The 57,671-nt window shown below is 59.5% G+C and carries 47 protein-coding genes and 1 pseudogene (2 of these 48 cut by a window edge); 25 read left to right on the top strand and 23 right to left on the bottom strand.

What is annotated here, in order from left to right; genetic code table 11:
• Positions 1-240: the end of a M20/M25/M40 family metallo-hydrolase gene (locus PW789_RS07565; RefSeq protein WP_299373803.1), read on the top strand. Its footprint begins 1,056 nt before the window's first position; only the last 240 of its 1,296 coding nucleotides appear in the window; its start codon lies beyond the left edge, outside the window; its stop codon occupies positions 238-240.
• On the opposite strand, the gene PW789_RS07560 is transcribed toward PW789_RS07565, so the two are convergent.
• From PW789_RS07560 to PW789_RS07530, 7 genes are all read right to left on the bottom strand, one after another.
• On the bottom strand, positions 237-1,658 hold the full coding sequence (locus tag PW789_RS07560) for an FGGY-family carbohydrate kinase (protein WP_299373800.1): 1,422 nt from the start codon (positions 1,656-1,658) through the stop codon (positions 237-239). The two genes, PW789_RS07565 and PW789_RS07560, sit on opposite strands and share 4 nt — an antisense overlap.
• Positions 1,655-3,853 (bottom strand): bifunctional rhamnulose-1-phosphate aldolase/short-chain dehydrogenase, encoded by a 2,199-nt coding sequence (locus PW789_RS07555; RefSeq protein WP_299373797.1) that lies wholly within the window; start codon positions 3,851-3,853, stop codon positions 1,655-1,657. Before PW789_RS07555 ends, PW789_RS07560 begins: the two co-directional genes overlap by 4 nt.
• A 123-nt stretch (positions 3,854-3,976) precedes the next feature.
• Positions 3,977-5,071 (bottom strand): substrate-binding domain-containing protein, encoded by a 1,095-nt coding sequence (locus PW789_RS07550; RefSeq protein WP_299373794.1) that lies wholly within the window; start codon positions 5,069-5,071, stop codon positions 3,977-3,979.
• Positions 5,072-5,098: 27 nt separating this feature from the next.
• On the bottom strand, positions 5,099-6,289 hold the full coding sequence (locus tag PW789_RS07545; protein WP_299373791.1) for a TIM barrel protein: 1,191 nt from the start codon (positions 6,287-6,289) through the stop codon (positions 5,099-5,101).
• Positions 6,290-6,374: 85 nt separating this feature from the next.
• Positions 6,375-7,013, bottom strand: a complete 639-nt coding sequence (locus PW789_RS07540) for an LUD domain-containing protein (protein ID WP_299373788.1) — start codon at positions 7,011-7,013, stop codon at positions 6,375-6,377.
• The gene (locus tag PW789_RS07535) at positions 7,010-8,479 is read right to left on the bottom strand and encodes a LutB/LldF family L-lactate oxidation iron-sulfur protein (RefSeq protein WP_299373785.1); all 1,470 of its coding nucleotides are present in this window, start codon (positions 8,477-8,479) and stop codon (positions 7,010-7,012) included. Before PW789_RS07535 ends, PW789_RS07540 begins: the two co-directional genes overlap by 4 nt.
• Positions 8,476-9,261 (bottom strand): (Fe-S)-binding protein, encoded by a 786-nt coding sequence (locus tag PW789_RS07530; protein ID WP_299373782.1) that lies wholly within the window; start codon positions 9,259-9,261, stop codon positions 8,476-8,478. Before PW789_RS07530 ends, PW789_RS07535 begins: the two co-directional genes overlap by 4 nt.
• A gap of 95 nt (positions 9,262-9,356) precedes the next feature.
• On the opposite strand from PW789_RS07530, the gene PW789_RS07525 reads away from it, so the two are divergent.
• The 3 genes from PW789_RS07525 (at position 9,357) to PW789_RS07515 (ending at position 14,335) form a co-directional block, all read left to right on the top strand.
• Entirely contained in the window at positions 9,357-10,541 is a 1,185-nt protein-coding gene (locus PW789_RS07525; protein ID WP_299373779.1) for an L-rhamnose/proton symporter RhaT, read from the top strand.
• Positions 10,542-10,691: 150 nt separating this feature from the next.
• Positions 10,692-12,797, top strand: coding sequence for a prolyl oligopeptidase family serine peptidase (locus tag PW789_RS07520; protein WP_299373776.1), 2,106 nt, complete (start codon positions 10,692-10,694; stop codon positions 12,795-12,797).
• On the top strand, positions 12,794-14,335 hold the full coding sequence (locus tag PW789_RS07515) for an amidohydrolase family protein (RefSeq protein WP_299373773.1): 1,542 nt from the start codon (positions 12,794-12,796) through the stop codon (positions 14,333-14,335). The genes PW789_RS07520 and PW789_RS07515 overlap by 4 nt, the downstream gene beginning before the upstream one ends.
• On the opposite strand, the gene PW789_RS07510 is transcribed toward PW789_RS07515, so the two are convergent.
• Positions 14,329-15,870, bottom strand: a complete 1,542-nt coding sequence (locus PW789_RS07510) for an amidase (RefSeq protein WP_299373770.1) — start codon at positions 15,868-15,870, stop codon at positions 14,329-14,331. The genes PW789_RS07515 and PW789_RS07510 overlap by 7 nt on opposite strands.
• Positions 15,871-16,571: 701 nt before the next feature.
• On the opposite strand from PW789_RS07510, the gene PW789_RS07505 reads away from it, so the two are divergent.
• The 4 genes from PW789_RS07505 to PW789_RS07490 all read left to right on the top strand — a co-directional run bounded on the left by PW789_RS07505 (position 16,572) and on the right by PW789_RS07490 (position 24,587).
• On the top strand, positions 16,572-19,895 hold the full coding sequence (locus PW789_RS07505) for a TonB-dependent receptor (RefSeq protein ID WP_299373768.1): 3,324 nt from the start codon (positions 16,572-16,574) through the stop codon (positions 19,893-19,895).
• Between the two features lie 75 nt (positions 19,896-19,970).
• Positions 19,971-21,479, top strand: coding sequence for a glycosyl hydrolase family 39 (locus PW789_RS07500; protein WP_299373765.1), 1,509 nt, complete (start codon positions 19,971-19,973; stop codon positions 21,477-21,479).
• A 118-nt stretch (positions 21,480-21,597) separates the two neighbouring features.
• Positions 21,598-23,223: a glycosyl hydrolase family 39 gene (locus PW789_RS07495; protein WP_299373762.1), complete on the top strand. Its 1,626-nt coding sequence runs from the start codon at positions 21,598-21,600 to the stop codon at positions 23,221-23,223.
• Between the two features lie 44 nt (positions 23,224-23,267).
• Positions 23,268-24,587, top strand: coding sequence for a glucoamylase family protein (locus tag PW789_RS07490; protein ID WP_299373759.1), 1,320 nt, complete (start codon positions 23,268-23,270; stop codon positions 24,585-24,587).
• Here the strand turns inward: PW789_RS07490 and PW789_RS07485 are convergent.
• The 8 genes from PW789_RS07485 to PW789_RS20075 form a co-directional block, all read right to left on the bottom strand.
• Entirely contained in the window at positions 24,584-28,108 is a 3,525-nt protein-coding gene (locus tag PW789_RS07485) for a glucoamylase family protein (protein WP_299373756.1), read from the bottom strand. The two genes, PW789_RS07490 and PW789_RS07485, sit on opposite strands and share 4 nt — an antisense overlap.
• Positions 28,048-28,977 (bottom strand): hypothetical protein, encoded by a 930-nt coding sequence (locus PW789_RS07480; protein ID WP_299373753.1) that lies wholly within the window; start codon positions 28,975-28,977, stop codon positions 28,048-28,050. Before PW789_RS07480 ends, PW789_RS07485 begins: the two co-directional genes overlap by 61 nt.
• A gap of 58 nt (positions 28,978-29,035) precedes the next feature.
• On the bottom strand, positions 29,036-30,862 hold the full coding sequence (locus tag PW789_RS07475) for an ABC transporter ATP-binding protein (protein ID WP_299373750.1): 1,827 nt from the start codon (positions 30,860-30,862) through the stop codon (positions 29,036-29,038).
• A gap of 205 nt (positions 30,863-31,067) precedes the next feature.
• Positions 31,068-32,270, bottom strand: coding sequence for an OmpA family protein (locus tag PW789_RS07470; protein WP_299373747.1), 1,203 nt, complete (start codon positions 32,268-32,270; stop codon positions 31,068-31,070).
• A 68-nt stretch (positions 32,271-32,338) separates the two neighbouring features.
• Positions 32,339-34,507: a translation factor GTPase family protein gene (locus PW789_RS07465; RefSeq protein ID WP_299373744.1), complete on the bottom strand. Its 2,169-nt coding sequence runs from the start codon at positions 34,505-34,507 to the stop codon at positions 32,339-32,341.
• A gap of 382 nt (positions 34,508-34,889) precedes the next feature.
• Positions 34,890-36,989 carry an NAD-dependent DNA ligase LigA gene (gene ligA / locus PW789_RS07460; protein ID WP_299373741.1) on the bottom strand — a complete coding sequence of 700 codons (2,100 nt, stop codon included), beginning with the start codon at positions 36,987-36,989 and terminating at the stop codon, positions 34,890-34,892.
• Between the two features lie 52 nt (positions 36,990-37,041).
• Positions 37,042-37,473, bottom strand: a complete 432-nt coding sequence (locus PW789_RS07455) for a hypothetical protein (protein WP_299373738.1) — start codon at positions 37,471-37,473, stop codon at positions 37,042-37,044.
• Between the two features lie 7 nt (positions 37,474-37,480).
• The gene (locus PW789_RS20075) at positions 37,481-37,591 is read right to left on the bottom strand and encodes a hypothetical protein (RefSeq protein WP_367182501.1); all 111 of its coding nucleotides are present in this window, start codon (positions 37,589-37,591) and stop codon (positions 37,481-37,483) included.
• Here PW789_RS20075 and PW789_RS07450 point away from each other — a divergent pair.
• The 3 genes and pseudogenes from PW789_RS07450 to PW789_RS07440 all read left to right on the top strand — a co-directional run.
• Positions 37,588-37,806, top strand: a pseudogene (locus PW789_RS07450) (anthrone oxygenase family protein); the annotation flags it as partial. The gene PW789_RS20075 and the pseudogene PW789_RS07450 sit on opposite strands and share 4 nt — an antisense overlap.
• A gap of 46 nt (positions 37,807-37,852) precedes the next feature.
• A complete protein-coding gene (locus PW789_RS07445; protein WP_299373733.1) occupies positions 37,853-38,893 on the top strand; it encodes a metal-dependent hydrolase in 1,041 nt (346 codons plus the stop codon).
• A gap of 133 nt (positions 38,894-39,026) precedes the next feature.
• On the top strand, positions 39,027-39,575 hold the full coding sequence (locus tag PW789_RS07440) for a DUF6580 family putative transport protein (RefSeq protein WP_299373731.1): 549 nt from the start codon (positions 39,027-39,029) through the stop codon (positions 39,573-39,575).
• Positions 39,576-39,665: 90 nt separating this feature from the next.
• On the opposite strand, the gene PW789_RS07435 is transcribed toward PW789_RS07440, so the two are convergent.
• Together PW789_RS07435 and PW789_RS07430 are read right to left on the bottom strand one after the other, a co-directional pair.
• Positions 39,666-40,322 carry a VTT domain-containing protein gene (locus PW789_RS07435; RefSeq protein WP_299373729.1) on the bottom strand — a complete coding sequence of 219 codons (657 nt, stop codon included), beginning with the start codon at positions 40,320-40,322 and terminating at the stop codon, positions 39,666-39,668.
• Between the two features lie 12 nt (positions 40,323-40,334).
• On the bottom strand, positions 40,335-40,865 hold the full coding sequence (locus PW789_RS07430; protein ID WP_299373726.1) for a MogA/MoaB family molybdenum cofactor biosynthesis protein: 531 nt from the start codon (positions 40,863-40,865) through the stop codon (positions 40,335-40,337).
• Between the two features lie 173 nt (positions 40,866-41,038).
• On the opposite strand from PW789_RS07430, the gene PW789_RS07425 reads away from it, so the two are divergent.
• The 4 genes from PW789_RS07425 to hscB all read left to right on the top strand — a co-directional run bounded on the left by PW789_RS07425 (position 41,039) and on the right by hscB (position 43,925).
• Positions 41,039-42,109, top strand: a complete 1,071-nt coding sequence (locus tag PW789_RS07425; RefSeq protein WP_299373724.1) for an energy transducer TonB — start codon at positions 41,039-41,041, stop codon at positions 42,107-42,109.
• An 8-nt stretch (positions 42,110-42,117) separates the two neighbouring features.
• Entirely contained in the window at positions 42,118-42,288 is a 171-nt protein-coding gene (locus PW789_RS07420) for a hypothetical protein (protein WP_299373722.1), read from the top strand.
• Entirely contained in the window at positions 42,282-43,244 is a 963-nt protein-coding gene (gene miaA / locus PW789_RS07415; RefSeq protein WP_299373720.1) for a tRNA (adenosine(37)-N6)-dimethylallyltransferase MiaA, read from the top strand. The genes PW789_RS07420 and miaA overlap by 7 nt, the downstream gene beginning before the upstream one ends.
• A gap of 72 nt (positions 43,245-43,316) precedes the next feature.
• Complete coding sequence (hscB, locus tag PW789_RS07410) at positions 43,317-43,925, top strand: Fe-S protein assembly co-chaperone HscB (RefSeq protein ID WP_299373718.1); 609 nt, start codon at positions 43,317-43,319, stop codon at positions 43,923-43,925.
• A 46-nt stretch (positions 43,926-43,971) separates the two neighbouring features.
• Here the strand turns inward: hscB and PW789_RS07405 are convergent, their stop codons facing one another.
• Together PW789_RS07405 and PW789_RS07400 are read right to left on the bottom strand one after the other, a co-directional pair.
• Positions 43,972-44,454, bottom strand: coding sequence for a DinB family protein (locus tag PW789_RS07405; RefSeq protein ID WP_299373715.1), 483 nt, complete (start codon positions 44,452-44,454; stop codon positions 43,972-43,974).
• Between the two features lie 58 nt (positions 44,455-44,512).
• Positions 44,513-44,944 carry a VOC family protein gene (locus PW789_RS07400; protein WP_299373712.1) on the bottom strand — a complete coding sequence of 144 codons (432 nt, stop codon included), beginning with the start codon at positions 44,942-44,944 and terminating at the stop codon, positions 44,513-44,515.
• A 66-nt stretch (positions 44,945-45,010) separates the two neighbouring features.
• On the opposite strand from PW789_RS07400, the gene PW789_RS07395 reads away from it, so the two are divergent.
• From PW789_RS07395 to iscX, 4 genes are all read left to right on the top strand, one after another.
• Positions 45,011-45,340: a multidrug efflux SMR transporter gene (locus PW789_RS07395; protein ID WP_299373707.1), complete on the top strand. Its 330-nt coding sequence runs from the start codon at positions 45,011-45,013 to the stop codon at positions 45,338-45,340.
• A 135-nt stretch (positions 45,341-45,475) separates the two neighbouring features.
• Positions 45,476-47,479 carry a Fe-S protein assembly chaperone HscA gene (hscA, locus tag PW789_RS07390; protein ID WP_299373704.1) on the top strand — a complete coding sequence of 668 codons (2,004 nt, stop codon included), beginning with the start codon at positions 45,476-45,478 and terminating at the stop codon, positions 47,477-47,479.
• A gap of 14 nt (positions 47,480-47,493) precedes the next feature.
• Positions 47,494-47,922 carry a 2Fe-2S iron-sulfur cluster-binding protein gene (locus PW789_RS07385; RefSeq protein WP_299373700.1) on the top strand — a complete coding sequence of 143 codons (429 nt, stop codon included), beginning with the start codon at positions 47,494-47,496 and terminating at the stop codon, positions 47,920-47,922.
• Between the two features lie 107 nt (positions 47,923-48,029).
• On the top strand, positions 48,030-48,245 hold the full coding sequence (gene iscX, locus PW789_RS07380) for a Fe-S cluster assembly protein IscX (RefSeq protein WP_299373697.1): 216 nt from the start codon (positions 48,030-48,032) through the stop codon (positions 48,243-48,245).
• 48 nt (positions 48,246-48,293) lie between these two features.
• Here iscX and PW789_RS07375 read toward each other — a convergent pair whose 3' ends face one another.
• Together PW789_RS07375 and PW789_RS07370 are read right to left on the bottom strand one after the other, a co-directional pair.
• A complete protein-coding gene (locus PW789_RS07375) occupies positions 48,294-49,880 on the bottom strand; it encodes a lipid II flippase MurJ (RefSeq protein WP_299373694.1) in 1,587 nt (528 codons plus the stop codon).
• A 397-nt stretch (positions 49,881-50,277) separates the two neighbouring features.
• The gene (locus PW789_RS07370) at positions 50,278-50,811 is read right to left on the bottom strand and encodes a MerR family transcriptional regulator (RefSeq protein ID WP_299373689.1); all 534 of its coding nucleotides are present in this window, start codon (positions 50,809-50,811) and stop codon (positions 50,278-50,280) included.
• Positions 50,812-51,113: 302 nt separating this feature from the next.
• Here PW789_RS07370 and PW789_RS07365 point away from each other — a divergent pair, with 302 nt between their 5' ends.
• From PW789_RS07365 to PW789_RS07345, 5 genes are all read left to right on the top strand, one after another.
• Entirely contained in the window at positions 51,114-51,719 is a 606-nt protein-coding gene (locus PW789_RS07365; RefSeq protein ID WP_299373686.1) for a hypothetical protein, read from the top strand.
• 46 nt (positions 51,720-51,765) lie between these two features.
• The gene (locus PW789_RS07360) at positions 51,766-52,437 is read left to right on the top strand and encodes a hypothetical protein (protein WP_299373683.1); all 672 of its coding nucleotides are present in this window, start codon (positions 51,766-51,768) and stop codon (positions 52,435-52,437) included.
• 72 nt (positions 52,438-52,509) lie between these two features.
• On the top strand, positions 52,510-53,082 hold the full coding sequence (pyrR, locus tag PW789_RS07355; protein ID WP_299373680.1) for a bifunctional pyr operon transcriptional regulator/uracil phosphoribosyltransferase PyrR: 573 nt from the start codon (positions 52,510-52,512) through the stop codon (positions 53,080-53,082).
• 6 nt (positions 53,083-53,088) lie between these two features.
• Positions 53,089-54,060, top strand: coding sequence for an aspartate carbamoyltransferase catalytic subunit (locus tag PW789_RS07350; protein ID WP_299373677.1), 972 nt, complete (start codon positions 53,089-53,091; stop codon positions 54,058-54,060).
• On the top strand, positions 54,057-55,361 hold the full coding sequence (locus PW789_RS07345; protein ID WP_299373675.1) for a dihydroorotase: 1,305 nt from the start codon (positions 54,057-54,059) through the stop codon (positions 55,359-55,361). The genes PW789_RS07350 and PW789_RS07345 overlap by 4 nt, the downstream gene beginning before the upstream one ends.
• Before the next feature lie 19 nt (positions 55,362-55,380).
• On the opposite strand, the gene PW789_RS07340 is transcribed toward PW789_RS07345, so the two are convergent.
• On the bottom strand, positions 55,381-55,791 hold the full coding sequence (locus PW789_RS07340) for a TOBE domain-containing protein (protein WP_299373673.1): 411 nt from the start codon (positions 55,789-55,791) through the stop codon (positions 55,381-55,383).
• Between the two features lie 173 nt (positions 55,792-55,964).
• Here PW789_RS07340 and PW789_RS07335 point away from each other — a divergent pair, with 173 nt between their 5' ends.
• Positions 55,965-57,671, top strand: the 5' portion of a protein-coding gene (locus PW789_RS07335; protein ID WP_299373671.1) for a TonB-dependent receptor. It continues 1,629 nt past the right edge of the window; the window shows 1,707 of its 3,336 coding nt (coding positions 1-1,707); the start codon lies at positions 55,965-55,967; its stop codon lies beyond the right edge, outside the window.

Here is a 57,671-nt window from a genome sequence, read left to right as displayed (position 1 = left end):
CACGCGTGGACCAGGTGCATGGTCAAGAGCGTCGAAACAGTGATGGGCTCGGCAACACTTACCGCCGCTCCTTATCCCTGCGATGCCTTCCTGATGCAGCGTGGCTACAACATTCCCACGCTGGTCTTCGGACCGTGCGGCGGTGGAGCACACAATCCCAACGAGTACGTTGAGATGAAGTCGCTCTTTCAGTCTGCGGAGGCGATGCTGGCTGCCGCACTCGACTGGTGCGGCGCCTAGCTGGATTGCAGGGCCGCCGCCCAGCGAGCAATGTTGTTAGCCGAGGTATCGCCGTCAAGCGTCGCGAACTGTAACGCGAAGTTGCCGATCGTCGAGCTCTCCACTGCGCCGCGGATCACTTTCAGGCCGGTTGCCTTCTCCGTCAACGCATTAAGCAGCGTGTTCTGGCTGCCGCCACCAACGATATAGATCCTGGCAAAACGCTTGCCTGTCATCGCCGAGATCGAGTGCAGCACACTGGCATAGCGAGCGGCGAGCGACTCGAAGATGAGGCGTGCCATCTGAGGAGGATCGGAGATAGGACTGAGTCCTCCTGCCGCGCGCTGTGCGTTGATGCGTGCCGGCATATCACCGGGAATAGCGAGGTCGGGGTCATCCACGTCGATCAGCTCCGACAGGGGAACATCGGGAAGCGCGCGTGCCTGCTCTACCAGAGCCGCCACATCGCTGAGCTTCCAGGCACGCATGGACTGCTGTAGCAGCCACATGCCATTGATGCCCTTATGGAAGAGCACACGACCTCCCGCAGCACCCAGATTCGTGAAGTTCTCCTTCGCCGCCTCCGCACTGTTACATGCCTTATCCAGCACTGTTCCCACCAGCGACCACGTACCGGAGCTGATGTAGGCCCACTCTTCGCCTTCGGCGGGAATGCCCGCGACCGCACTTGCGGTGTCATGGCAGCACGGAGCAATCAGCTTTGCGCCATGCAGCTTAACGATGCTGCCGTTGTAGGTGCCGACGACGGTACCGGCCTCGACCAGCTCAGGCGCGTCTTCGATCCTGACGCCTGTGGCGTCGAAGATCTCTTTGCACCACTTGCCGTCAAGCCCGATCATCGCGCTGTGCGTTGCATTGCTGCGTTCCGCGACCGGGCGTCCGCCCCAGAGATAAAGGAGGTACTCCGGCAGGTTGAGCCATGAAGTATGAGCTGCGTTCAGATGATCCGCATGCTGCTGGTAGACCGTGTTCAACGGCTGCAGCTGGACACCGCTCAACTCGCGCAGGCGCTCAGGGGTAATGCGCTCATGAAGAGAGGCCTCCGCCTTCTGGTTGCGCGCATCGCGGTAGCAGAAGGGCTCGGCGATCGCCTTGCCGTCATCACCAAGACGCACATAATCGACGGCCCAGCCATCGACGGCAATAGAGCGCACTCCTTCTGTTGCGATCTCGGCGCATTGCGCCAATCCCTGCTCCACACCTGCGGCGATCTGGCTGAAGTTCCAGTGCAGGCCGCTCTCGCGCTGCTCTGCATGGTGTCCAAAGCGATGCACCAGCTCGATGTGCGGCTTGCCGTCGCGCCAGCGCAGCAGAGAGACACGACAGCTCTCTGCGCCAAGATCAACGGCGATCAAAGCACCATGGTCCGGCTGATTTGCCGGACCATGGTTATGTGTGGACGATGCTGTGTGGCTCACCGGAGATAGGCCTCGACCAGTCCGCCATCGACCGGAATCAAGTGGCCCGTCGTCACCGGCGTCTTCGGGCCGGCGAGGAACAGGATCGCCTCGGCGCAGTCCTTCGGATCGATGGGAACGTGGGTCAGCGTGCGCTTGGCATAAAAGCCAGCCAGCTTATTGCGCAGTGCATCATCGCTGTCCGCTTCCTCGAAGGCGATGTCGTACTTCTTCAACGATGCCTTCACACGGTCGCGGGGGAACATCGTCGATCCCTTCACCACGGTCGCGGGAGAGATGCCGTTGACGCGTACGGGAGAGAGCGTCACCGCCAGCTCACGCACAAGATGGCTGAGCGCCGCCTTCGAGACGTCGTAGGCCTCGCTTCCCTTCTTGGCGACAACTGCGTTCGCCGAGCTGGTCAGCACCACCGAACCACCGATGCCCTGTGCCTTAAGGACCTTATCCGCCTCGTCCGCCAGCAGGTAGTTGGCCGTGACGTTAATCTCAAGCGTGGTGCCCCACTGCGCATCGCTGATGACTCCGGAGGGAGACGACGGAAAGATTGCAGCCGTATTGATGACGAGATCGAGTCCACCGAACGCGCTCACCGTAGCCTTCAGCGCCTCTGCAATCGTGTCGCGCTTGGTGATGTCGATCGAGGTAAAGATGACGGCTTCCTTGCCGGCGATCTTCTTGCACTCCTCCGCAACCGCCTCCGCGCCCTTGATGTCGCGGTCGGCAACAACGATGTGCGCTCCACGCTCCGCTGCCAGCAGAGCGGTCTCGCGACCGATACCGCTGCCACCGCCGACGATAAGAACAATGCGACGGCTGAGTTCCTTCTCCGGTGGCATACGGCGAATCTTGGCCTCTTCCAGAGCCCAGTATTCGATGCGGAAGGCCTCGCTGGGCGGAAGAGCGACGTAGTTTTCGTAGACGGTGAACTCTTCCGGCCCGGCAGCCGGACCGGCCTGCGGAACGTCAGAAATCTTGCCTTCGCCAGAGAGAGAACCGGCGCCCTGCATCACGTGGATCGCATTGGTGTAGAACTCACCGGTAAGACGTGCCTCCGTCTTGTTCTTACCGAACGAGAACATGCCTACACCTGGGATCAGCACCACGGTCGGGCTGGCATCGCGCTGAGCCGGCGAGTCCTTCAGAGCATGTTTCGTGTAGTACTCGGCGTACTCCTTGCGGTAGGTCTCAATCGATTTATCGATGAGTGCAGGGATCTCCTTCGGATCGCCCTTGGGATCCCACTCGATGTACATCGGGCGAATCTTGGTGCGGATGAAGTGATCCGGGCAACTGGTGCCGAGATGCGCAAGCTGCTTGGCGTGTACGCTGTTCGCGAATTCGAGCACATCGGGTGCCGAAACATAGTTGCCGATCCAACGCTGCTTGCGGCTCACGGCTCCACGCAGATGGGCGAAGATATCCTGCGCCACGGTCGCGGCATCGCTGCGGGTCTCGTGCAGAGCGCCGCCGAAGGTCTTCTTGCCGCGCAGCTGGTCGTGCTTTTCGATGAACTGGCCGATCTGATCGATGATCGTGATGGTGTTCAGATAGCTTTCGCGCTGGGTGTTTCCCCAGGTAAACAGGCCGTGGCCGCCGAGGATGATGCCGTCGCAGCCAGGATTTTCTTCGACACCACGCTTGAGCATCATCGCCAGCTCAAAGCCGGGGCGCTGCCAGGGAAGCCAGACAAGCTTATGGCCGAACTCCGCATTGAACTGCTCCATGCGCTCCTTGCCGTTAGCCGAAGCTGCCAGAGCGATAGCCCAGTCAGGATGTAGATGGTCGACGTGCGGGAAGGGCAGGAAGCCATGCAGAGGGGTATCGATCGAAGCAGCAACAGGATTGTGGCCGAAGGTGCAGAGCACGTACATCGCAACCATCTCGTCTTCGCGCTCGACGCCCGGATAGACCTTCTCCATCGAATGCAGGCGGTCGAGATAAAGCGTGGCAAATCCTTCGCGCTTGATCGACCCAAGATCGCCACCCGATCCCTTGACCCACAGAACCTGCTTGGCCGTCTGATCCAGAGGATCCTTCATCTCGAACTTCGAGCTCGTGTTACCGCCGCCGAAATTGGTGATGCGAAGATCGGAGCCGAGAAGGTTGGAGCGATAACGGAGGAGCTCAGGACCATCCAGGGTTTTCGCGATGCTGTCGTCCCAACGATCCTCAAGAAACTTCAGGGTTGCTGCCATGTGAAAAGTACCTGCTTCCTTCTGTTCAAGGTGAAATCCAGCGCACGCAGAAGACCATACTCCCGCGTGCACCGTCCATCATGCCACAGTGAATATCATTACAGCAACAATTCCTCTATTGCACTACTGGTCGTCCTTCTTCGTCGATTTCCGCGTTACCAAACGATGTTCCACATAGTTGTAGGGTGGAACCGTGGTGCCGTTGAGAAGAGCCAGGCCAATGTGAATAAGGTTCGCCCCATAGCTTGGGGCTTCATGCGAGATTGTGCCGATCATCGGCGAGTCCTTCTTGCGAATCTCCACCAGGGCTTCGGCGATCGAGTCCTGACCGACGATCGCAACGTGCTTTTCGCGCTTTGCCTCGCGTACGGCATCCAGCGCACCAAGGGCGCTGGTATCGTTGGCTGCGGCAATCAGAATGCCATGCTCCTTGGGATGCCGGGCCAGAAATTCACCGATGATCTTGCGGCTCTTGTCGCGGCGGCCATGGCCCTCCATACGCACAAAGCACTCCACCGGGATGGTTGGCTGTTGCTGCTTGATGGCGGCGAAGGCTCCGGTGATGCGGCTCTGCACCAGCAATCCGGCCTCGGAGAGGTCTAGCCCCAGTACCCAGGTCGTCTTTCCCTGCCACTGCTCCATGGCATGCTGCGCCAGCAGCTCCCCGGCCTCATAGCCGACGCGGTAGTTATCGACACCAAAGTAGGTCGCATGGGGATGTGGAATGTCGATCGCGATCAGGGGAATGCCTGCTGTGGCGATCCGATCAGCGATGACCGGCGCCGCCTCCTGCACCACCTGGAACTCGATGACGAGATCGACCTTGGAGCGGACGAACTCCTCCGCGTTCTGAATGGCGGTCGCGGCGTCGTACTTGTTATCGAGCACGACCAGGTCGATGCCCGCGTTTGTCGCGGCAGTGTTGAGGCTCTCCGTCACCGCGACAGAGAACGGCATCTCGGCGCTTTGCGCAGCAAAGCCGAAACGAATCTTCTTCGGGCGGGAGACGATCCGGTAAAGACCGTCGGAGCTGCGCGAGAGGTATCCGCGATGCACAAAGGTCTTAAGAACACGGTAGACCGTGGTCTTCGAGACCCGTGTGCGACGATGGACCGCCTCCAGAGACATGGCTTCACCCTCGTTCTGCAACAGCTCGAGGATGTCCAATGCCTTTGAAAGGACTGGGATCAGGTAAAGGCGCTTGGGCGTCTTGCTCAATCAATCTCCTAGTGGTGCGAGTCTCTCTTAAGCGTAACTCGCAACGCTACCGGCATTTTTGCTGGCCCGGGCCCTGGCCGTCTCTTCGACATATCCATTGGAGCGCAATTCGGCAAGTGGATCGGACGCCAGCTTGCGGGACTCGCGCCACTCCCGCGCGATCGGTCGAACGTCGGTCCAGAAACAACCACGGTAATGCTCCTCTGCCGCAACCAGATCACACTTGGCCTGCAGACCGGCGAGCAACTCGTTGTCCACCAGCGCAGCGCGGGCGTAGATCTCCTGCGCTGTCATCACCGTCTGCACCACAGCTTCCATCTTGCCCTTAAGATTATGGCTCTGGTCGACCATAAAGGCTACATCCGAGGCCCCGGCCGTATCGCCCAGCAGCTCGTGGAAGATACGGAAGACCTGGTATGGATCGATCGATCCGATGGTCAGGTCGTCATCGGAGTACTTGCGATCGTTGAAGTGGAAACCGCCCAGAGCGCCCAGGTGTAGCAGCCAGGCGACGATCTGCTCAATGTTCTGACCGAGATAGTGATGGCCGGTATCGACCAGCACCTTGGCCTGTGGTCCTGCCTTATGGGCCAGCGCCAGGGCCATGCCCCAGTCGGCGATATCGGTGTGATAAAAGGCGGGCTCAAACGGCTTGTACTCCACCAGCATCCGCTGCTCCGGAGAGAGTGCGGCATGCATGGTGGCAAGCGCCTCGCCTGTCCACTCGATGCGGCGGCGAATGCTCTGCGTTCCGGGATAGTTGGATCCGTCCGAGTCCCATATGGAGATATCGCGCGAACCCAGCGCCTTCGCGATCTCGACCGAGTCCAGCAGATGCTCCAGCGCGGACTTGCGAACCTCGGGATCGGGGTTGGCGATTGAGCCGAATTTGTACTCCTGGTTCTGGAAGAGGTTTGGGTTGATGGAGCCTGCCTTCACCCCGTACTTCGTCTCCAGGCGCTTGATCTCCGGCACATCGGCCGTACCATGCGGGAGATCCCACAACACATGCAGCGCAACCGTCGGCGCCACGCCTGTCAAACGGTTGACCTCACCGGCATCGGCAAACTTCTCTTCGATGGAGGTCGCCGCAGAGGGCTGAATGAACTTGCCGAAGCGTGTCCCGGTATTGGAAAAACCCCAGGAAGGAACTTCGATACGGAAGCCATCCAATGCTGCAAAGACTTTCTCCTGCTGCGTCGCCGTGATGCCAGTCATAACTTGAAACTCCGTATCAGAAATATAATCCCTATTGGAATAGACACGGTAGATGTCTCCGCGCCACTCTGTCAACCAGTTCCATCTAATTCATCAAAATTACGTCGACGAAACGGGGGCCATGCACACCTTTTATGCGCGTCATCTCAATATCCGCCGTGGCGGAAGGTCCGCTAAAAAAGGTGGTCGGCAGATTTTTTGTCAGCTCCAGCAGCCGCATTGCCTCCACGACCGTCTCCACAACGGAGATTACAGGCAGCAGGCAGAGGTGATAGTCCGGCACCAGGGTAATGGCGCGTCGGCCTTGCCCCGGTGCCGTCTGAAGGACGATGGTGCCGGTCTCGGCGATTCCTACCGTCGCAGTCGTCATCACGGCCGTAAAGCCGTCCAGCTCTGTCGCTGAAAACTCCCGATCGACGACAAACTCTGCGCCACGCTGCCAATCCTCCGGCAAGCCCTCGGGTATCAGAACCCGCTCTATCTTGCGGCTGCGCAGCACTTCGGTGACCGCCGCACCAACCTCCAGAGCCGAGACGCGAAAGACGTTCGCGTCATATTCACGCAGCCGTTCCTCGAACAGGTCAAGAATCGCCTCGTGCGAGAGCGTGGCCGTCGTTTGATAGCTGCGGTCGATGCCTGCATACGAAGCCGCTGCCGTCTCCAGTGTGGATGCGCCCTTTGCAGCGCGTACCCGCCTCAAAATCTCTTCGCGCGCTGTGCTCATTGCTTGCCTCGCTTCTCCCACCAGTCGCGGAAGGTCTCCTGCGGCATCGCCTGCAGGTCACGGGTACTGGTCCAGCCACCGAGCAGGCCCGGGAGCCAACCGATCCAACCATCGGAGGCCTCCTGCTTCTGTCCAACGATGGCAAAGCTCCGCTTCTCCGACTTCACCAGCGGCAGCTCCGCGAGCCGTCCCAGTCGCTGCGCAGCGCGGAATCGCCGCTCCGATCTGAAGACCTGAGCGACTGCCTTCATCGCCAGACTCTCCGGGGCGTACCAGCCGTTTTGCTCAACCACCTTGTGGCGCAGGTGAATCAGCACCTCGGGGATATTGATCTTGACGGGGCAGACTTCGTAGCAGGCCCCGCACAACGAGGAGGCGTAGGGCAGAGACTGGGAGTGTTCGAGGTGCATCAGCTGCGGCGTCAGGATGGCACCGATCGGCCCGGCATAGACGCTACCGTAGGCATGTCCGCCAGTCTGGCGGTAGACCGGGCAGGCATTCTGGCAGGCTCCGCAGCGGATGCATTGCAGGGTTTGACGCCCTTCCCTGTCTGCAAGCACCTCTGTCCGTCCGTTGTCGAGCAGCACGATGTGCATGCGCTGCGGCCCGTCACCCGGGTGTACGCCGCACCACATCGAGTTGTACGGGTTCATCCGCTCACCGGTCGCCGAGCGCGGAAGCATCTGAAGCAGCGGTTCAAGATCCTGCCAGCGCGGCACCACTTTTTCAACGCCGACAACCGAGATCAGCGTCTCCGGCATCGTCAGGCACATGCGGCCGTTGCCTTCGCTCTCGACGATGCAGACGCCGCCGGTCTCCGCGACGAGGAAGTTTGCGCCGCTGACCGCAGTCGTCACGCGAAGGAATTTTTCCCGCAGAAAGCGTCTTGCCGCATCGGCAAGGTCTGCCGGCTTGTCGCCGAGATCCGGTAGATTCATCGTGCGCCGGAAGATCTCTCGCACCTGAGCGCGGTTTTTATGCAGCGCCGGAACCACAATGTGCGACGGCTGATCTTCTCCCAGCTGGATGATCAGTTCGGCAAGGTCGGTCTCATAGGCGTGAACCCCTGCAGCCTCCAGCGCATTGTTGAGCTGGATCTCTTCGGTGGTCATCGACTTGATCTTGATGACCTCGGTCGTGCCGATCTCCTTGACCAGCCCCACGACGATCTTCTGCGCCTCGGCCGCATCACGAGCCCAATGGATGACTCCGCCCGCTTTAGTGAAGTTTCGTTCGAACTCCTCCAGGTAGACATCGAGATTCTCGAGGACATGGGCCCGGATCTGGCGGCCGCTCTCTCGCAACGCCTGCCAGTCCTGCTTCTCCTCGACCAGCTTGCGGCGCTTGGTCTGGATCACGTCGGTCGCGTGACGAACATTCTTGCGCAACTGCGCATCGCCGAGCAGCGCTCGTGCCGCCTGCTGAAAGGTCGGAGCCGTCCTAGGATCGAGGGGGACGCGGCTCATAGCGTCACCTCGGTCGGCAGAGCATCTTCCGCCTCTTCATCAGCCTCGGTATGGGCCAGAATCTCGGCGAGGTGGCGGGTGGTCACGCCGGTGCGCTGACGGTGCAGCGCTCCCTGAAGGTGCATCAGGCAGGAGTTATCGCAGGCCGTGCACTCCTCTGCTCCGGTATTCAGCACAGCGCGTGTCTTTTCCGCGAGCATGGCGCTCGAGACATCGGCGTTTTTGACGGCAAAGGTTCCGCCAAAGCCGCAGCATTGCTCAAGGTTGGCGATCTCCACCAACTCCAGCCCACGCACCGATTTCAGGAGCGTCTGCGGGCCGTCGCCGAGCCCCAGCGAACGCAGGCCATGGCAGCTGGCATGATAGGTCACGCGATGAGGATAGTAGGCGCCCACGTCGGTCAGGCCAAGCTTCTTGGTGAGAAACTCCGAGAACTCCCAAACGCGCGGCAGGATGGCGGCCGTGCGTTCGGGGAGAGATGTATCCCCGCCCTCTGCGACGATGCGCTCAGCCATGATCGGATAGTGCTCACGCATCATGGCTACGCAGGAGGACGAGGGGACGACGACGGCCTCCGCATGTTCGAACTGTTGGAGGAAACGCGGCAGCAACGGAAGAGCCTCGGCCTGATAGCCGGTGTTCCAATGCATCTGGCCGCAACAGGTCTGCCCAGCGGGAAATTCCACCGTATGGCCCAGTCGTTCCAGAACCTCGACCACCGCCTTTCCCGTTGCCGGAAAGAGCGTGTCGTTATAGCAGGTGATAAAAAGCGCTACCTTCAAGCCGCGACTCCAAGGATTCCAATAGAGATTATATTTCCCAAAAGCAATTCGCATCCGTTAGGATTGCGGCATTAACTTTTTGGAGACGCCCAGGCATGGGAGCAAACCCGCTCATTGGTGTTGTATATCACTGGATCGGCGGCTTTGCCTCCGCGACAAACTTTATTCCATTTCGTGGGATTAAGCGCTGGTCCTTCGAAATCTACTGGATCATCCAGGGCTTTGCGGCATGGATCGTCGCTCCGGCGTTGCTCTGCTCCATCTTCGTGCCCGACACGATCGGCATCCTGCGCGCGACGTCCCCACACGTGATCTACACCTGCATCTTCTGGGGAATTCTGTGGGGCGTAGGTGGTCTGACCTTCGGCCTTTCGGTCCGCTATCTGGGTATCGCCCTCGGGTACGCCATCGCTCTCGGCTTCTGTACCGCATTCGGCACGCTGATTCCGCCGATGATGCATGGACAGCTAGGGAGCATCGCCCATGAACGATCGGGCCAGGTCGTCATCGCCGGTATCTGCCTTTGCCTGGTCGCCATCGCCGTCAACGGCGCCGCTGGCTGGCGAAAAGAACATGAGGTCACCGAAGAGGAGAAGGTCGAGGCCGGAGAGCGTGACTTCTCGTTCGTCCGTGGTCTCACGGTCGCCGTCTTCGCCGGTATCATGAGCAGCTTCTTCGCTGTCGGCCTGGATGCGGGCAAGCCGATCGCCGATATCGCCAAAACGCGGCTGCTGGCGGCGGGTAAGCTCGACCTCTGGCAGAACCTGCCGGTGCTGATCGTCGTGCTATGGGGCGGCTTCATCACCAACCTGCTCTGGTCTGTCTTCCTCATCATCAAGAACCGTTCGGCCGGAGAGTTTCTTGGCGATCCCGGCAGCAACCCGCTGCGTGCAGCCAAGGTCAGCGGTTACACCATCGCTGGCTTTGACCCCACCGATCCATCTCTCCTGAAGCTCTCGAACAAGACGCTGATCTCGAATTATTTTCTGGCCGCGCTTGCAGGCGTCGTCTGGTACTTCCAGTTCTTCTTCTATTCCATGGGCCAGACGAAGATGGGACAGTTCGAATTCTCATCGTGGACGCTGCATATGGCCTCAATCATCCTCTTCGCCACGCTGTGGGGCATCGTGTTGAAGGAGTGGCGTGGCACCAGTTCCAAAACCAAGGGTCTGGTCACAGCAGGCATCCTGTTGCTTATCGGAGCCTCTATTGTTGTGGGGGCCGGCAATTATCTAAAGACGCTGGAACCAGCCGCATCGACGACATCGATGCAGCAATGACGCAGCAATAACGCACTACGTTGGAATTTCCTCCAGGCCGTCCTTCCATGGACGGCCTGGCTGCATGCGGCGAACCGCATCGCACGCGTATGCTGGTAAACGAAGCATCCTCAAAAAAAGCATCAGATCCTACACCATCATTGAGGTCGAATGACGCACCGCCGCACGCTGTGTCTGTTATCGCTTTTTTGTCTGGGCACATCTCCTCTTTGGGGCCAGAACTTCACCATCGAGCAGGCATTGAGTGCGCCCTTCGCTTCGGACCTCGTCGCTGGTCCTAAACCGGACACGGCTGCCTGGATGGAAGACCAGCAAGGCCATCGCAATCTCTACACGGCCGAATCCGATACAAAGGGCCACTTCCAGGTACGGAAGCTCACCGCTTACGACAGCGACGATGGGCAGGAGATGTACGACATCGCCTGGACACCGGATGGAGCCAGTCTCGTCTTCGTACGCGGAGGTGATTCGGAATATCCCGAAAAGAGCGATCCCAACCCGACCCATCGGAGCACCGGCGTATCGCGTGACGTCCTCATCGTACCGGCCTCAGGCGGAACACCGCGCAAGCTTGGCGAAGGCTTCTCCCCTGCTGTCTCACCCAAAGGCGATCAAGTCACGTTCCTCGCGCATGGCTCGGTTTATGCAGCGGATCTTCAACCAGAAGGCGCGAAGGCTCACCAGATGTTTATCGCACGCGGCGATATCACGGCTCTCACCTGGTCTCCCGATGGTCATGCCCTCGCCTTCGTCAGCGACCGCGGCGATCATGGCTTTATCGGGGTCTACGATGTCGCCACCGGCCGCATTCAATATCTGTCACCATCCACAGCAGACGATGCCGATCCAGTTTGGTCATCCGACAGCCGCCGCATCGCCTTCATTCGAGTGCCGGGCCTGCCCGAAGGCTCTTCCTTCGCACGCCGAACCGCTCCGCCATGGTCGATCTGCGTTGCCGATGCCTCTACCGGAGAAGGCCGCGCTATATGGACCGCAGACGAAGGCCCCGGAAGCTCTTTCCGCGAGATCCACGGCACCGAGTTGCTCTGGAGCAAAGACGACCGGCTGATCTTTCCATGGGAGAAGGAAGGATGGTCGCATCTCTACTCGGTGCCTGCCGAAGGAGGAAAGGCTGAGTTGCTGACGCCGGGTGAGTTCGAGGTCGAAGACATGCAGCTGACGCAAGATGGTCACAGCATCCTTTATGCATCGAATCAGTCCGATATCGACCGCCGGCATCTCTGGTCTGTCTCCACCGCGGGTGGTAAGCCGCAACAGCTGACCTCTGGCAATACGATCGATGTCGCCCCGGTCGACACCTCTCATAGCATCATTTATCTGCGATCGGATGCACACACACCGCTCCGCCCGGCTGCACTGCTCAGCCATGGAGCAACAACAGACCTTACGCCGCAGCTGATCCCATCAACTTTCCCCGGGAAGCAATTCATCGCGCCCGAGCAGGTTCTTTTGCCTGCTGCGGATGGCCTTCCACTGCATGGCCAGATCTTCCTGCCGCCGAACGCCCACGACGGCAAAAAGCATCCTGCGCTTGTCTTCTTTCATGGAGGCTCGAGGCGCCAGATGCTGCTGGGCTTTCACACCATGGGCTACTACTCCAATGCCTATGCGATGAATCAGTATCTCGCCAGTCGGGGATATATTGTTCTTTCAGTCAACTATCGCAGCGGCATCGGCTATGGTCTGAATTTTCGTGAAGCCCTGCACTACGGACGCGACGGCGCGGCGGAGTATAACGACATCCTCGGCGCAGGACACTACCTTCAAAGTCGAAGCGATGTCGATACGCACCGGATCGGCGTATGGGGCGGCAGCTATGGCGGCTTCATGACGGCACTCGCCCTGGCGCGCGCCTCCGATATCTTTTCCGCAGGCGTCGACATGCACGGCGTGCATCAGTGGCTGCCGCCATCGGATGCAAAGCCGTCGCATGATCCCGAGGCCAACGCAAAGACGCGGAAAGTCGCATGGGAGTCTTCGCCGATGGCGTATCTCTCGACGTGGCGCTCGCCCGTCCTTCTGATCCAGGGAGATGATGACCGCAACGTGCCTTTCTCGCAGACGGTAAACCTCTCACGCGAGCTGACGAAACTTCACATCGAACACGAAGAGCTGGTCTTCCCGGACGAAATTCACGGCTTCCTTCTGCACCGTTCGTGGATCGCGGCCTATGAGGCCGAGGCTGACTTCTTCCGCCGCCATCTTCTCCAGCAACCGGACAAGGAGTCTCATTGAATCGCCTCCGTTTCGTCTGCCTCGCGACGCTCTTCTTCTCGCTGCGCCCCGCAACGGCGCAGCAACAGGTGGATCTTCTGATTCGTGGAGGCTCCATCGTTGACGGCACCGGCGCTCCTGCACGGCGGGCAGATGTCGGCATCCGTGGCGATCGCATCGTGTTGGTGGGAGACGCTGGACGGACAACGGCGAAACGCATCGTCGATGCCAGAGGCCTGATCGTTACTCCCGGATTCATCGATCCACATACACATACGGCTGATGACCTGTCGTCAGTCGCGCGCCATCGTAACGACGCCTATCTGATGCAGGGAGTGACCACAGTTGCAACTGGCAACGATGGGGAGAGTCCCCTCAACACCGGTGCCACGCTTGCAACATGGCAACAGCAGGGCATAGGCACCAATGCGGTTCTGTTCATCGGACAGGGCACCGTGCGAGAAGCCGTAATGAAGATGTCCGATGCCAGGCCGAACGAGGCCCAGCTCGCGCAGATGAAGAAGCTTGTCGCCGATGCCATGCAGCAGGGCGCCATCGGCCTCTCAACCGGCCTGTACTATGCGCCAGGAAGCTATTCGAGCACGGAAGAGGTCATCGAACTCGCGAAGACAGCGGCGAAGTACGGCGGCCTCTACGATACCCACATGCGTGATGAGAGTTCCTACAACATCGGCCTTATGGGCTCGGTCCGCGAGACGATTCGTATTGGACGCGAGGCACATTTGCCGGTGATGATCTCGCACATCAAGGCGCTTGGCGCAGATGTCTGGGGGCAGAGCACAGCAGTCATACAGTTGATCGATGAGGCACGCGCCAGCGGAGTTGACATTACAGCAAGCCAGTATCCCTATACCGCTTCCGGCACAAGTGTCACAGCATCGCTCGTCCCCCGCTGGGCAGAGGCTAACGGTAACCTGCTTCACAATCTGAGCGACCCTGCGCTTCATGACCGGCTGGTGAAAGAGATGACCGTCAATCTTGCCCGTCGTGGCGGCGCGGACACCCTGCTGATGACGAGCGCTAAAGACAAGAGCATCGTCGGCAAGACACTGGCTCAGATCGCCAAAGAACGCGGCGTCTCTCCTGTCGAAGCTGCGATTCAAATCGATAAAGCCGGCGGCTCCGACGTAGCGTCCTTCAACATGAAGGAGAGCGATATTGAAGCTTTTATGAAACAACCCTGGGTGATGACATGCTCGGACGGATCTGAAGGTCACCCGCGCAAATATGGCACCTTCCCGCGCAAGATTCGGGAGTATGTCGACAATCGGCATGTCCTCACCCTGGAGCAGGCAATACGCTCAGGCACATCTCTGCCAGCAGAGACGCTTCACATCAAGGACCGCGGCGTGCTGAAGATCGGATACTTTGCCGACGTTCTCGTCTTCGATCCCAAGACCTTCACCGATGTCTCCACCTATCAGTCGCCAAGGCAACTTGCAAAGGGCGTGCGTTATCTCGCGGTAAATGGAATGCTCGCCGTCGACAACGGCGCGCTGACAAATCAGCTTGCCGGACGTCCGCTGCGCCATCAGTGAGCAGGCGCAACGAGAGTGGGAGGATGGCGATGATGCGTCGCCTGTTCATAAGCGAAGGCATATCCCAGCAGATCTCCGTCATGCCACCGCTTGCCGGAGACCTCGAGCCCAAACGGCAGACCATTCGCGTAGAAACCGCCCGGCACCGATACAGCCGGGACGCCAATACGGTTAACCCATCCGGTCTCGCTGTACGGGCCTGCCGTTGACGCACCGGGAGCAAGCTCGTCATAAGTTGGGATCTGCAGCGCAGGATAGACAAAGCCATCGAGGTTCCAATCCTTGAGTGTCTGTTCGTAGATCGCCAGTGCCTGCCGCTGCGGTCCATCGTAGTTCTTCTCACGGTCCGGATCACTCTCCAGAACTCTCTGCTTCATCGCTGAACCAGCATCACGCCCGGGTCGGATGCCACCGACCATGAACGCGGGGAACTCGCGTCCGGTTGCCGCCTCATATTCCGCAACCGAGTGATAGTGGGCCGGGCCGAAGTCTCTCAGGAAGAGGTCGACTCCTTCTCTGCGATAAGGGCGCGTGTTCATCGTGCGCACGGCAGCAAAAAATGTCTCAGGAAGAATTCTCCTGTCGATGAGGACGGTCGCTCCGGCAGCGCGCATCTGGTCGATCGCCTTCATCAGTGCAACCCGCGTCTCCGGTACAACCGCCCCGGCCAGTGGAGGCGCATCGGGCCCGGAGCCATACACCGACGGCGAGCCTTCAAGGATGAACCATGGCACGGCGAAGCGCTTCCCCTTCAGTGCTCCCGGCTTTAAGTATCCGGTGTATGCTCCCGTCTCCTTCTTGCTCGAAGACTGCTTCGTCCACGCATCCAGCGGATCTTCCCCCTGCATTGCCTCGAGAGCGATGGCGGCATCGGTCACACTGCGCGCCAGAGGGCCCGTGTTGTCCCGTAACCAGTCAAGAGGATGAATACCGGCGATGCTCGTCAGGCCGCGCGTCGGGAGGAAGCCCACCAGATTGTTATTGGCCGCAGGTTGTCGAATCGAGTTCGCCGTATCCGTCCCGGTTCCGAGCACCGCAAAATTTGCCGCAACAGCGACCGCAGTACCTCCAGACGATCCTCCCGGGGAGAAGCGAACGTTATAGGCGTCGCCTGTACGTCCTCCCGCAGTACTGACGTTTGTGTCACTCGCCGCGAAGTCCGGCATGTTCGTCTGCCCCAGCAAAACTGCTCCGGCTTCACGCAGGCGCGCGACGACCATGGCATCGCGCGGCGAGACCAGCTCATTGCCCTTGAGAGTGTAGCCGTCCCATCCTGCACTCGTTACCCATCCCTTGACGCTCGTATTTGCCTTGATGACGATCGGCACTCCCCACAGCAGTCCGTCGCGTTTCTCCAGAGGCATAGCATCCTCCTGAGCTGCTCGTGCCAGTGCACCTGCCGTATCGATGTACAAAAGCGCACGATAGGTGCCGTCGTATTGACGGATGCGATTGAGATACCACTGCGTCACCTGAACTACGGTGTAACGATGCTGCCGATAAAGCTGATGCAGATGAGAGACAGAGACTTCCATCAGGTCACGGTCTATCTGGTTTTCCTTCCGATCCGCCAACGCAGATACGGGAACAGCAGAAGCCATCACCAGAAACAATGCGCTCAGACGGAGGAGGGCTCTCTGTGCGCTACTACTTGCTGCATTTTTTTTCGTAAGGACATGCATCAAAAAGGGCTCCATTGAAGATCGCTTGTTTTCAGCAATTTATGTCGTGACAAAAATATAGTTGCCACAGTCGTTACCTCTCCAGACAAATTTCTCCGACACTCCTGCATCTCTAATCAATGCAAGTTGATTCCAACATGCTCAGATGTGTGTCTTTCGACTACATCTGAATATCGCAATCGGTGTGCGCAGGAACTCCCCTTGAACGCCCTGACACACTGCTTTTCCCAGGATGGGGATTGATCGCCAAAGAGTCGTTGCAGGTATTTTCTGCCTGTAAATGACCGGTTTGTGGTGCTCCGCAAACGCTGACGCTGCAAAGCAAGACATACAAAGAGTTAAACCGGAGCTACGGTCGTGCAAGTAAGGCCGCTCCCCTTTTAGGAGCCATGATGACCACAAAGGTTTTATCTGTTCTCTCGCCGCTCGCGAGCAAAGACAATGAAGGAGTTCCGCGACTCTCCTTTGCAACGTTGCTGTGCACCTTAGCTGCACTCCTCCTATTATCCGTTCAGGATGCCCGTGCACAGTACCGCGCTGGCCTTCAAGGAACCGTGGCAGACTCGACGGGTGCTGTTGTACCTGGAGCAACCATCACCATCGTGGATAAGGAGACCAACCAGACACAGACCGGGAAGACCGATGGAGGCGGAGCCTACACGTTCAATCGTCTTGCCCCGGCGCAATACACGGTGACGGTCGAAGCTCAGGGCTTCAATAAGAAGACGGTCGATAATGTCGGCATCAGCGGCGAAATCATGCAGGGCCTCAATATTTCTCTCGATGCAGAAGGATCGAATCAGTCGATCACGGTCACGGACACAGCTCCGCCTATCAATACTTCAACCGCGACGATCTCTGGTGTCATCAGCGCCCAGCAACTGCAGGCGCTACCCTCTTCGAACCGCGACCCCTATCAGCTATTACGCTTAAGCCCTGGCGCTCTCGGGGATGGATCACAAGCCGCCGGCGGTGGCTCGTTTTCACTACCCGGCAATGGCGGTATCGGTGGCAGTACCTCTGCCGGTAGCATCTTTGCGGTCGAGAACCGAGCGCAGACGCAGGCCAATGGCGTGCGGACTTCGGGTAACTCCTTTCAGATCGACGGAAGCCAGGTGAACTCGTTGGCGTGGGGCGGCGGCGCCGTCATCACGCCAAATCAGGAATCCGTCAAAGAAGTCCAGACGCAGACCAGCCCCTATGATGCGACTCAAGGACGCAACAGCGGCGCCCAGGTTCTGGTTGTCTCCAAAAACGGTACCAATGATTTTCACGGCAGCGCGTTTATCAAACTGCATCGGCCCGGACTGAATGCTTATCAGCGTTACAACGGTCCTGGCGTTACCGTACAGCGCGACAACAACCAGTTCAACCAGCTTGGAGGAAGCATTGGGGGGCCCATCTGGAAGAACCATATCTTCTTCTTCTTTTCCTATGAAGAGCTGCGTAACAGCGGCAAGACACAGGATATTCACTGGTATGAAACTCCCGCCTACGACCAGTTAGTCGCGCAGACGAAGCAAGGCGGAGTTACAGCTGCCATTGCCGGTTACACCGGTCAGAGCGTCAACTATGCCAGTATCGACGCGACCTCTAACTGCGCTTACGCTGGATTCACTCCATCGAATTGCCACGATGTCTCCTACAACGGAGGCAACGCTCTCGATCTTGGATCGCCGTTGAAGACACCTCTTGGAACGGCCGATCCCAGTTGGACCGGCACTGCCTCCCCCGGTACAGGTGGTGGCTTCGATGGTGTCGCGGACCTCTTTCGCGTCAATACACTCAATCCAACTCGCAACACGAACCAGCAGTTCAATGGACGTCTCGACTGGCAACTCAATCCCCGTGATCTGATCGCATACACCATCTACTGGGTTCCTACCTCACAGACCTCCTTCAATGGACCTAACCGTACGTCGAATCTGTGGAATGTGAATCGCCTTGCCTACTCACACGCTGCGCTTTGGAATCACATCTTCTCTCCTACGCTGCTGAACGAATTCCGGCTCAACGGCGTGCGTTGGTACTTCAACGAGGTTACGAGCAATCCGCAGGAGCCTTTTGGTCTCCCACAGGCAACACTCGACCCCATGGCCGGAATTACTGACTTCCAGTATCTCGGAGCCCCTGGCCCCGGAAACTTCGCACAAACGACCTACAACCTGCGGGACACACTCACCAAGACCTGGCGTTCGCATAACATCCGCTTTGGCTTCGATGGCTATCGCGAACTCGACAACGACACGCAGAGCAGCAGCGCGATTCCGGTCTACACCTTCCGCAACCTGTGGGAGATGGCCAACGACAAACCCCGCCTCGAGAACGGAGCCTTCGATCCGCGCACTGGCGCTCCGACGACTTCCACCAAGTACATTCGTTCGTACATCTATGCCGGTTACGTTCAGGATGACTGGCGTGTGACGCCTAAGCTGACGCTGAATCTCGGCATGCGATGGGAGTACTTCACGCCGATCACAGAGAAGAACGGCAATATCAGCAACCTCGTCCTTGGGACCGGCGCGCAGACCCTCACCAATGCCTCCGTCAAGGTGGGAGGAGATCTGTTCAAGACCAGCAAAAACAACTGGGGTCCGCAGGTCGGCTTTGCCTACTCCATCAACCCCTCGTCCACACATCTAGCGGTGATTCGTGGCGGCTTCGGTATCGCATATAACCGCATGCAGGAGGCCATCACGCTCAACGGTCGCGCTAACCCGCCGCTGGTGACTAACCTGAGTGCCGCCTGCACAAACACCACCTTGACCAACTGCCCGGGGATCTACTACGCAGCTTCTTCCAGCCCAACCAACATCAGCGGCTATCCTGTGAATCCGGCAGCTCAGGTCACATTCGGCGCCAACGGTCTACCAACCAGCGGCGCACAGATCGCACTCTATGGCATACAGCAGGATCTTCCGACACCTATGACCTACAAGCTGTCTCTCGGGGTTGAATACGCCCTGAGTCAGAAGTGGGTGCTGAGCGTTGGCTATCAAGGCAGTCTTTCGCGCCATTACACCCGGACCAATCAACTTAATTGGATCTACTATCCCAACCTTAACCCTGCAGCCAACAGCGTCACTTACTACTCCAACGACGTCACGGCCAGCTCGCATGCATTGCTGACCGAGGTTCGCCGCTCCATGGGCAAGCAGTTCAGCATCACGGCACAATATCGTTACGGCAAGATCATGGATAGTGGCTCGCAGGACTACTACATCGATCAATATCCCTACAACACCCGTTATGCTTATGGCCCGGCGGACTATAACGTAACGCACAATGCCAAGCTCTTTGGTACCTGGTCGCCGAACTTCTTCCCGCACAACAAGCTGATGGAAGGGATCTTCGGCGGTTTCCAGCTGAGTGGCATCATTCAATATCACACCGGCTTTCCCTGGACACCGATTTACAACAACACCGGCTGCAACGTGGTCTACGTCGGAAGCGGCTATTGCAATCTCCGTCCCGGCGCACAGATCGCGCGCGGCAGCGGTGGAACCAGCAACAGTACCTTCGAACGCGCAGGCGGCCAATTCCCGAATGGCGGCCTGGCTTATTTCACCGTTCCTACCTATCCAACTACTGGAATGCCCCCTCCTCCAGGAGTTGGCCGCAATAGCCTGCCCGGACCACGCTACTTCGATACCGACATGGACGCGCAGAAGACCTTTGGTCTCCCGCATGCTGGCTTCCTTGGCGAAAACGCGGGACTAACCATTCGCGCCATGTTCTTCAACCTCTTCAACCAGACCAATATCCAACCCTTCAATTTAGGAGATACAAACACGCTGATTACCAGCCCTAATTTTGGACAGGCATACCGAGGACTGGGTTCACGCACCATCGAGTTCCAGGCGCGCTTCAGTTTCTAACAATTACTGCACCCAACGAGGAGGAGCGCAGACGATCGCGCTCCTCTTGCCTAGCAGACGCAGGTAGGAAGCCCCATGAAGATCCGCTTGCTTTACCTCTTTGCCGCTCTTCTCGTTCTCTTACCCAGCGCGCGCTCCTCCGCTCAGGAAACGGTCGTAGTCCAGGCGAATGCTGCCACTACGCCCTTCCCACACTTTTGGGAAGAGATGTTCGGCTCCGGACGGGCCATCCTGACGCTTCGCGAAAGCTACCGCGACGACCTGCGCGCCGTGAAGCAGATCACCGACTTCAAGTACGTCCGCTTCCACGCCATTCTGCACGACGAAGTCGGCGTCTATAACGAGGATGAGCACGGCAACCCGGTCTACAACTTCGCCTACGTCGATCAGATCTACGACGGCCTGCTGCATAACGGCGTCCGTCCGGTTGTCGAGATCAGTTTTATGCCGAAGAAGCTTGCCTTCAATCCTGACGCGCTCCATCCCTTCTGGTACAAGCAGAACGTCTCTCCGCCGAAATCCATGGAGAGATGGGACGGTCTCATCACAGCATTCGCGCAACACCTGGTCGCGCGCTATGGCATCGATGAGGTCTCCCAGTGGTACTTCGAGGTATGGAATGAGCCCAACATTGACTTCTGGAATGGCATCCCGCGGCAGCGCAGTTACTTCGAAATATACGATCACACCGCGCGTGATCTGAAGGCCGTCAATCCCCGGCTTCGCGTCGGTGGCCCTGCCACGGCAGCTGCACAGTGGGTCGATGAATTTCTAAAACACACCACCGCCAACAAGATCCCCGTAGATTTTGTCACTTCACACGGCTACGCCGACGACACCGTCGAAAATATGTTCGGCACCGAGGAGGACATCCCGATGAATCAGCGCGTCTGTCGCGCGATCGCCAAGGTGCGTGGGCAGATGAAGGCCGCCGGCAAACCTACGATGCCGCTCTTCTGGACGGAGTGGAATGTTCGCGGCGACCATCAGTCACGCGATACCACCTATGTCGGCGCCGCGCTCGCCGATACCGTCCGTCAATGCGACGGCATGGTCGACATGATGTCGTTCTGGACGTTCTCCGATGTCTTCGAGGAGGGTGGCCCCGGCCCGAAGCCGTTCATCGGACAATTTGGATTGCGTGCGGAGTTCGGAATCAACAAGCCCAGCTACTATGGCTTTGCCCTTCTTCATAAACTTGGCGACCAACGCATCGCCAACAGATCTCCCAACGTAATCGTGACCAGGCGTAACGATGGTAGCCTGACCATCGCGGCCTGGAACCTAGTCGATCCCGATCCTGCTTCAAAATCCAAAGCCACGCCTCATACCGTTACCTTCAACATTCGCGGCGTAGCTCCTAATGCCACGGCTACCGTTGAGCGCGTAGACGATGAACACGGCAATGTGCTGCCTGCTTACGCCGCCATGGGCAGCCCTGCCTATCCGACACCAGATCAGGTGGAACGATTGAATCGCGATACGGCGCTTCCGCCTCCCCAGCAGGTTCATCTCGCTGACGGAGAACTCAAATTAACGCTGGAGCCGAATGCCCTTATCCTGCTAACAGTGGAAAAACAATGAACTTTTATCGCCTTTCCCCGATTCATACAGGGTTTCGGCAGGTCTTCTTGGCGCGTTTCCGCATCCAATCCTGAGGTAACACCTGTCGGGAATAGTCCGGCTAAGGAGTGAACGAACGATGCTGCCCAAGACCCTCCGCGGGTCCAAGACTGCCGCCTTGCTGGCTTGTGCCTCCCTGCTTCCGCTTCATGCGCAGGCCGTCAATGACTCGTCGGCGACAAAAGTGAGCATCCACATCGACGCGAAGGCGGCTGGAACGCCCTTCCCGCATTTCTGGGAGAAGACCTTCGGCTCGGGCCGAGCGGTACTGTCGCTGCGCGACAGCTATCGGAAGGACATGCGGACGGTGAAGCAGGTCACAAACTTCGAATCTGTTCGTTTCCATGGGATTTTTATGGACGATGTTGGCCTGTATGACCCCGATCGCAGGCCGGTACAGTTTGCCCAGATGAAGAATGCCACCGCGGCCGCGACCAACTCGGCCACATACAACTTCTCGTACATCGACCAGATCTACGATGGCCTCCTGGAACAAGGAGTTCGTCCCTTCGTCGAGCTAAGCTTCATGCCAAAGAAGATGGCATCTGATCCAAATGCATTGCATGCCTTCTGGTACAAGCAAAACGTATCGCCGCCAAAAGACTATGCTCAGTGGGACGCGATGATCACGGCGTTCGCGCAGCACCTGATCGAACGCTACGGCATCGAAGAGGTCTCTCATTGGGACTTCGAGGTCTGGAACGAGCCGAACATTGATTTCTGGGCAGGCAAACCTGCACAAAAGACCTACTTTGATCTCTACGATCACACGGCGCTCGCATTGAAGAAGGTCAACTCCAGGCTTCGGATCGGCGGCCCCGCAACCGCTCAGGCCGCCTGGGTTGGAGACTTTCTGCGCCACTGCAAAGAAAATAATATTCCGGTAGACTTTGCCTCCAGCCACGTCTATGCCAACGACACGGCAAAAGATGTCATGCACACCAACGAGGTCATCCCTCGCGACCGAATGGTCTTCCGTTCCGTACAGAAGGTGCATGATGAGATTGTGGCTTCACCTCTACCCAAGACGCCGCTCATCTTCAGCGAATACAACGCAAGCTATGCCAACGAGCCGAATGTCACTGACAGCGCATACATGGGACCGTGGCTGGCCACCACAATCAGCCAGTGCGATGGACTGACCGAGTCGATGAGCTACTGGACCTTCTCCGATGTGTTTGAGGAACAGGGAGTGACACAGACCCCCTTCTATGGAGGCTTTGGCCTCATCGCTGAGGACGGCATTCAGAAGCCCGCGTTCCACGCCTTCGCCATGCTGCATCAGCTTGGCACGACACGCCTTCCCATCTCATCCGACTCCGTCATTGCGACCAGGCGCGACGATGGCGCCATCGTGCTCGCGTTGTGGAACTATGCGCCGCCGGATGGGACGGGTGCAGCCTACGCCGCACCACCTGCTCATCGAGAACCGGAGAAGACATTCGCTCTCGACATAACCGGCGCGGCGCCAAATGCAAAAGCCACGATCCTTCGCGTTGATAACGAACATGGAAACGTGATTACTGCGTTCGACGAGATGGGACGCCCTGCCTTCCCATCTCGCGATCAGATCGTCAAACTCAGAGAAGCAGGTAAAGCTGCTCCGGCAGAACACGCCTCACTCAGCAAGGGACGGATGACGGTCCAGGTACCACCGCAGGGTCTGGTCCTCATCACGATCGAAAACCATAAGGCGGCGCGATAAACTCGAGTGTCGGCTCAGCTCACATCTTCTCCGGTGACTTGCATATGAAGCACCGCTCGGCACCCGCCATGACACGGCGTAGCGCAACCCGTCTTATCGCCGGCTCCCTTCTGGGTGTTGGCGCGCCCTCGCTGACCGGCAAGCTCGCTTTTGCCGAGCCACGGGCTGCGCAGCTGAGCGATGCCGACTCGGCATTCCTCGACGAGATGGAGCGCCAGGCATGCCTCTACTTCTATGAGCAGGCTGATCCTGCGACTGGACAAGTGCTGGACCGAGCCAACAACCGCGTCGGCAACGGTCAGCTCGACTCACGCTTTGCCTCAAGCATTGCTGCCACCGGCTTCGGTCTGACAGCGCTCTGTATCGCCGACAGCCGCCGGTACATGCCGACCGACAAGATCCGCCGCCGCGTTCTTGCGACGCTGCAGTTTCACCTGCGGCCCATGCCGACCGAGCATGGCTTCTACTACCACTTCAACGATGTGAAGACCGGACTTCCTCTGCTCAACATTGAGGTCTCGCCCATCGACACGGCACTTCTGCTCTGCGGAGTGCTTACCTGCCGCGCGCACTTCAGCAAAGACCAGAAGATCGTTGATCTCGCCACGCAGATCTATAACCGCGTGGATTGGCCGTGGATGCTGAACGGCGGTAAAACCTTCGCGCTTGGCTGGCTGCCGGCAACCGGATTTCTTACCCCACGCTGGGACCACTACGCCGAGATGATGATGATGTACCTGTTGGCGATCGGATCGCCAACACATCCCATCGATCCCTCCATCTGGGCAAACTTCTCACGCCCCAAGATGAAGTTTGAACGCTACACCTACATCAGCGGTCACGACCCTCTTTTTATCCATTGCTACTCGCACGCGTGGTTCGACTTCTATCGCAAGCGCGATGCCTTTGCTGATTACTTTGCCAACTCCGTTACAGCGGTACGCGCGCACAAAGCATTCTGCCTGAGTCTGAACCGCGGCTATAGCGATGACTACTGGGGCATCACAGCCTCAGACTGGATGCACGGTTATACCGCATGGGGCGGACCACCGCTGATGGGCCCCATCGACGGCACGGTCGTACCCTGCGCGACGGCAGGCGCACTGCCATTTCTCTCGCGCGACTGCCTGCGTGTTCTGCGCTCGCTGAAAGACAAGTACGGCGAATACGCCTGGGGACGCTACGGCCCGTGCGATGCCCTGCACCCTAGCCTTTCCTGGTACGACTCCGACGTACTCGGCATCGACCTGGGCATCAGCCTTCTCATGGCCGAGAATCTGCGCAGCGGCTTCGTGTGGAAGACCTTCATGCAGAATCCCGAGACTGTCAGCGCGATGAAACTCGCAGGCTTTCGCAGCTACTAAGCGACCTGGGCATGGGGTGCGGCAGGCGCAGAGCCCGGCTTGGCAACAACCGGCTCCTCAAGCGCCTCCCGCGACTCCTTGCTAAGTGGCTTTTCATGCAGCAGCAGTTCCGTCGCCCGCACGATCGCATTGGCGTGGAACCACCGTCGGAAGCAATCGTCATGCAACAGGTTTGCGAGCGCGAGCAGGCTCATGCCCTGGTGATGTGCCATCCAGGAACGAACCATCCGAGGCTCGCGTCCCTCGGTATAATCCGCAGCTTCATAGAAGCCGTACTCTCCCAGCCAGCCCATTCCGTCCATGCGGTGAAGATTCTGAATCGCGGAGTCACGAATCATCTGCATCGCAAGAAACGTCGAGTAGGGCGAGATCACCGGCCCATCTTCTGCACCATACTTCAAAGCGAGCTGTGGGATTCCCCACGCCTGGTAGCCATAACGGCCAGAGGTATCCATGCGCGCAAAACCCGACTCAGAGATACCCCACGGCATATGCTTCACGTAATCCTGCTGAATACGCGCCGCCGATTCCAGCGCCCGGGTAATCAGCGTGTTGGCATAGGGCTTCATCCAAAGCGCGGGCATCATGTATTCGAACATCGTGCCCGTCCACGAAACCAGGCAGGCACGCCCTTTAGCAAGCACGTGGGAACGATCCAGGCGGAACCAGCATTCCTGGCCGATATCGCCTTTGGCCACTGCGAGAAAGAAAGCCATGCGCGCTTCGGAAGCCAGAAGGTCATAGCAGGCGCCGTATAGCTCGCCCGTTACACCGTCATATCCAATCGAAAGCAGCTTACGCGACTTCACCAGCAGGAAGCCGTACTCCATGGCATTCGCATATCTGTCGGCGCGTTCAGCAATCTCGGCAAGATCCGCTGTGAGCTTCGTAAGCCGTTCCTTAACCGTTGGCAGTATCGCCTGCAACTCCGCGACCACTGAGCCAAGATCAGATCCGTCCACCTGATTTCCTCGAACTCCCACAAGCCTTCCCTCAAGGTCCGCTACAAACTTTGGAGCAGCCTGCAGCGTAGGAACCTTGTGAAGATCGGCGAGAACATCATGGTGCAGCAATACGCTGAATCGAGGCAGCAGCCAAGGGGCATAGTCTTCTAAAAAGACCTGGAAGCTCTCACGGATCCGCACGCCCTGCTGCGCCGCCCAATCTCCGGCGCCTGAGAACTTGGTGGAACCGGCAAGCTGGCGCAGATCGCTATCGCGCACCAGCGATGCTCGAAGCATCTCGATGGCGCCGGCATGCAGCGAATACAGAGAAGCTGCCAGGTTGCCGCTGTCGACTGCCGAAACAATCTTCGGCGAGATCGCCTCAAGCCGCTCAATGTCATACCAGTTGTAGATATGGCCGCGCTGCTTCTCGAGCTTCTCGTAGGTGTTCAGCGTACCGAGTGTTGCCTCGGCGAACCAGTCCGTCATGACAAAGCCAAACTCATGCGCAGCCTGACGCGCATTGATCAGCATCCCCAGATTCGTCGGCGACAACTTGCGCACCTGAAACGTGTCCTTCTCTTCAACGTTGTCAGGAATCAGCCAGTGGTTCTCCGCGCCACCGAACTCCGCAAAGTAACGCCAGATGAGGAGTGCCTGCCGTTCGAGGAAGTCGCGTTCCTGCTCCTGCAGAGGCCCCTCCTCCGCACGCGGAGGCGAGTTCAGCCACGAGACGACCGCGGGAGCCAGCGCCCACAGCAGAAGAATCGGCGAAGCTGCCAGCAAAGCCTGCGGACGCGCAAGAATCAGTCCCATAGCAATCGTCAGGGCAACCACAGGAGAGAGCTTCAGATAGGTGTCTAGCGAGCCGCGCCCGCCGCCACCTGATTCAGACTGTGCTGCCGTCTCCCAGTCGAGCAGATTTCTACCTGAGACATAGGTGCGGTTCAGCGAACGAATAATCGCATCGAGCGAAAGCAGCATATGATGCGGCAGGAAGATCAGGTTCAGCATCGTGATGCCAAGCGAGGAGAGCATCGTCATGAATGCTCCTCGCGCAGCAGCAAAGCTCCCACTCACCAAGGCCCTGGCAAGATTGAAGCCCAGCTGAATGATTCCCGGCAGCATTACGAGCACCAGCACCGTAAGCGTCCAGTACAGCGCGCCTCCGGGCAGGAAGAACCATCCGAAGACGAACAGGAGAAACGTAATCGGCTCGATCAGGCTGCGACGAAGATTATCGAGAATCTTCCAGCGCGAGATCGTGCTGATCGGATTCTGCACAATGCGTCCATACTCATCCGGCACCGAGTTGAAGAGCCAGCGCAGGATCTGCCAGTCACCGCGAAGCCAGCGATGCTTGCGACGCGTATGCGCCGAATAGTGCGAAGGATAATCGTCGATCACTTCGATGTCCGAGACCAGTCCCGCACGCGCATATGCCCCTTCAATCAGGTCATGCGACAGGAGGGCGTTGCGCGGGAAGCGATGATCGAGCACTCGATGGAACGCACTGAGATCATAGATGCCCTTCCCGGTAAAGATGCCCTCTCCGAAGAGATCCTGATACGCATCTGAGACAGCTCGAGCATATACATCGAACCCCGTCTCACCCGAGTAGAGCGCCGCCATGCGCGAACGCGAGGCCGACGAGACGCTGACACCAACACGAGGCTGAAGAATACCGTAGCCCGCCGTAACAATTCGCAGCCGCGGATGGATGATCGCACGATTCAGGGGATGCGCCATCGTGCCCACCATGCGCGCCGCCGTTCCACGCGGAAGCTGTGTGTCGGAGTCGAGCGTTATGACGTAATAGATTCGCTCCAACACGCCCAGCGGGCCAGCCTTGCGCGGAAAGTTATCCATCTCGCCCAGCAGAAGCTTATTCAGATCGAGCAACTTTCCACGCTTACGTTCAAAGCCCATCCACACACCCTGGCGGGAGTTGAAGGATCGATAACGATGCAGCAGCAGGAATGAACCGCCCTTGCGATCCGCGTACTTCACATTCAAGGCATCAATCAGCCGAGCCGCCAGATCAACCAGGGATCCCTCGTCCGGATCAGCCGGGCGGACTCGCGTGTCCGGCATGTCAGTGAGCAGCGCAAAGTGAAGATTCGGATCTTCATTGCAAAGGAAGCGTGCCTCCAGCTCATCCAGCAGCTCTTCAACCTGCTTTTCATTGAGCAACAACGTGGGCACGACGACCAGCGTTGCGGCGTCGGCAGGGATTGCCTTCGAAAAGTCCAGCTTCGGAAGCGCCTCGGTCTTCATCAGCGTCGTGACCGTGCCATTCACCAGATCGACGGCGCCCTGGGTCGCAGGCAGCAACGCAAGCAGCAGAGCCGCCATCACCGGCCAGAAGTCGTTATGCGGCACCAGTGGCAGAATCATCGCCGTGATCAATAACAGCGCCAGCACAAACGTGCCGAGGATATAGAATTCGTCGTTATAGCTGCGGACGATATCGCGCAGCTTCTCCAGCATCGGCGGATGATAGCCGACACGTACCTTCAATTCGCGAACGCCATCCGCAACCAGGTAGTAGCCGACGTGCGACTTGCGCCGCGCCATCCGAGCATCGCCATGATCGATTCGGATGCCGCCTGCGCCAGCTCCAGCGCAACCTGAGCGGTCTGCAGCTCGCTTGTATCGGAGTGCCGGGCGAGCTCCGCGACACGCACTCGATACGACGCCCTCGTCTCCTCCTCCATTGCCGCATAGGCCCCCACCGGGTCCTGGCGCAGCGCGGCGTCAAAGACAATCAGTGGCTCCAGCACCTCCCGCCACTCAATCTGGTTCATCCGCCGCAAGCTGTGAATTGGCGCCGAAAACGGAGACCGCTCAATCGGCGGCATCTCGCCCGAGGCAAAGACCTTATCCGCGCGATTCAGAATGAACTCCAGTTGCGCCACCTTCAAAGCATCCGGCAGCAACTGAATCTCTCGCAGCAGCAGAGGTTCATGCTTCTGCACCTGATCCATGAAGATCGCCAGCGATGCACGCGACCAGATACCGTCAGCAGCAGCCAGATAGCTTCCAGCGATGTGAATGACCTGTGGCAGGTTTCCTGCGGGAGGAAGGGCGGCCAGTGGAACATCCCGGTACATTCCCGCCCCACTATCTCCCTTGGGCGCGGCCGATTCAAACATGCGAACGCTCTCCACCAGCTCAAGCTTTGGCGTCAGCTCCGTGGTTGAGGTGCCCTGCTTCCACATCGGCGTGGCGGCCTTAAGCCGTGCGCGCAGACCATCGAGATACTGAGCAGCAGCATCGGAGTGCTGTCCCGGAGCCTCCAGGCGAAGCGTGCGTGCCAAGGCGTCTGCCGCGAATCGCAACTCCGCTTCGGTAACGGACGGCTCTTCCGGCAGGCCGACCGTCGGCGTCTCCTGCACAGGAGCCGTCAGCGACGAGACGTGCGTATCTTCCGAAGACAAGGCCATTAATCCTTTCCATTCCTTTCAACACTCGCAGTCCGTTGCGAACACCAACAATCAATGCTTAGCGGTAGCTCGCGGCCTGCATCTCAAACATGTCAGCGTACACTCCGCCAACAGCCATCAGTTGCTGATGATTTCCTTCTTCAATCAGACGGCCGCCCGAGAGCACCACAATCCGATCCGCCATACGAACGGTCGAAAAACGATGCGAGATGAGGAGCGCCATCTTGCCCTGCGTCAGCTCCGCAAAACGTTCGAAGACCTCCAGCTCACTACGGGCGTCCAACGCCGCCGTTGGTTCGTCTAGTATAAGCAGCTCTGCATCGCGCAGATACGCACGCGCCAGCGCAATCTTCTGCCACTCGCCGCCAGAGAGTTCGACACCACCCTCAAATCGTCGACCCAGCATCTGTTCGTATCCACCGGAGAGCTTGCCGATCACCGTATCCGCAAGACTCTTATGCGCCGCCGACTCCAGATCCGACTCCGAGTGTGGTTTATCCACGCGGCCTATCGCGATGTTTTCGCGTGCCGTCATCTCAAAGCGCACGAAGTCCTGGAAGATCACGCCGATGTTGCGATGCAGATCTTCCAGGGAGTATTCGCGCAGGTCGACGCCCTCCAACAGAATCTGTCCCTCGGTCGGATCATAGAGCCGCGTGATGAGCTTAACCACGGTGGTCTTGCCTTGCCCGTTCTCGCCGATCAGGGCAATGCGCTCCCCCGGCCGCAGCATCATGTTGAAGTCCTTCAGAACCCGGCGCGTCGTTCCCGGATAAGCAAAAGAGACGTTGCGAAACTCAAAGCCCTTTTCAATCGTCTGCGGGAACTTGCGTCCGTTTGGATTGGCATCCACGGTAGGCTTCATCTCAAAGAACGCCAGCAGATCCGTAAGGAAGAGAGCCTGATCCGCAATGCCCGACGCAGTAGAGAAGACCTGCTGCAGATTCGAGCTCGCCTGTTGAATCGAGGTCGTCAAAAAGTAGAACTGGCCGATGTCATAGTGACCCGCCAGCGTTCTCCAGATCACATAAATGTAAGCGCCGTAATAGCCAAGCGTGCTCACCACTCCCAGCAGACCGCCCAGCACCAGCTTGGAGCGCGCGAGTTCGACATCCTCGATGTAGATCTTGTCAGCAAGCGTCTTGAAGCGGTCGGTGAAGAAACGATGCAGGCCGAAGAGCTTAACCTCTTTGGCGCCATCGCGGCTTCCCGCGACCTGGCGCAGATAATCCATCTGCCGCTTGGCCGTAGTCTGGCGAAAGTTTTTCGCGTATCCAAGAAAAGCGAAGTGCGTTTCTCCAAGAAACGACGGCAGCACGCCAAGAAGAAGAAGCAGGACGAGCCATGGTGAAGCCAGCGCCAGTGCGGCCGAAAAGGAGATCGTCGTGATCACCTGTTGCACCAGCCGCCCCATCTGCTGAATCATTACCAGGCGATCGGTGGCCTGCACACGCGCCCGCTCCAGCCTGTCATAGAAGGTCGGGTCTTCGTAGGTCGTCAGATCCAGCTTCGCCGCCTGATCCATCACACGAACGCTGACCAGTTGTGTGTAGCGGTTGGCGAGAAGGGCGTCTGTATAGTCGATGGCTCGCATGAGCAAGCCAAGCAGGACGTTCAGGCAAACTTCCGCAGCAACCAGATACCAAAAGTGTTGCGGTAACGTCTTACCACGTAGACCGTCGGAGATACCGTTGAGGATGTATCCGGCGATCTTGGCGATCGCGAACGGAAGCAGCGCAACAAAGAGGCGCAGAATCAAGCCCCAGGTCACCACCCAGGGCCCGGAATCCCACAGGATACGGAGCACAGGCGGTACATTACGGAGCGCCTGCAGGCGCTCCATCCACGGGCTCGAGGCCTTTGTAGAGGTCGGTCGTTCACTCATAGTCTTGCTACGCTTCGCTTTTTATTTTGTTGCGGTTATCTCATGATAGGCCGCAACACGCAAAAAACGAGCCGCCCCACCACTCTTTGAGAGATGCGGGAATACACCCCTGCGTTGGTTGGGTTCCAGCAGGCAGAGCACTCGCTGCGGATGGCGGCACCCAGATCCGGCCGCCATCCCCGGTCATCCACAGAAGCGCTGAGCGTTATTTTTGCGTGACTCGCAATGCAATTCTGCGATTCGCCTGACGACCTTCCTCCGTGCTGTTATCGCCAACCGGATACTGATCGCCGTACCCTTCGGACTCCAACCGCGAAGCATCGATCCCCTTTGCCACCAGTGCATCCATCACGTTCTTCGCACGCGCGGCGGAAAGCGCCATATTCGCGGAGGCATCCCCTGTATTGTCGGTGTAGCCTCCAAGCTTTAGATTCACCTTCGGATAGGCCTTCAGAATTTCGGCAATATTATTCAGCTGCTCCTGGGATGTCGGCTGCAATGTCGCTTTGCCGGTGTCGAACGTCAGACGATCAAAGTTGAACCACGTCGTGCTATCGACCTGCTTCGAATCGTCTTTGAGGAAGGAGATAAGTTTATTTTCGACGCCGAACTCAGGAATATTCAATTCCACGCCATTGGGCAGAGAGGTCTTGAAGAAGTTGCCGAGTGACGCCATCGCCGATGAAGCGGCAGAGGACGTCGCGTCGGCAGTGCTCTGCATACCTTCTTTCACCGGCTCTTTTCCGCGATTGGAGAACCACAGCCCCAGTAGCAGCAACGCCGCCAGCAAAACAACCGGCCAAAGCCATTTACTGGTCGTCTTCGCAGCCTGTTCTGGCAATGCAGCCACAGACGTCCCCGGCAAACCACTTAGCAGGCTGCGAAATCCAGCGGGCAACAGCCCCTGCAGGCGGGGCGCTTCATCCTCCAATGCTCCAACCAGCGCCGCAGGACTCGCATGATTGCTACTGATGAACTTGCTCAATCCCCCCAGCACCAATGGGGCGGCCATGGTGAGAAGAGATCCTGCCTTTCCGGCTCCCATGCCGGAGTACTGCCCGATCGCGTCCGTCACCGCGCCCATGCGTGTGCCAAAGATCAGAGAGAGAAATTTGCTGCCCAGGTCCATCAGGGGCGAGGCAGCACCTGCTCCCGTGATCGCAGAGACAGGATTCGCAATCAACCCTGATATGGCTCCCGAGGTCTGCGGTCCGGTGAGCATCTCAAAGATCTGATTCATAACCCCCGGTTCGCCCGACTTGGCGACGAGCCCCGACAGCATCGCTGCCGCTCCGCCCTCCAGTCCGCGCTGAACCGTATCACTCGACTCGCCCATCTGCGAGGCGAGAGCCCCCGAAACCTGTGGCCCAAGAAAGCTCATCACGTTTTCCAAGATCGAACTCGACATATTAAGACTCCTCTCCAAATTTGTCTGGACGTGCATTGCGCATCTGGGCCCTCGTTATCTTTGCTTCTTTAGCTCTCCTCTTCCTCACTGGCCGGCCTCTTCGCCGAAGCAACAATCTTCTCCGTCAACTGCTGCGGCACAACGTCGTAATGATCCACCTCCATACGAAAGCTTCCACGGCCCTGCGTCATCGACGTCAGTATCGTCCCATAGCTGAGCATCTCGGACATCGGAACCTCGGCACGAATCGCCGTTGCCCCTACCGTGCTTTCCAATCCCTGAACACGACCCCGGCGACTGTTCAGATCTGCCATCAGAGCCCCGGCAAACTCCTCCGGAGCCTCAATCTCCACGCGCATCACCGGCTCCAGCAGCGCCGGCTTCGCCTGCTCCATGCACTTGCGGAAGGCAATACGAGCCGCCAGCTTGAATGACATCTCGCTGGAATCAACATCGTGATAGCTTCCGTCAAAGACCGTCACCTTGAAGTCGACGACAGGGTATCCCGCAACAAATCCTCTCGCCGCAGACTCGTGAATTCCCTTCTCCACTGCAGGCACGAATTGCCTGGGAATAGAGCCGCCAAAGATCTCGTTGGCAAAGACAATGCCACTGCCTCGCGGAAGCGGCTCCATGCGAATCCTGCAATCACCGAACTGTCCGTGCCCTCCAGTCTGTTTCTTGTGGCGTCCCTGCGCCTCCGCATGGCCGCGAATGGTCTCGTGATAAGGCACCTTCGGCGCCTTGAGCATGACCTCCGTGTGGTAACGCTTCTTCAGCTTCGAAACCAACGCTTCAATATGCGTCTGTCCGGCGCCAGCCACCAGGAACTCGTTCGTCTGCGGATCGCGATAGAAGCGCAGCATCTGATCCTCTTCCATCAGGCGGTGCAGCGCAGGCGCCAGCTTATCTTCATCGGCGCGTGACCTCGGTTCAATCGCATAGGTCATCACCGGCTCGGGCGCAGCGACAGCCTCCAGAAAGATCTCGTGCAATCGATCGCCCAGCGTATCTCCACTCATGGTTGTGCGCAGCTTGGGCACCGCACCCAGATCACCGGCGTGCAGCTCCGGAATCTCTGCAGCCCTCCGTCCCTGCATCACGGAGAGATGAGTCAGCCTCTCCGCCTCATGGCGTGTGAAATTCTGTACCGTCATGTCGTTCTTTACCACGCCGCTGACCACCTTAAAGAAAGAGATCTTTCCGGTGAAAGGATCGGACATCGTCTTGTAGACATAGAGGGCCAGGGGCTCCTTGTCATCCATGGGCCGCATCACCATCTCTTCGTGCGCCAGCGCGGCAAGAGCATCGGCAACCTTCGCCTCTCCATCGTGACCGGCTGGCGCCATGCGTGCCGCACGCGCAGCAATCGGCACTCGTTCCGACGGCGCTGGGGCATAAAGCTTCAGGTAGTCCAGCAGATGGTCCGTGCCGACGTTACGCAGACCGCTGGTATAGAGAACAGGGAAAACCCGATCCTCTCGGATGGCGTCATGCAGAGCCGCGACAAGATGTTCTTCGGGAATCGTGCCCTCGCGAAAGAACTCCTCCATCAGCTCGTCCTTTCCTTCGGCGACAAGCTCCACCAGTTGCTCATGCGCCTTCTGAGCATCGCGCTCAAACGCTGACGGGATTGCATCCGGCTCACCTCGGCCGCTTCCATCAGGCTGGTAAAAAAAAGCCTTCATCGTCACAAGATCCACGACACCGTGAAAGCCCTTGTCGTCGATGATCGGCAACTCGACCGGAACGACCTGGCGTCCCCATCGTGCCTGCATCGCATCAATCATCTGCTGCCGACCAACACCGCAGTCCGCCTTGGGATGATCGACCTGGTTCACGACAATCGCCCGGGGCAGCGCGATCTCCGTCGCATACTTCCACACGCGATCCGTCATCGTCTCCACGCCTGAGCAGGCATTGACCACAATCAGCGCGGACTCCACCGGCATCATCGCAGCGCGCGCTTCATGAACGAACATGTGAAATCCAGGCGTGTCGACGAGATTGACCTTCACTCCGCTCCACTCCGCGAAGGCCACGGCGTTAGCCATCGTCGTCTGCCGTGCCACCTCCTCGTCGTCATAGGCCGTGACGGCAGAGCCGTCTTCCACCCTTCCCAACTCGGGTGTCATCTTCGCCGCATGCAACATCGCCGCAATCAACGAGGTCTTCCCGCAATGCGCATGCCCCACAACAGCCACATTGCGAATGTCGGTTCCTGAATAGACTCTCATCGCGCACCCTCCCGTATCCGTCTATCGCCCACTGCGCTCGCGAGACGAAGCTCTTCGGTCTCACACGTGCGCCTCAAGTCAGAGCGGAAAACAAGTCCCCTTCGCTTATCCTTCAACAGGCTGTATTCGTAAAGAAACAGGAATAGACAGCGACATCTCATACCGCTGTTCTTCGCCGGCTTGCCGATCCATTGCAGCAATGGAGGCTCCCCCAAACCATATCGATCCGGTCCCCGGCTGCGTCGAATGCGCACACACCAAGGCCCGATTGCGGCCACCCACGAGCCGCTTTTGAACTCACCAGCGGACAGCGCCCCGTGCGAGAGACGGATGCTATCACACTGGATAACAGCCGAGTCAACGGAGTGGGCTGGCCAATGCCTTACGTCAGCATCTCCAGCAGGCCAGCCTCATCCAGCACGTTCACCCCAAGCTGCTGCGCCTTCTCCAGCTTCGATCCAGCATCGTCTCCGGCGACGACAAAGCTTGTCTTCTTCGAGACCGATCCCGACACCTTACCGCCCGCCGACTCGATCTTCGCCTTCGCTTCGTCGCGCGTCAGCGTAGGCAGCGTCCCTGTCAGCACAAACGTCAGTCCTGCCAATGCCGTGCCGACCACACGCTTCTCCGCCGTCACCGTCAGCCCCAGTGAGGCCAGCTCGCTCACAAGCTGCTGATTCTTCTCGATTGCGAAATATTCGACGATGGCCTGCGCCACCTTGGGGCCGACTTCGTTGACCGCCTCCAGCTCCTCCGCCGAAGCGACCATGAGTGCCTCCATCGAACCGAAGTGCTCAGCCAGCAGTTGCGCTGTACGTTCGCCTACAAAGCGCACGCCCAGCCCCAGCAGGACGCGGGCCAACCCGGCCTTCTTCGAACGCTCAATCTGGGCAAGGAGAGCGTCGGCTGTCTTTTCACCCACACGCTCCAGGCCAAGCAGCTGTTCCTGCGTCAGCCGATACAGGTCGGCGATGGTATGAACCAGGGCAGTACGCTCCACGACCGGCGCACCCTCCTCGCTCACCTCTTCCTCGTTCACCGATGCCGCGCTCTGCCCCAGCAGCTGCACCACCATCGCATCGCCTAAACCCTCTATATTCATCACCCCGCGCGCTGCCCAGTGCAGCAGCTCCTCCCGCACACGGGCGGGACAAGCATTATTGACGCAGCGCCAGTCGACCTCGCCCTCCACACGCATCAGTTCGCTGTCGCAGACCGGGCAGCTCTGCGGAAAGACAATCTCTTTTTTGCCGCGAGGATGATCCTTGTCTTCGACCACCTCTACGATCTTCGGGATGACGTCCCCGCCTCGCTCGACCTGCACATAATCGCCGATCCTGACTCCCAGACGAGCAATCTCATCGGCGTTGTGCAGCGTAGCGCGCGAGACCGTCGTTCCGCCGACCACAACCGGCGTCAGCGCCGCTACCGGCGTCACCTTGCCGGTACGCCCCACCTGGAACAGGACGCCTTCCAGCTTCGTCACAGCCGCACGCGCGGCAAATTTGTAAGCAATGGCCCAGCGCGGCGCCTTGCCGGTAAAGCCCAACCGTCGTTGCTGCGACGCGCTGTCCACCTTGATGACCACGCCATCGATCTCGTAGCCCAGCGTCTCGCGCAAATCCTCTGCCACGGCGATAAAGGCCACCACCTCTTCGATCGTCTTGACGGTCTTAGCATGCGCATTCACACGGAAGCCTGCAGTTTTCAGTGCCTGCAGCGTCTCCGTATGGCTCGGCAGCAGCGTCTCTCCATCACGCAGCAGAAAGTAGGCATAGAAGTCGAGTCTGCGCTGGGCAACGATATTCGGCTCCAGCGTGCGAATCGTTCCCGCCGCAGCATTTCGCGGATTCGCTGCGGGCGCCATGCCTGCCGCCACACGCTCCTCATTCATCTTCATGAAGGCCAGCTGTGGCAGCACAACCTCACCGCGAACCTCGAAGCTCTCCGGCAGGCCAGCCTCCTTAAGCTTCTTCGCCGCAATGCTCAACGGTACGGATCGGATCGTCCGCACATTCGTCGTGACATCCTCTCCGATCGTTCCATCGCCACGTGTCACGCCCCGCTCCAGGTGCGCCGAACCATGCGCACCCGGGCCATACTGAAGCGCCAGTGAAAGCCCATCCAGCTTCAGCTCGCAGACAAACTGCAGCTTCTCCGCGGCAGGCAAACCCGAGCGCACTCTCTGCTCCCAGGCACGCAGCTCTTCTTCGTTGTACGCATTATCGAGCGAGAGCATCGGCCGCGAGTGCGCCACCTTGGCAAAGCCCTCACGCGGCTTTCCGCCAACACGCTGCGTCGGCGAATCCGGAGTCACCAGTTCAGGATGGTCTGCTTCGAGCTTCTTGAGCCGGTTCATCAGCGCGTCGTACTGCGCATCGGTCAACTCTGGAGCGTCAAGAGCGTAATACAGGTGCTCGTGGTGCCGCAGCTCCTCGCGGAGCTCCTGAATCTGCTGGTCAGCGGTCAATGCAGTCGCCATAACGAATCCGATTATAGAGAGACGCGCTCCGGATCAATCCACAGATGGAAAGCTAGCCAAGCGTTTTCAGCGTCGGCTCCACCCAGCGCAGCCGCGCCTCAGTCGAACCCACCACATCGAAGTCATAGTACTCACGAAAGACAGCTTTCCTGGGCTCGAACATCGCTACCGCATGAGCCGCGAATGCAGCTCTCTCCATCGGCTGACACTCGCGCCAAAGAGAATCCAGCAGGCGTATCCACATCGCTGTAATGGTCTCGTGATACCCGCCGGTCTCCGTATTCCTCCCGCCGACGGATTCGTTGTAACGCCGCACGCACTCGCGCATCTTCGTAAGCGCCGACTCACGGCCAAGCTCCCGCACGTAGCACGCGCCGGTCAGCAGATGCGCACCGTGCGTCCACTGTTCTTTGGGCAGCGCACACCCCTCAAAGGCCGCGAGAAAGGCGTCTATCTCCATCTCCGTAACGGGCAGTGCGCACATATTGCCATCATAACCGGGCCTGCGAGCCCAGCCGGGCCAGGTGCTGGCGTCCCCACCCGCAGATGGCCTCGAGCACAGGCAGCAGCGTACTGCCGTACTCCGAGATGGAATAGAGCACGCGCCGAGATGGCGACAGTTCTGTGGGCGGCCACGATCGCGTACAGCGTTCTCCTGCTGGTTCCGATCAACAACCGTATCGCGGATCGCGGCGAAGGGACACCCCTCTCCGCGCGACTGGATGAACACAGGCGATGGGACAGAATGCACCGACTTCGCATCTTCTTCCTGCTCTTGGCGATGCTTCTTGCGACGCATACCCTGCTTCGCGCCTGACCCTTTGCGATGCAGAACGTCGCCGCACGCTATGCTGGAACTCACAATGGAACCTGTCACGCACTTCATGACCGGCGCCGTCCTTTCGCGCGCCGGTTTTAACCGGAAGGCCGCCTACGCCACCCTTGCCATGACGCTCGCCGCCGAAGCGCCGGATCTCGATGTTCTGTGGAGCCTGAAAGGCCCGGTCGCCGGCTTCGAGCACCATCGCGGCTGGACACATTCCTTTCTCGGCATACCGTTTGAGGCACTCGTCGTGGTGGGCTTTATCTGGCTGATCCATCGCTGGCGGCTCAGGCGCAATCCGTCGCTGAAGCTCGCTGCTCCCCTCAGCTGGCTACGTCTTTATCTCCTCTCCGTTGTCGCCCTGCTCTCACATATCCTGTTGGACTGGACCAACAACTACGGAGTCCGGCCCTTTGCCCCCTTCAATCCGCGCTGGTACGCCGGGTCCTTCGTTTTTATCTTCGAGCCCATCCTCTTTCTTCTCCTGCTGGCCGCACTGGTCGCCCCGGCACTCTTCGGGCTGATCTCCAGCGAAGTCGGCACGCGACGCCCGGCATTTCGCGGACGGGCATGGGCCATTGCCGCGCTCAGCGGCATCGTTGCGCTCTGGGGCCTGCGCTACGTTGAGCGCCTCAAGGCCATCGACCTCGCACGTTCCGCCGAGGACGCGCCCTCCACTATCCAACGGGCCACCGCAGACCCATATCCCTTCAATCCCTTCCGCTGGCAGACCGTCGTCGATCTGCCGCATTTCTACCGCGTCTCCACCGTGAATACTCTGAGGGGCGAGGTCAGCTCCAGCCAGCAGACCGACATCTACTACAAACCGCCCAGCACCCTGGCTGTCCTTGAGGCAAAACGAAGCTGGCTGGGCCACGTCTACCTCGACTGGTCACAGTACCCTCTGGTCAACGAGGCAGGAACCGACCGCTCCGGCCTCACCGCCGTGACCTTCCGCGATCTGCGCTTTCTCTACGATGACGGACTGCTCTCCGGCCATACTCCCCTGATGGGAGTCGCTTACATCAACTCCAACCGGCGCATAGATCACCTGGAGATGGACGGCCACGATCAGCCATGAGGACAACGAATCGGCCTGCACCGTAAAGAATCAGGTTCTGTTACCTTTGAGCGGTTGACCCCGCCGCCGCGAAACAAGAGAATCGTAAGAGCCGCTTCCTGCGGCTGTCTTTTCTGTTCTGAGGTTCAACGCCATGTCCGCCTATATCGCACTGATCGTCGCCGTTCTCAGCCGTATTCTTCCTTCGGCCTTCCACACCACCAGTGTCGGATTCACCGCCGTCGGTGGAAGCCTGCTCTTCTTCGGCGCCCGTCGGAGCCGCTGGCAGACGATCCCCGCCGTTGTGGCGCTGATGGCCACGGATTATTACCTGACCACCTTCGTCTACAGCTATCCGTTCCACGCCAGCGCCTACGTGGCCACCTGGGTCTGGTACGCCGCCGTCTGCCTCTTCGGACACCAGGTGCTCTCCGGCCGTCCCTCCGCGCTTCGCGTCGCTGGAGCTGTCCTGGCCAGCTCGACCTCGTTCTTCCTTCTGAGCAACTTCATGGTCTGGGCCGGAAGCCAGATGTATCCGCACACCGCAGCCGGGCTCAGCGCCTGCTTCGTCGCGGCCGTCCCCTTCTACGCCAACGACGCCATGTCGACCGCCATCACTGCAGCCGCCTTCTTCGGCCTGCCGGAGCTGGCGCGCAGCATCTCGTCCACCATGCAGGAAGCCTACGGCCGCCGCGCCGCCTAATCTCGTTCCTATCGAAATCTCGTTCCCTCAAAGGAAAAGGGCTGCCATCCTCAACAGATCGCAGCCCTTTTCCTTTGCAGGGAATCTTTTTTACGCTTCGGGCTCATCCTCGATCGGAAGACCCACGCCGCGGCGGCGGTCGAAGACCTTGCGCATCACCCAGTAGACCAGAAGGCCCACCAGAACTCCCGCGATGCCAAGCACATAGCTCATATGCGCCTTGAGGGCCAGCGACACGGTGTCGATGATCTGCTTGCCTAAGAAGATCGTTATCAGGGCCCAGGCAAGAAAGCGCAGGAACTTGCCCGTAAAGATCGCCATAAAGAACCAGAGTGTCTTCATCTCGAAGACGCCTGCGGCGAATTCGAAGAGCTTGACCGGCATCGGGGGAGGCATCATCGCCGGAATCATCAGGGCGAGGAACTCCTGGCGCTCGAAGCGGTCGCGCAGTTGTTCGTAACGCTTGCGGTTGATCCGCTTCATCAGGAAGAGCTCGCCTCCCGCACGTCCGATGTAGAACGGCAGAAGGCTGCCGATCGCCGAGCCCAGGGCACCCATAAAGCAATAGAGCAGGAACTTCGCCTTGTCATGAAGGATAAAGTCGATCATGAGTGCGTCGATCGGCACTGGAATCGCAGCCGAATCGAGCACGGACAGCGCACCGATCCCCCAGGCGCCAAAGGGCTTCATCGCCGCCATCAGGGCGCCGTTCAACTTGTGGAATAACGCAATAGGTCCAATTTTCACGGAACCTCTATTCTACCCGTGCCGCGAGGCCTCAGGTACCGCCGCGCCTTCGTGCTGGGTTCTGCCTGCGAGAAGGTCGACGGCATGCGGCAGCAGAGGAAGGATCGCTTCCAGCGAAGTCACTGCCCCAGAGGGGCTTCCCGGGAGATTGATAATCAGGCTGCGACCCCGCGTACCGCAGACGGCACGGCTTAAAGCAGCCAGCGGGGTCTGCTTCGCCCCCTCCAAACGCATCCGTTCGGCCAAACCATCGATCAGCCGCTCACAGACCCTGCGCGTCGCCTCAGGGGTCACGTCACGCTCGGCCAGACCGGTTCCACCGGTGGTCAGCACCAGCTCGGAAGAGGCCGCGGCAGCCTCCAGCACAGCCACAATCGCATCCAGTTCGTCGGGAACCACTTCGCTGGCAACCTCTGCTACTCCTGCCTGCTCAAGTAGATCGGCCACAGCAGGCCCGGAGGTATCCTGTCGGCTGCCCTGAAAGCAGCCGTCGCTGACTGTAATGACTACGGCTCGGACGCCGCTGGGAAACGCCAGCTTCATCCCGTCAGTCTACATTCCATCACTACGTCCTTTGTCGTATGAGGCCGTGCCCGGAGAGGTCCGGGGTGAGAAAATAATTGAGTCGGGCGTAACTGGAGACATCGAGCGGGGTTAATCTCCTCATCTCACAAGAGAAACTTACTTAGCTGCCAATCGTCTGACCTCATAGACCAATGCCATCACTCGAGACTCCGCCGAACTCCGCTCCCTCTACGCCTCCCTCACGGGTGCGGACCAACCGTTATGGCGATCTAGAGGAACATGAGCTCATCCACCTCCTCGACGCGCTGGATGACGAACGCGCGAAGGCCCGTTTCCGCGAGTCCGTTTATATCTCGGTCATCATCTGGCTGGCGATCGGGTGGTTCGTTCTTTACGGCCCACAGGTCATCTTCCACCAGCCGCGATTGATCAATCCGGCCGACGTGCTGAAGCAGCGCGACAAGGAACTGACCTACCTGGATATGCCGAAGGACATCGGCAAGCAGCTCCCCAAAAAGCCGACTAATGTCATGAGCGACAAGGACCGTGTGCAGCAGACGGCCAAGCCAACGCTCGACAAGAAGACGCTGGAGCAGCTGCAGGCGATGCGCCGCGCCGGAGCGCCGGGAGCTCAGGCAACAACCCCGACGCCGCAGCCTCCTGCGCCAGAGGCCGCTCCGCAGCAAGCGCAGCCGCAACAGGCACAACAGCAGCCCGCTCCGCAGCCGTTGCAGCAGCATGCTCCCCAGCAGCAGGCGATGGTCGATTCGCCTCACCCTGCGCCGACCAAACCCAACTTCGGTGGCCAGTCCATGTCCGCCGGTGACGCCATCCGCCAGGCAGCCCAGGCAGCAGCCCAGAACCGCGGCGGAGGCGGTGACTACGGCGCAAGCATCCCCGTTGCGCACCAGGGCCTCAATACCGGCGTCGATATTCTTTCCGACACCATGGGGGTCGACTTCAACCCCTATCTGCGCCGCATCCTGCATGACATCTACGTCACCTGGCTGCCTCTCATTCCAGAGGAGGCGCGGCCGCCGCTCAACAAGTCTGGCGAGACCCTGATCCGCTTCTCCATCCTGCCCGATGGACGCATCGGCATCATGCGGTTGGATGGTTCCACGCAGGACCAGGCGCTGGATCGCGCCGCATGGGGCTCGATCACCGGCGTAGGCCAGTTCCCGCCGTTGCCGAAGGAGTTTCACGGCCCGAACCTCGAGCTGCGCATTCACTACCTCGTCAACAAGAAGCCGCCGGAGTAACTCTGCTGATGGCATCGCCTGAACGCCCAGCGAACAATAGCCACGCCACCGAGCTGCAGACAGAGCGAATTCGGCAGATACGCGGCCTGTTTCTTCTAGCAATAGCAGCCATCGTCTTCGCCATCTGGCGTGCCGGTCTCCACCGCGCCTTCACCCCTGGATGGTGGCGGCTGTGGTAACGGCAAATCCATTGCGGCCACTCATCGTCGTCGCCGGCCCCACCGCCAGCGGGAAGACCTCTCTCTCCATTCGCCTGGCACAGGCGTTCTCCGGCGAGATCATCTCCTGCGACTCCGTCGCCGTGTATCGCGGCATGGAGATCGGGTCGGCGAAGCCCACTCCCGAAGAGCGCCGGCTGGCTCCGCACCATCTGATCGACGTGGCCTGGCCCAGCGAACAGGTGACGGCCGGCGACTACAGCCGCATGGCGCGGGAGGCGCTCGACGGCATCTCCGGGCGAGGCCGCCTTCCCATCGTCGCTGGAGGAACCGGCCTCTATCTTCGCGCCCTGATCGACGGCCTGTTTCCGGCACCGAAGGCTCGCCCCGAACTCCGCGAAAGGCTGCGCCGGCACGCCGCAGACAAGGGGCCGGAGCATCTGCACCGGATACTGACGCGCCTGGACAAGACCGCCGCAGCAGCGATTCATGCCAACGATGTGCCGAAGGTGATTCGCGCCATTGAGGTCTCTTTAGCGTCCAGCGAGGAGAACTCCTCTCGCACGCCCATGACGGAACAGTGGCAGAAGGGCCGCGACCGCCTGGAAGGCTATCGCATTCTGCGGCTGGGATTGAATCCTCCGCGAGCACTCCTGTATGAGCGAATCAATGCTCGCGCTGCAGCGATGTTCGACCGCGGCCTCATCGAAGAGACTTCCCTGCTGATCGAACGACACGGGCGCGAGTGCCGCGCGCTAACGACGCTGGGGTATGCCCAGGCCGCAGCTGTGCTCTCGGGGAATCTGACGCGGGAAGAAGCTGTAGCCGTAGCCCAACAGGGGCATCGCAACTACGCCAAGCGACAGATGACCTGGTTCCGTCGTGAACCGGAGATGCACTGGCTCGCTGGCGTGGGAGCAGAGGAGGCCGTCATCCGTGAGGCGACGAAGATGGTCGGTGACTTCCTGCGGAGCTGATTCTCCGCCCTGTCCTGTCGTTCCCTGCCCGGTCGCCTTCGTCCGATGCTCAGGCTTCTACAATAGAGAGCGATGAGCTACTTCGACGTCTTCTCGCTTCCAGCCAAGCTGCATATCGACACTGTCGCCCTTGAGAAGCAGTTCTACGCCCAGAGCCGCAGGCTCCACCCGGACCGCTTTGCCACAAAGCCGGCAGCCGAGCAGGAGGAAGCACTCCGTCAGTCCTCGCTGCTGAACGATGCCTACCGGACGCTGAAGGACCCGATCCTGCGCACCCAATACCTTTTGAAATTGGAAGGGGTGGAGTTGGAAGAGCAGTCCAAGGCTGCGACCGACGCGGCCCGTGCCGGCGGCAGCGAGAAGAAGCAGATCGTCCCCCCGGAGCTGCTGGAAGAGGTCTTCGAGCTGAACATGCAGCTGCAGGAGATGAAGATGGCCAAGCAGATGGGCGAAGACGAGCCCGAGCTGCGCCGCGATCTGATGACCGCCAAGGACGCCTTCGACGCCCGCATGGTGGAGACGCAGGCCGAGCTGGAGTCTCTGTGGACGCGATGGGACGCGGCGCTGGATACGGACAACGCCACCGCAAAGGCCGCGGCACGCGACAACATGGTGGCCCTATTAAATAAACGCAGCTACCTTCGAAATCTGGTGCGCGACGTCAACGAAGCGCTCGAGTAATTGCCCAGCCCGAATCTTGGCGCAGATCGTCCTGAACCGGAGATCTCTAGTCCGCCGCGATGATCTTTTCGATCTGCCGAAGATGATTGATGTCGTGCCCCCCCATTGTCTCGACGATGGTCCATAGCGTCATCGTGCCGCGCTCGGGATGGGTGAGCGGGCGATGGCGGTCGGCGTCGTTGACCGTGGTGAGCAGCTTGACGTTCCAGTTGCGACTCGCCTCGAACATCCGCATCGCGCTGGAGATGTCATAGGCAGCATAGCGCTCGCCCCAGACGGTCTGGTCGAAGGGCTGGATGACAGGATGATCCTCGGAGAGCGTCTGACGCAGTCGGAAGCCGAAGACCAGCTCACAGTCAGCCAGGTGAGCAACAATCTCGCGGATGCTCCACTTTCCAGGAGCCGGGGAACGATCAATATGGGCAGGCGAAAGCGGGTCGATCAGCGAATGCAGCAGCTCGGCGGTCCGGGTAATAACGGGGATAGGATCCTGCCCGCCGAGGTAAACAGCGTACGGGTTCAGTTCCATGCCTCTGACGGTAACACGGCTCTTATCCCGATTCGTCACGGCGGAAGTGCTTTTTTCGCTACGGCTTGGGAGATTCGCCCCAGGGATCGTAACTGCCGACGCTCCAGAGATGCCCTTCGAGGTCGTGGCAGGTAAAGCTGCGTCCGCCGTAGTCCATGTCACGGATATCGATAAGGATGACGGCGCCAGCCTGTTTAGCCGTGGCGTAGACAGCATCGGCATCGGGCACAACGAGGTAGATGCCGCCGGTGGTGCGTTGGCCTATCTCGCTGGGCTGGGCGGTGAGCTTGCCATAGTCGCCCTGGTGGTCGACAGAACCGATCATGATCATGCCGCCCTTATAGGTCAGCTGAGCATGGTGGACGGTCTCTCCCTCGGCGTAGACGGCGTTCTTCTTAAGTCCGAAGGCGAGGCACAGCCAGTCGATAGCGGCGAGAGCATTACGGTAGCGCAGGCTGGGAATGATGGTAGAAGGAGTGTTCGGAGTCATGCGGAAAGAATGCACCTTTTCGGTTCTGCCTGTCTCGCAACCTCGTACAACCGGCAATAATTACCTATGAATTATCTCTGGCTCGCCGGTGCGATTTTGAGCGAGGTCATTGCCACCTCGTCCCTTAAGGCCTCAAATGGCTTTACGCGATTGTTCCCTTCCGTTGCGGTCGTGATTGGCTACGGGACGGCGTTCTACTGCCTGTCGCAGACGCTGAAGACGATTCCTGTGGGGGTGGCTTACGCCATCTGGTCAGGTCTGGGGACGGTGCTCATCGCCGTGGTGGGACTGGTCCTGTACAAGCAAAAACTGGACTCTGCCGCCGTGGCGGGCATGGCCCTGATCATTGCAGGAGTGCTGGTGATGAACCTGCTTTCGAAGACCGCTGCGCACTAAGAGACTGTTGGCGCAACAACTTGGTGCTCCATCGTGGCATCAACCAGGGTGGGACGGGCATCCAATCTCAGGTGACTCTGCGCTGTTCAGGCGATTGTAGGACAATAAAAGGATTGCGATTAAAGGACTGATTTGATGGCGGAAGAGCGCGTAGTTGGGATCGACCTGGGAACGACGAACTCCCTGGTCGCGTACATGCAGGGCGAAATACCGACAGTCATCCCAGGCGAGGACGGCGACCGCCTGGTGCCGTCGGTCGTCGCCTGGACCGACAATGGCGTAGCCGTGGGAAATGCCGCGCGGAATACCCTGCTGACGGATGCCGCAAGCGCGGTGTACTCGGCGAAGCGCCTGATGGGCCGCGATATCGACGATGTGCAGGATGAGTTGAAGCTGTTTCCCTTCAAGCTGGCGGACGGCCTGAAGTCTGGCGAAGTGCTGAAGGTCAGCGTGGGTGGACTGCTGCTGACACCGCCGGAGATCTCAGCCTATGTGCTGATGCAGCTCAAGAAGAACGCCGAGCGGTTCTTTCAGGCTCCCGTAACCAAGGCTGTGATCACGGTTCCGGCCTACTTCAACGATGCGCAGAGGCAGGCGACGAAGGACGCGGGCCGGATCGCAGGACTTGAAGTGCTGCGCCTGGTGAACGAGCCGACGGCGGCCGCACTGGCCTACGGCCTCGACAAGAACAAGGACGGCGTGATCGCCGTGTATGACTTCGGCGGTGGAACGTTCGATATCTCGATCCTGAAGCTGCACGAGGGCATCTTCGAGGTCATCGCGACAGGTGGCGATACACACCTGGGCGGCGACGACATCGACAATCTGCTGATTGCGATTGCGCTGGACGATATCGCCGGAGACCTGGGTGAGGATGTGCGCAGCGACGGCGAGGCCGTGCAGGCGATCCGCAAGGCGGTGATCGAAGCCAAGATTGCGCTCTCCGACAATGAGGTCGCACGGCTGGACGTGACGCTGCCGAGCGGCAAGCGCTATACGCGCGAGATTGCACGGGAGCAGTTCGAAGCCCTGATTGCCGGCGTGATTGCCCGCACCGCGGTTCCCTGCAAACAGGCTCTGAAGGACGCAGGAATTGAGATCTCGGCGATCGACGAGGTGGTGCTGGTCGGCGGCTCGACGAGGATTCCGGCGGTGCGCAAGCTGGTCGACGAGGTCTTCGGCCTGTCTGCACGCGGCAAAAAGCCGCACACGGAGCTGAATCCCGACGAAGTTGTCGCCCTTGGCGCAGCAGTGCAGGCGCAGATTCTCTCCGGCAGCGCACAGGCTGGAAGCAAGATCGAAGACCTGCTGCTGCTGGACGTCACGCCGCTTTCTCTCGGGATCGAGGCTCTTGGCGGTGTCGTCGCGAAGATCATTCAGCGCAATTCGACGATCCCGGCCAGTGCGACCGAGCACTTCACGACCGGTGTGGATGGCCAGACGAACGTGGCTATTCACGTCGTCCAGGGGGAACGCGAGCTGGCGAAGGACTGCCGCTCGCTGGCGCGCTTCGACCTGAAGGGCATTCCGCCGATGATGGCCGGCCTGCCGCGTATCGAGGTGAAGTTCCTGATCGACGCCAACGGCATTCTGCATGTGAGCGCACGCGAGCAGCGCAGCGGACAGGAGGCCGAGGTCGAGGTCAAGCCAACCTATGGGCTGACGGACGAGCAGGTCGAGGACATGATTCTGTCGTCGTTCGACAACGCTGAGGAAGACATCCGCCAGCGCCAGTTGATCGAGGCGAAGAATGAGGCTGAGACGATCCTCGCCGCCGTCGATAAGGGCGGCAAGCACGAGGCATGGCAGAAGCTCTCTTCAGATGAAATTGCAACCATCAAGCAGGAAGAAGATGAGCTGAAAGCCTCGTTGCAGGGCGACGATCACAAGATCATCCGTGCGGCGATCGAGCGGCTGGATAAGGCAACGCGTCGTTTCGCGGAGTTGATGATGGATTCGGCTGTGACCGGCGCGCTGGGCGGTAAGACGATGGAGGCCGCGGGTGAGAGCATAGGAGAGGGGCCGACGGCTCCGCATCCGTTTGCCAAGGCGCAGGTGCTGACAGCAGAAAAAGAGGCCGAGGCGATTGAGAACTCGGTCAATGACCAGGCTACGGCCGGCGAGTCGAGCGAAGATTAAGGAAGATCAGGATTATGAGCGAAGTGAAGAAGGACCAAGTCGTCGATCTGTCAAAGCCTGCGGGCGAAAACATGGTGCGGGTGACATTTTTACCAGAAGGCCGCACGGTGGAGTTTGAATTCGATTCCATGCCCTACGACGGGCACGGCCTGCCCATGTCGTTTCTGGATGTCGCAGAAAATTACGAGATCTTCCTCGACCACGCCTGCGGCGGAGTATGCGCCTGCACGACCTGCCACCTCCATGTGCGTGAGGGAGCGAAGGGGATCTCGGAGCCTGAAGATAATGAGCTGGACCGCATGGAGACGGCGGCTGGCGTCGAGCTGAACTCGCGCCTGGGCTGTCAGGCGGTCATCGAGAAGCCGGGCACCTACGTCGTGGAGATTCCCAAGTGGAACCGCAACTACGTGCAGGAAGGCAAACCCTCAGCAGCGGTCAAGTAACACCCTGCGTTTGAGTTGGATCAGAACGAGGCGACTCGATTCGAGTTCCTCGCGTCTGCCAGCACGACGCTTCATCTTCAAGTTTCATTCAAGATTGGGAGGCAACGATGCCGCGTGAGATCAACTGGACGGACTCGCTTGAAATCGGGATTCAGCTGCAGGAGAAGTATCCGGATCTCGATCCGTACACCGTGCGATTCACCGATCTGCACCGCTACGTCACCGAGCTTCCGGGCTTTGTCGGCGACCCGGCAAAGTCGAACGAGGGTATCCTCGAAGCGATTCAGACCGCCTGGCACGAAGAGTACGAAGACGCGAAGTAACCCTGCAGTGGCAGCCGGTCAAGGCTGCCACTGCACCAATGCCCAGGCTTAGAAACGCGATTGCAGCTGGCGGATGAAGCTTGAACGGGTTAGCAGCAGGATCGCCACGGCAAGGACACACCAGGCCAGGCTTGCAGCGGCGATGATGAGAAAGTCTGCGGTGTGCGTATGCGGATGGGGCACGTAGCGAACCACGGCGGCGGCCCCTGCCCACGAGACCAGCGCCGCCGCAAGGGCCTTGGCAACCTCTCCAATTTCGAGCCCAGCGAATGAAACCAGCCGCTTGCGTTGAATCAGGACTGCGAGCGTCAGGGTCTGGAGGACGATGCCGATGTCGGAGGCGATCGCCAGGCCGGTGAGTCCGCTGGCGTGGAACAGCACGCGGTAGACGGGGATCGAGATCAGGGTGACGATCCATCCCGTGATCGCCGGTGTCACGGTGTCGCCGGCGGCGTAGAAGCCCCTGGCATAGAGACCCTGCACCGCCCAGAACGAGATCGACACCGCGAAGACCGTGAAGTAGAGGGTCATGGCCTGCGTATCGGCAGCCGTAAAGACGCCGCCGCGGAAGAGATCGACCAGTGGCGTCGCCAGCGCAATCATCCACGCCCCCATCAACAGTGAGGCCGCCAGTACGCGGGACACGGCACGGTTGACGGCAGTGCCGAACTCACGATGCCTGCCCTGGCTGAAGAGCGCGGAGAAAAACGGCAGAGAAGCAGCTCCCGCAGCCTGGCCAAGGATGCCCATCGGCGCGGTGAAGAGATTTTTGGCGTTCTTCAGCAGCGTGATGCCTCCGGTGCTGGAGGAGGCGAAGTGAGTGAGTATCCACGAATCGGCGGTTACGAGAGAGACGCCGACCATCAGCGGGAAGGTCAGACGCAGCCACTCAAGAAAAGCCGGATGGCGCAGGTTGAGAATGGGGTGATAGCGAAATCCGCTCTGCAGTGCCCCGAAGAGATTCATCGTCGTCGGACCAAGGATGACACCGGCAAGGACACCGATCGCCAGCGAGTAGATGCCGAACTGGCGATGCAGGAAGACCGCTCCCAGGATGATGCCGGTGTTGTAGATGAGCGGATTGATGGCCTGGTAGAGGAAGATCTTGCGAACGACCAGGCGGGAGCCGATCACTCCCCCCACAAAGAAGAAGAGCTGTGCAGGCAGCAACAGACGAGTCAATGTGGTGCAGAGCGCGGCCTCGCGAGGTCCAAACCCACTAAAGAAGAATGAAGTGTAGTAGGGTGCCACGACCTCAGCAACCAGAATGCTCAGGATAAGGACCACGATCATGGCATTGAGCACGATCGACAGAGAGCGGTCGGCTCCCTCATCATCCCCCTGCGCCCGGTACCGGTTGAGGATCGTGACGAGAGAGATCGACGCCACGCCGCCAACGAGGAAGTAGGAGATCATTTCGGGCAGCTGAAAGGCCGCGTTATAAGCATCGGTCTCCGGACCGGCGCCAAAGATGTAGTTGATGTATTTGGTGCGCACCAGCCCAAGAACGCCAGAAAGCAGCGACGAGGTCATCAGCAGGATCGCGGCAGAGGATGCGCTTTGCGAGGCGGAAGGCCGCAGGCGGGCGAACGGGTTGCGTCCACGCTTCGGATTGGGAACTTCGTCTACAGTCACGTCGGTTTTCTTATTGTATCGACGTGACCACGACGCGAAGCTGGTAACGCGGGTTCCGGTCAGGACAACGGGATGTCGCCCCTGTCTTTTACCACCGCGCGATCAGCGGGTCCGGTCTTTGAAGGCATCATGCTCTGGTTTTGGCTGGCGAGTCCGAGACGAGCTGGCCAGCGAGGCGATGGTCATGCTCTGATACTGCCGCTCTCCGCAGCGGATGCAGCGAACCGGATATCGCAGCAGAAGAAAATACGCCAAGTCAGCGCCGCGCAGACGCGAACGGCGAAATTCGTGGCCAATGCAGAAGTAGCATTGGATCGAAGAACCCTTTTTAGGGTCTACGGGGGCGTTCGGCTCGGAGGACGTACTGGGCCTGGAAGAGGTCATGGATGTAGGCAGACTAACTATTCAAAGGATCAGGATTGGAAGGTGGGCCAAATAAGGGATCAATTAAAGAACGCCTTGAGGCGGAACGTGGTGCCGTCGTGGGACGGGCGGAGCGAATGCTCTGCACGGTGCGCAACGGCGGTGTAGAGAGGTGAGCCAGGAGATCACGAAGGTCTTTCTGAAGACGTCGTAAGTCCCGGTTTCCAGCAGGACTAGCGCCTGCTTCAATCTCCAGGGAAAGCTGTGGACTCTTCTGGCGCTGTTCCGACTTGATGACCTGACGGGCACCGGGAATGGTATATCCCTCGTCGTAGAGCAGCGACTTGATGTGAAGAACCGTTTCGACATCGCGCCGGCGATAGAGACGCTGACCAGTCCCTCCCTTATGCGGCTTGAGCTGGGAGAACTCACTCTCCCAGAAACGCAGCACATAAGCTGGAATATCGCATAGTCGTGAGACCTCGCCGATGCGAAAGTAGAGCTTATCCGGAATCTCTGAGGATCCGGCTGGAGGGATGTTCCGTCGAATTGGCTGATGCTGCGCCATTTCAGCTCCAGAGGAGTACGGCTACTCCTGCGCAAAGTATAAAGCACTTACCAAGAGGAACGCCCGCTGCTCTATAGCAGTTTGACGAGTTTTTTGGGGCAATGTTGCAGAATTCTGCACGTCAAGACAACCTCTTTCTTTCATCTTCCGTGCAAGTCTGTGATGAAATGGCTGTCACAACGACAGGAGACGACACGCCGCAGCCGACGGACCGCCCTCCCCTTCCTCTGTACAGGAAGGGGGAATGGGGGGAACCGAACGCTCCAGAGATGCGTAACGTCTGAGGGAGGAAGACCGCTTTTATGGAGACGTCACGGATCGCAGCTGCGGGGCTCATCGTCGGCATGCTGGTGTTTTCAGGCTGCAGGATTGAGCAGAAGAAAAATGGCGACAACGAGAACGTCAGTGTGGCGACGCCGTTCGGTGGCGTGAAGGTAAAGACAAACGACGCCACCGGCATCGAGGGCATTGGCCTTCCAATATATCCAGGAGCAGAGCTGGTCAAAAAGAAGGACAAGGATAGCGGCTCCGCCGACGTCAATCTAAGCTTTGGAAAGTTTCAGCTGCGGGTGAAGGCCGCCAGCTACCGGACGCCGGACGGCACTGAAAAAATTCAGGCTTACTACCGTGATGCGTTGAGGAAGTACGGCACGGTGATCGCCTGCAATCACGATCAGCCGGTAGGTTCCCCGGTGCGGACGGACGATGGGCTGACCTGCTCGGAGAATGACAAACATTCCCAGGTGGTGACCTCCGCGGGAACAAAGATTGAGCTGAAGGCCGGGTCGAAGCAACATCAGCACATTGTGGCGATTGAACCGGAAGGCGATGGCACCAAGTTCGGCCTGGTGGCGCTCGATCTGCCGATCGGCTTCTCCGGCAACAGCGACTCGGATGCCCGGCAATAAGACGCCGCGGCTTGCCCAGCGCTGTGCCGTGGGATAGGTTGGAGCTATGCACGAGTATTGCCATCGGTGTGGAGGAGAGCTTGCCGCCAGTGAAGGAGTGGCTCCCTTCTGCCAGCACTGCGGCGCACCTCAACTGTCGCTGCCGGACTACAGCATTAACCCATCGGACGAGGAAGACGGCGGAGAGTCGACCGGTGTGCTTCCACCACCAAACCCAAAGCAGGTCGAGTGGAAGACGGCGATCCTGTGCGCTGGCGCCGTGGCCGTTATCGCCGCAGTGTTGACGCTGCTGGCGGCACAGTTTCCCAAGCTGACCTTTCTTTGCTGGCTGTGGACGATCTCCGGAGCCGCGATCGCCCTGGGCTTTTACCAGAAGCGCCGGCCACAGGCTTGGATCGACGCGATGGTTGGAGTCCGCATCGGCATGGTGGCGGGCTTTGCGCTGATCGCTTCGATTGCCGCAGCAATGGCGCTATCCGGCCTGATCGCCCGGTTCGGGCTGCACGCGATGGGATCGTTCGACGTGGAACTGCGCTCGCAGATTGAAAAGGCTGCCGCGATGAATCCTCAGCCCGTCGAGGCGATGCGTTACGTTCGCCTGCCGGAGTTTCGCGCCGGGATCATGCTGGGCGGCTTCGCCATGATGTCGGGGTTCGTCATGATCTTCTCGACCATCGGGGGCGCCATGAGCGGCATGCTGCGGATGCGGCGCTCCTGAACCTTGTGCGAAGAGCGCACGACCTGCGCGATCAACGCCTGCCGGTGCTGATATCATCGAGCGGGATCGTTTATGAGCCAGGACACGGTAAAGAAGCCAGAAATTCGTGAAAAAGGCCGGTTGATGTCGGCCTCGGAGATTGAACGAACACTGGTGCGCCTCGCGCACGAGATCGTGGAGAAGAACAACGGCGGCGAGAACCTCGGCCTGATCGGGATCAAACGGCGCGGTGTCCCTCTCGCCAAACGCATCGGCGAGCTGATCGCGAACATCGAGAAGCACCCGGTCGATACCGGTGTGCTCGATATCAGCTTCTATCGCGATGACCTTTCAACCGACGGACCGCGCCCCACGGTCACTCCGGCTGAGGTCGGTTTCGACGTGACGGGCCGCGATATCGTGTTGATGGACGACGTTCTCTACACGGGACGCACCATCCGCGCCGCGCTCGATGCCCTCTTCGACCACGGCAGGCCCAAGTCGGTACAGCTGCTGGTTCTGATCGATCGTGGACATCGCGAGCTTCCTATCGAAGCTACCTTTGTGGGCCGTTCGATTCCCACGTCGAGCCGCGAGATCATCGAGGTCAAGCTGAACGAGGTCGACGACCAGGAGCAGGTGCTGCTGGTGGAGCGAGTGGACTAGGCACTGATGACTCTGCGCGCAAGGTACGCTGCCGGTTCCCTTCTCAGCATCCGTGATCTCTCTGTAGAAGACGTCTCCAATATTCTTTCCCTGACCGCCCGACTATCCACCATGTCGGCAACAGAACGCGCCGCGATCCTCACAGGCCGCCGCGTTGCCCTGCTGTTCTACGAATCGAGCACGCGAACCCGCACCTCGTTCGAACTGGCAGCGAAGTCGCTTGGCGCGACGACGACACTGGTCAGCGATAAATCGTCGTCGATCGAAAAGGGCGAGAGCCTGAAGGACACCGGCCTGACGCTGCGCGCTCTGGGCGCGGAGGCGATCATCCTGCGCCACTCGAACTCTGGCGCGCCGTTTGTGCTGGCACGCGAAACCGGATTGCCGGTGCTGAATGCAGGCGACGGCATGCACGAGCATCCTTCACAGGCGCTGCTGGACCTGCGCACGATGCTGACACGGCTGAAGGGCACCGATGGCGCAAAGCATGTGGATGCCTCCACGCTGAAGGGCGTGACCGTCGTGATCACGGGCGATATTCTGCATAGCCGCGTGGCAAGATCGAACGCGATGCTGCTGCCCCGGCTTGGCGCCCGCGTAATTTTGTGTGGACCGGAGAAGCTGCTGCCCGAAGAGGCTCTGGGGCTGAACGCCGGAATCGAGATCGAGCGAAACTTTGACAAAGCGCTCCAGCAGGCACAGGTCGCCATGATGCTGCGCATCCAGAGAGAGCGGCTTGCGGGGTTAGAGCTCGACCTGAACGACTACATCGCCAGCTACCAGCTGAACAGCGAGCGGCTGAAAACCTCCGCGCCGCAGGCACTGGTGCTGCATCCGGGGCCGATGATCCGCGGTCTGGAGATCGAGGGCGAAGTTGCGGACAGTCCGCAGTCGGCGATTGAAGAACAGGTAGCCCACGGGCTGGCCGTGAGGTCGGCGCTGCTGGTACGCGCGCTGGGCAAGAGTGTGACGGTATGAGTGACCTTCTGATTTTGAATGGCCGCCTGATTGATCCCGCAAACGGGATCGACGGCGAGCGGGATCTACTGGTTCGCGACGGAAGAGTAGCCGCCGTTGAGGCTCCGGGTGCGCTGAAGAACATTGCTGCCGCAGAGACGATCGATGCGACGGGCCAGGTTGTTGCGCCGGGATTGATCGATGTCCACGTGCACCTGCGCGAGCCGGGGCAGACCTACAAGGAGACGATCGCAACGGGCACGGCAGCTGCCGCTGCAGGTGGGTTTACCTCCGTGATCGCCATGCCAAACACGGTTCCGGTGAACGACACGGTCGCCAAGCTGGAATGGATGCTGGATGCCGCGCGCAGGTCGGCAGTGAAGCTGTTCGCCATGCCGGCGGCGACGCTGGGCAGCATGGGCGTCACCCTGACGGACTTTGAGGCGCTGCGGGCGGCGGGAGCCGTAGGCTTTACCGACGACGGCAAGCCGGTGCTCGAAGACCATGTGATGCGCGCAGCTCTCGTGGCAGCAGCGCGAGCCGAGGTCCCGATCTCACAGCATGCGGAAGATACGCGGCTGACCGGCGGTTGCAGCATGAACGCCGGGCAGGTAGCGTTTCGGCTGGGCCTGCGCGGTATGACGGTCGAAGCCGAGGCTCGAATCGTCGAGCGGGATATCCGTCTGCTGCGCGAGATCGAAGCGACCGAAGGTCTTCGCCCGCATCTGCACGTACAGCATGTCTCGACCGCGCGCGCGATGGAAGCGATTCGCGCCGCGAAACGTGAGGGCCTGCATGTCACCTGCGAGGTCGCGCCGCATCACTTCACACTGACGGACGAGGCGATCGGCGACTACGACACGCACGCCAAGATGAACCCTCCGCTGCGCGTTGAGGCAGATCGCGCGGCCATGGTCGCTTCTCTGCTGGACGGAACGGCCGACTGCATTGCGACCGACCATGCGCCGCACGCGGCCCATGAGAAGGAGCAGGAGTTCGAACGCGCTCCCAATGGAATTACGGGGCTGGAGACATCGCTGGGCCTAGCTCTTCGTGTGCTCCACCGCGAGCAGGGACTCTCCCTGTCGAGAATCATCGCGCTGATGAGTGCAGCTCCGGCGGCCATCGCAGGACTTGCAGGCAGAGGCTCGCTCAGCATGGGGCATTTCGCGGATGTAGTGCTCTTCGATGCCGGATCAGAATGGCGCTACGACGCAGCAAAGACACTCTCCAGGTCGCGCAACACTCCGTTCGACGGAGCCGAGATGCTGGGCAAAGTCCGAGCGACGATCTGCGAAGGCCGCGTAGTCTATCGCGGCTGACATATCTGCGTAAAACGAGCTACGGGATACGGGTGATCATGACCTCGGTCGCCTTCATCAGGGCGGCTGCCTGCTGGCCTTTGCGAAGCTTCATCTCGCGTGCGGCATCGGCCGTAATGATGGACGTGATGCGCTGCTCGCCGATGGAGAGCACAACTTTGGCCAGCAGGCCATCGATCTTGACCTCAAGAATCGTTCCCACCAACTGATTGCGACCACTGACCTTGCGGAAGCGTTCCCGTGTCTCTTTCCGTGATGGCGCCGCCTTCAAATATGGCGCCAGGGCGCTCCGTGGGATGAGGTGATGACCGCCGGGGGTCTTAGCGCTCTCAAGCTTTCCGCTGAGAAGCCATTGCTTAATCGTGGGATAGCTGAGGCCAAGCTCTGCGGCAGCTTCACGCGGTTTCAGGAGAGTATCGGACGAGGCCATGTGGCACCTCCCTTTCCACTCGAGAGTACAGCATGTGTCGTGCAACAGGAACAGAGGGGAGACCCTCGTCAATATCGACTATTTATATCTATTTAGATTCGTGTATTTTCGTCGACATGATCACAAATCCATCTTGCAGATGCCTCGTGCTGGGCGTCCTTTTGCTTTTGTCCGTGTCCGCCACAGTCCGCGAGGCACAGGGTCAGAGCGGAAGCGGTGACCTTGCCGGCACAGTGACGGACGCAACCGGCGCTTCATTGCATGAAGCAAGGATTACGCTGAAGCCCGGAGCAGCCGAAGGCGTGGTGATTCATACGGAGACAACTCCCTCGGGAGACTATGCCGTCACGTCGTTGCGGCCCGGGGTGTACACCGTGCAGGTGCAGGCAACGGGCTTTGAGACAGTGGAGCGTGCCGGAGTGACGATCATGACCGGCAAGCGGCAGCGCGTGGATATAACGATGCAGCCAGGCTCTGCAGCACAGGTAGTCAATGTAACGGCAGACGCATCCCTGCTGACGACAGAGTCGGGCGCACTCACAACCGTGATTGGGCGCGGGCAGGTAACAGCTCTGCCATTGAATGGCCGCAACATGATCTCGCTGACGACACTTGCGCCAGGAGTCTCGCTGCCGCCGGGGACGCTGCTGCCAAGGATCAACGGTGGACGACCGCGCACCAATGAATATCTGTATGACGGCGTCTCGGCACTCCAGCCCGAGCCGGGCCAGGTGGCATTCTTTCCCATCATCGATGACATCGACGAATTTGCGATTATGTCGAACGGGGTCTCGGCGGAGTTCGGCCGCTTCAACGGCGGAGTGGTGAATGTGACGACCAAGGCAGGAACCAGCCAGCTGCATGGCGAGGTCTATGAGTTTTTGCGGAACGAAGCGATGAATGCGCGGAACTACTTTACGCCGACCACCTCAGCGAAGCCGATCTTTCGGCGTAATCAATATGGCGGGGCTTTGGGCGGGCCAGTGCTCCCGAAGCGACTGTTCTTTTTCGCCGACTACCAGGGAACAAACCAGGCGGTGGGCGTGGTACGCACCAGCACAGTGCCAACGCTGGCACAGCGCGGCTTTCCGGACGCGAATGGGAGTCCAACGACAGGCTTCAGCTTTGGCACCACGGCAATCTATGATCCTGCGACGACAGCGCAGACGGGATCGACCTTCACGCGACAGCAGTTTACGAACAACACGATTCCGCTGAACCGGGTAGACACGGCAGCTCTGACGCTGTTGAAGAGATATCCCCTGCCGACCAGCTCCGCGGCTGCCAATAACTATGTCCGCGTAGGCAACGACGTAGATCACCAGAACCAGTTCGACATACGGCTGGACGGGCAGATCACGGAGAACGACCACGCGTTTGCACGGTACACCTACTTTCACGATGTCGAACAACCGGTAACACCTCTTCCGGACGGAAGCGGCGCAATTACAGGAACCATTCTTTCGACGGGCAATGTGATCGGTCTGTCGCGGACTCTGGGGCAGCAGTATGTCGCAAACGAGACGCACAGCTTCAATCCGCGCACGGTGAACGAGGTGCGCTTTGGGTATACGCGCCGTGCTCTGGGACGCCTGGGAGCTCAGCTGAACAACACGGCTTCTGCGGCTCTCGGCATTCCCGGGATTCCAACGAATGCAGCGTTCAACAATGCATTGCCGGTGTTTGCAATCTCGGGCATCACGCAGCTGGGGCCGTCGGCGAGTACGTTCTCAAACTTTTCGACGAATGTAACGCAGGTCTTCGACATGGTGACACGGGTGCAGGGACGCCACGCGCTCAAGGCAGGCATGGATCTGCGCTGGGAGCATCTGGACGCTGTCCAGCCGCCGAATCCCACCGGCAACTTCACCTTTACGACG

This window comes from Edaphobacter sp., assembly GCF_028283685.1.
In the GTDB taxonomy this organism is placed as follows: Bacteria; Acidobacteriota; Terriglobia; order Terriglobales; family Acidobacteriaceae; genus Edaphobacter.
The sequence above is the reverse complement of the archived record's forward strand: the minus strand, read 5'-3'. Positions and strand labels throughout refer to the sequence as shown.

Coding starts and splice junctions, on each gene's coding strand:
- PW789_RS07555 (WP_299373797.1), bottom strand. CDS start 3,853: ATGGCAGCAACCCTGAAGTTTCTTGAGGATCGTTGGGACGACAGCATC.
- PW789_RS07545 (WP_299373791.1), bottom strand. CDS start 6,289: ATGACTGGCATCACGGCGACGCAGCAGGAGAAAGTCTTTGCAGCATTG.
- PW789_RS07540 (WP_299373788.1), bottom strand. CDS start 7,013: ATGAGCACAGCGCGCGAAGAGATTTTGAGGCGGGTACGCGCTGCAAAG.
- PW789_RS07535 (WP_299373785.1), bottom strand. CDS start 8,479: ATGAGCCGCGTCCCCCTCGATCCTAGGACGGCTCCGACCTTTCAGCAG.
- PW789_RS07525 (WP_299373779.1), top strand. CDS start 9,357: ATGGGAGCAAACCCGCTCATTGGTGTTGTATATCACTGGATCGGCGGC.
- PW789_RS07520 (WP_299373776.1), top strand. CDS start 10,692: ATGACGCACCGCCGCACGCTGTGTCTGTTATCGCTTTTTTGTCTGGGC.
- PW789_RS07510 (WP_299373770.1), bottom strand. CDS start 15,870: ATGGAAGTCTCTGTCTCTCATCTGCATCAGCTTTATCGGCAGCATCGT.
- PW789_RS07500 (WP_299373765.1), top strand. CDS start 19,971: ATGAAGATCCGCTTGCTTTACCTCTTTGCCGCTCTTCTCGTTCTCTTA.
- PW789_RS07495 (WP_299373762.1), top strand. CDS start 21,598: ATGCTGCCCAAGACCCTCCGCGGGTCCAAGACTGCCGCCTTGCTGGCT.
- PW789_RS07490 (WP_299373759.1), top strand. CDS start 23,268: ATGAAGCACCGCTCGGCACCCGCCATGACACGGCGTAGCGCAACCCGT.
- PW789_RS07485 (WP_299373756.1), bottom strand. CDS start 28,108: ATGGCGCGGCGCAAGTCGCACGTCGGCTACTACCTGGTTGCGGATGGC.
- PW789_RS07480 (WP_299373753.1), bottom strand. CDS start 28,977: ATGGCCTTGTCTTCGGAAGATACGCACGTCTCGTCGCTGACGGCTCCT.
- PW789_RS07475 (WP_299373750.1), bottom strand. CDS start 30,862: ATGAGTGAACGACCGACCTCTACAAAGGCCTCGAGCCCGTGGATGGAG.
- PW789_RS07470 (WP_299373747.1), bottom strand. CDS start 32,270: ATGTCGAGTTCGATCTTGGAAAACGTGATGAGCTTTCTTGGGCCACAG.
- PW789_RS07465 (WP_299373744.1), bottom strand. CDS start 34,507: ATGAGAGTCTATTCAGGAACCGACATTCGCAATGTGGCTGTTGTGGGG.
- ligA (WP_299373741.1), bottom strand. CDS start 36,989: ATGGCGACTGCATTGACCGCTGACCAGCAGATTCAGGAGCTCCGCGAG.
- PW789_RS07455 (WP_299373738.1), bottom strand. CDS start 37,473: ATGTGCGCACTGCCCGTTACGGAGATGGAGATAGACGCCTTTCTCGCG.
- PW789_RS07445 (WP_299373733.1), top strand. CDS start 37,853: ATGGAACCTGTCACGCACTTCATGACCGGCGCCGTCCTTTCGCGCGCC.
- PW789_RS07440 (WP_299373731.1), top strand. CDS start 39,027: ATGTCCGCCTATATCGCACTGATCGTCGCCGTTCTCAGCCGTATTCTT.
- PW789_RS07430 (WP_299373726.1), bottom strand. CDS start 40,865: ATGAAGCTGGCGTTTCCCAGCGGCGTCCGAGCCGTAGTCATTACAGTC.
- PW789_RS07425 (WP_299373724.1), top strand. CDS start 41,039: ATGCCATCACTCGAGACTCCGCCGAACTCCGCTCCCTCTACGCCTCCC.
- PW789_RS07420 (WP_299373722.1), top strand. CDS start 42,118: ATGGCATCGCCTGAACGCCCAGCGAACAATAGCCACGCCACCGAGCTG.
- hscB (WP_299373718.1), top strand. CDS start 43,317: ATGAGCTACTTCGACGTCTTCTCGCTTCCAGCCAAGCTGCATATCGAC.
- PW789_RS07405 (WP_299373715.1), bottom strand. CDS start 44,454: ATGGAACTGAACCCGTACGCTGTTTACCTCGGCGGGCAGGATCCTATC.
- PW789_RS07400 (WP_299373712.1), bottom strand. CDS start 44,944: ATGACTCCGAACACTCCTTCTACCATCATTCCCAGCCTGCGCTACCGT.
- PW789_RS07395 (WP_299373707.1), top strand. CDS start 45,011: ATGAATTATCTCTGGCTCGCCGGTGCGATTTTGAGCGAGGTCATTGCC.
- hscA (WP_299373704.1), top strand. CDS start 45,476: ATGGCGGAAGAGCGCGTAGTTGGGATCGACCTGGGAACGACGAACTCC.
- PW789_RS07385 (WP_299373700.1), top strand. CDS start 47,494: ATGAGCGAAGTGAAGAAGGACCAAGTCGTCGATCTGTCAAAGCCTGCG.
- iscX (WP_299373697.1), top strand. CDS start 48,030: ATGCCGCGTGAGATCAACTGGACGGACTCGCTTGAAATCGGGATTCAG.
- PW789_RS07370 (WP_299373689.1), bottom strand. CDS start 50,811: ATGGCGCAGCATCAGCCAATTCGACGGAACATCCCTCCAGCCGGATCC.
- PW789_RS07365 (WP_299373686.1), top strand. CDS start 51,114: ATGGAGACGTCACGGATCGCAGCTGCGGGGCTCATCGTCGGCATGCTG.
- PW789_RS07360 (WP_299373683.1), top strand. CDS start 51,766: ATGCACGAGTATTGCCATCGGTGTGGAGGAGAGCTTGCCGCCAGTGAA.
- pyrR (WP_299373680.1), top strand. CDS start 52,510: ATGAGCCAGGACACGGTAAAGAAGCCAGAAATTCGTGAAAAAGGCCGG.
- PW789_RS07350 (WP_299373677.1), top strand. CDS start 53,089: ATGACTCTGCGCGCAAGGTACGCTGCCGGTTCCCTTCTCAGCATCCGT.
- PW789_RS07345 (WP_299373675.1), top strand. CDS start 54,057: ATGAGTGACCTTCTGATTTTGAATGGCCGCCTGATTGATCCCGCAAAC.
- PW789_RS07340 (WP_299373673.1), bottom strand. CDS start 55,791: ATGGCCTCGTCCGATACTCTCCTGAAACCGCGTGAAGCTGCCGCAGAG.